This is a genomic window from Streptomyces sp. BJ20 (assembly GCF_022869105.1).
GTDB classification, from domain to species: domain Bacteria; phylum Actinomycetota; class Actinomycetes; order Streptomycetales; family Streptomycetaceae; genus Streptomyces; species Streptomyces griseoincarnatus.
Genome location: NZ_CP094918.1, coordinates 3,079,593 through 3,135,209, shown reverse-complemented (window position 1 = coordinate 3,135,209; position 55,617 = coordinate 3,079,593). Strand labels below are relative to the sequence as shown.

Genomic DNA, 55,617 nt, shown 5'->3' with positions numbered 1-55,617 from the left:
GCGGCGGCATCCCGCGCGCCGACCTGACCGAGGCGGGCGCGGACGTGGTGTACGACGATCCGGCGCACCTGCTGGCGTCGCTGGCCGACTCCCCCTTGGCATGAGATTGCGCATGCTTGCCCACCGGTGCGACAGGGAAACCGCAGGTCCATGACGCGGGTGATCAACGGGACGGGGAGCGACAGAGCGACGACGGGACGGCTGGCCCGGGCCGTGGACGCGGTGCGCTGGGAGACGCAGTCGGTCGGGCAGGCGGCGCGTGCCGCGGTCCGCGGGCCGGGGCGGGAGAGGGATCTGCTGGTCCAGTCGCTGAAGGCGGCGCTGGCGGCGCTCCTGGCCTGGCTGGTGGCCCAGGTGTGGCTGAACGACCCGATGGCGCTGATGGCCCCGTGGGTCGCGCTGGTGCTGGTGCAGGCCACCGTCTACAGCTCGCTGGTGACGGGGGCGCGGCAGTTCGCCGCGATCTGCATCGGCGCGCTGGTGGCGTCGGGGGCGCAGGCGGTCACCGACGACACCACGGGCGCGCTCGCCCTGTCGGTGCCGGTCCTGGTGCTGCTGTCGAACTGGCCCCGTTTCGGCGACCAGGGCATCTACGCGGCGACCACGGCCGTGTTCACCATCGCGTCGGGCACGGTGAGCGTGGAAGCGGTGGGGCACAGGCTGGGGCAGGCCGCGCTCGGCGCGGTCATCGGCGTCGCGGTGAACGCGCTGATCCTGCCGCCGGTCCACCTGCGGGACGTGCGGGAGAACCTGGCGGCGCTGGCCAGGGAGGCGGGCGAGGTGCTCAGCGCCGTCGCCGGGGACCTGCGCGACGGCGAGTGGGACGCGCAGACGGCCGTCGGCCGGCTGAACGCGGCGAAGCGGCTCCAGGACCGGCTGGACGCGCTGCGCTCGGCGCGCGGCTGGAGCCGGGAGAGCCTGCGGCTGACGTCCGGGGCGCTGCGCAAGCTGCACCGGGCGCCGACGGATGCGCTGCCGCCGGAGGACGAGGACGAGCGGCTCGGCCGGATCACCGGTCATGTCACGGCGTTGACCCGCAGTCTGGCCGTCGCCGCGGACGAGGAACGCTCCCCGGCCTCACCGGACCCCGAGGTGCTGGGCTCCTACGGGAAGCTGCTGGAGCTGCTCGGGGACAGCTGCCGCGCGGAGGCGGACCGGCTGCTGGGCGAGGAGGAACCCGGCGACCCGCTGCTGGACGAGCGCACCGAGGCGGCGATGCGGGACCTGCACAGCGCGCTCCAGGAAGGGCTGACCAAGGAGGCCGGCCAGGGCGCGGCCCGTACGGCGGTGCTGGGCACACTGGTGCTCCAGGCGGAGAACCTGTGGGCGGACCTGAACCCTCAGGCGCGGGGCCGCTGACCGTCGCCGCAGGTGGTGACGCACGTCACCGCGGTACAGGGCCGTGGGCGGAACACAGCGAGGCCGTTGCCCGTTGAACAGACCGTGGGTGCGGATGGGACAGTGTCCCCGGGCCTCACCATTCGCCCACAGGGACGATCGTTCGGCTGAAGCCCTGTGGAGCCATTCGCCGAGAGGCGACCGCCATGCGCACCCACCTGATTGCCGCCCCGGCCGTGATTCCCCCGTCGCGGCCGGGGCTCCATTCCGTGTCCCCACTCTTTTTCGCGCCCGTCCGACCGCGGCCGGCGTGAGCGCTCCCGTGCGCGGGGTACCCGGACCGCTCCGCGGAGCAGTGCGGCCGGAGGGAGCGGAACGTGAGCAGCGCAGCGGGACTCAGGGTCGTCGTCACGGGCGCCACCGGGAACGTCGGGACCAGCGTGGTGCGGGCCCTCGCGGAGGAACCGGAGGTGGGTTCCGTGCGAGGGCTGGCGCGGCGGATCCCCGACTGGTCGCCGCCGAAGACCGAGTGGGCGGCGGTGGACCTGGCCTCGGACCGGTTCGACCTGGTGCGGGAGTTCGCGGGCGCCGACGCGGTGATCCATCTGGCTTGGGCGTTCCAGCCCACGCACGACCCGGCGACCACCTGGCGCAGCAACGTGCTCGGCAGCATGCGGGTGTTCGACGCGGTGGCCCGGGCCGAGGTGCCGGCGCTGGTGCACGCCTCGTCGGTGGGGGCCTACTCCCCCGGCCCCAAGGATCACGCGGTGGACGAGTCGTGGCCGACGCACGGCTGGCCGGACGCCGCGTACTGCCGGGAGAAGGCGTATCTGGAGCGGGCCCTGGACATCGTGGAGCGCGACCGGCCCGCCCTCCGGGTGGTACGGATGCGGCCGGCGTTCCTCTTCAAGCGCGAGTCGGCGAGCGAGCAGCGGCGCATCTTCGGCGGGCGTTATCTGCCGGGGCAGCTGGCCCGTCCCGACCTGCTGCCGTTCCTGCCGGACATCCCCGGGCTGCGGATGCAGGTGCTGCACACGGACGACGCGGCGCAGGCCTACCGGCTGGCGGTGCTGTCCGGGGAGGCACGGGGGCCGTACAACCTGGCGGCGGAGCCGACGGTGGACGTGGAACTGCTGGGCGAGATGTTCGGTACCCGCCGGGTGCGGCTGCCGCGCGCCGCGGCCCGGTCGGCGGTCGCGGCGGCGTGGGGGCTGCGGCTGCTGCCGGCCTCCCCGCACCTGTTCGACGCGGTGCTGCGGCTGCCGCTGATGGACTGCACGCGGGCGCGGGTGGAGCTCGGCTGGCGGCCGACGCGCACGGCGACGCAGGTGGTGGAGGAGTTCCTGCGGGGCATGCGGCAGGGCGCCGGGGAGAACACGGCGCCGCTGCACGGCAGCGCGGTCGGCTGAGCGGCACGGTTGCGCGGGGCCGCGCGGGGTACCCGCGAGGGCCGTACGGATGAAGGGAGAGCGTCGTGACCGACCATCGCCTCGAGGGACCCGGTGAGAACGGCGTGGGTGTCCCCCGGGACCTGCCGGACCAGCAGGCCGGCCCCGACGAGGACCCCTGGGAGGTCGCGCCGGCCGCCGCCGAGCGGGAGAGCGAGCGCAAGGCCGAGGAGTCGGAGGAGCCGGAGTCCGAGGAGGACGTCCCCGACACGGACGAGGCGGGCACAGGCCGCCAGGGGGCGCCCCACTCGGCGGCGTCCTACCCGGAAGCGCCGGTGCCGGACGAGTCGACGGGCTGACGTTCCCGCCGTCGCCGGCGCGGGACGCAGTCCTGAGGCGCCGGTCGGGGTGCTCAGGCCCGTGGCCCGCCCGGTCGGCGCAGGCCGCGACGCGGCTCAGCGCGGGACGCGGTCCCGGAGGGCCGTGCGCCAGGCGGGTGCGGGGACGGCCGGGTCCGGGTCGGGGCGGCGGCCGCCCCGGTCGAAGAAGTCGGCCAGCGGGAGGATCGCCGCGCCGACCGTCACCGCGTCCGGCCCGAGTCTGCCGAGTTCGATCGTGACCCGCTCCGCCGGATGGCGCAGCGCGTACGACAGGGCGTGGCGGCGTACGGCCGGCAGGAAGCGGGAGCCGAGCTGGAGGCCGGCCCAGCCGCCCATGAGGATACGTTCCGGCTGGAAGAGGTTGATCAGGTCGGACAGGCCCGCGCCCAGGTACTCGGCGGTCTCCTCCAGCACCGCCAGGGCGACGGGGTCGGGGTCGGCGCCGTCGGCCGGATAGGCGGCGGCGAGCATCGTGGTCAGCGCCGTCTCCTCGTCGGTGTCCACCGGGACCCGGCCGCCCTCCTCGCGCCAGCGGGCGAGCAGCGACTCCGCGCCCGCGTACGCCTCCAGGCAGCCCAGCGCGCCGCACCGGCAGCGGCGGCCCCGGACCCGCACGGTCAGGTGCCCCCACTCCACCGCCCGGCCGTGCCGCACCTCGGGGGTGACCAGGCACGCGCCGACACCGGAGCCGAAGAGGACGACGAGGGCGTTGCCCGCGCCGCGTCCGGCGCCGAACCACATCTCGGCCTGGCCGAGCGTCCGGGCGCCGTTGTCGATGAAGTAGGGCACGCCGTCGGGCAGCGGGGAGCCGTCGCGGAGCAGGGACTCCAGCGGGACCGCGTCCCAGCCGATGGTCTGCCCGTGCACCACCGCGCCCCGGTCGGCGGTGCGCTCGACGATGCCGGGTACGCCGATGCCGACGCCGAGGAGCCGCTCGGGTGCCAGGTCCGCGACGGCGAGCACCTCGTCGATGCCGGAGCGGATGTGGTCCACGATGACCTCGACCTCGTACCGCTGCTGCTCGAGGGGCCGTTCGGTGCGGGCCAGCTCGGTGAGGGCGAGGTCGAAGAGCTCGACGCGGACGCGGGTCTCGCCGACGTCGACGCCGATCATGTGACCGCTCGTCGGGGCCACGCGGAGCAGGGTGCGGGGACGGCCGCCGTCGGAGTCCACGCTGCCTGCCTCCTCGACCAGCCCGTCGGCGATCAGGTCGGCGACGACGTTGCTGACGGAGCCGGAGCTGAGGCCGGTCGCGGGCCCGAGTTCGAAGCGGCTGAGGGGGCCGTCGAAGTACAGCCGCTGCAGCACGACCGTGCGGTTGGCCCGTCTGAGGTCGCGCACCGTGCGCCCGTTCCCCGCCATGTGGCTCCCCTCCCATGCACCCGGCCCGACCTGCAACATACCCCCGGTCGGCGACCCGGCGCGACTTCCCCTCCCCCTTAGTTCACGATGTGAACTTACTCCCTTCGCCGATCTCCCCCAGCGTGGCCACCAGGTGCGGACCGACCCGCTCCCGGACCCGGCGCGCGTCCTCGGCGCCCACCGCGCGCGGCACCGTCTCGGTGAGCATGATCAGGTCGAGGTAGGCGCGGTACAGGGCCAGGCGCAGGCGGGCGTCCTCGTCGAGGAGCGCGGGGCCTGCTTCCTCCGCGTAGCCGGCGAGGAAGGCGTCGTCCCGCCGGATGTCGTCGAGCAGCGCCAGGGAGACGAAGTCGGCGAGGGGATCGCCCCAGAACATCCGCTCCCCGTCGATCAGTCCGCCGATCCGGGCGGGTCCGTCCGGGGCGGCCCGGTCCACCAGGATGTTTCCGGGCCACAGGTCGAAGTGGACCAGCACCGGCACGGTGACGGCGTCCAGGGCGGGAGCGGCGGCGCGGAACACGGCGGCCACCTCGTCGACGGGGAGGGGCAGCCAGGGGCGGTGGTCGCGGGCGTCGGCGAGCACGGCGTCGGTCATCGCGGTGAAGGCGGTCCGCCAGTCGGGGGCGAGCGGTCCGAGGGCGCCCGTGGGGTAGCCGAACGCGGCTCCGGTGACCCGGTGCAGCCGCGCCACCTGGCGGCCCAGCTCCCCGCGCAGGACCTCGCGCTCCTCGCCGGCGGGCGCCGCCTCGGGCCAGGGCACGCCCGGGCACGCGGTGAGCAGCAGGTGCGGTTCGGCGTGGTCCGGGACGAGGGACACGGCGCGCGGCGCGGGCACCCCGGCCTGCTCCGCGCCGGCGCAGAAGTCGGCCTCCGCGACCAGCAGCCGCCGCTCGTGACGCAGTCCGGGCGCGGTCGGCGGGGGCGGGACCTTCAACACGTACCGGGTACCGTCGGACAGGAGGATCTCCTCGACGGTGTTGTAGGTGCCGCCGGCCAGCGGGCGCACCTCGGCCAGGGCGCCGGGCGGCAGGCCGGCGTCCGCGAGCACCCGGCGGGCCCGCTCCCGGGAGTCCCCCATCGCGCCTTCCCCTCCCCCTCGGCGACCGCGGTACAGCGTACGGCGCGCGTCGGTGCGGAGTGCCGGGGCGGTGCGGGGTGGGCGGCGGACCGCGGCGCGGCGGAAAACCGTTGGCTCCGGCGCGGGGCTGGTCCCTACGCTTGGCCGCCGAAAACCTAGACCCCCTAGGTTTGCTGGAACACCACAGGAGACGAGCCATGAGAGCACTCACCGAGAAGGACATCCGCAGTTCGTTCATCAACTGCTCCAAGGGTGAGGCGAAGCGGCTGGCCGTGCCCCGCGACCTGGAAGGGCGGCCGTGGGACGACCTCGACTTCCTGGGCTGGGGGGATCCGGGCGCGCCCGACCGCAGCTATCTGGTCGTCGAGCGGCAGGACCGCCTCGTGGGCGTGGCCATGCGCTTCCAGCCCGCTCAGCGCGGCTTCTTCCACCGCAGCATGTGCTCTTTGTGTCTGACGACCCACCCGCGCGGCGGCGTGGCCCTGATGACCGCCCGCAAGTCGGGTCCGGCGGGCCGGGAGGGCAACTCGGTCGGCGCCTACATGTGCACCGACCTGGCCTGCTCCCTGTATCTGCGCGGGCTGAAGGAGCCGGAGACCGGTGCGCGGTTCGAGGAGAGCCTCACCCTGGAGGAGCAGATCGAGCGCACCCGGAGCAATCTCTTCGCCTTCATCGACAAGCTGTGACCTGACCGGGCTACGGGGTGTGCTCCCGTTGTCCGTCCCCCGGGCGACTGCCGTCACACTGGAACACGTTCGTCACACGCGGGGAGGGGGAACCGTCCGAGGATGCACGTCGTACGCCAGATGACCGCGCCTGCCGTCCGGTTCTTCAAAGAGCATCGTGATCCGCTGACCGTGCAGACGGTGCGGTCGGCGGCCGCGGCGACGCTCGCCTACGTCATCGCCGTCCGGCTGAGCCCGGAGGTCGCGCCGCTCACCGCTCCCCTGACGGCGCTGCTCGTCGTCCAGGTCACCCTGTACTCGACCCTGACGACCGGTCTGCGCCGGGTGAACTCCGTGGTGACCGGCGTGGTGCTGGCGATCCTGTTCAGTCTGCTGGTGGGTCTGACCTGGTGGAGCCTCGGTCTGCTGATCCTCGCGGCGCTGGTCTCCGGCCATCTGGTGCGGGCGGGCGAGTTCGTGCCCGAGGTGGCGATCAGCGCGATGCTGGTGCTCGGTGTGACCACGCACGGCGACACCGCCTGGGCGCGCATCGTGGAGACGCTGATCGGCGCCATCGTCGGGATGGCGTTCAACCTGCTGCTGGCGCCGCCGGTGTGGGTGGAGCAGGCCGGCGAGTCCATCGAGGAGCTGTCCCGCCGGGTGCGGCAGCTGATGCTGCGGATCGGCGAGGAGGCCGCGGGCCGTCCGCCCGCGACGCGCGCGGCGGCCCGGCTCCACGAGGCCCGCCGGCTGGACCACGACATCAGCGAGGTGGACGCGGACCTGCGGCAGGCGGAGGAGAGCCTGCGGCTCAACCCGCGGGTGCGGGAGGGGCTGCTGCACCGGGTGGTGCTGCGCACGGGCCTGGACACGCTGGAGATCTGCACGGTGGTCCTGCGGGTGCTGGCCCGCACCCTCACCGACCTGGCGAAGGAGCGGGAGCCGGAACGTCTCTTCTCGGAGGAGACGGGGCAGGTCTTCGAGCAGCTGCTGGCGGAGATCGCCGACGCCGTGGTGAGCTTCGCGGTGCTGGTCACCACGAGCGTGAGCGCCAACGCCGAGTCGGCGGAGGAGCGGCTCGCCTCGCAGCTGCGGCAGGCGGCCGGCACCCGCGACAGGCTGGCGGAGCTGCTGTTCGAGGAGGCCCGGCGGGACCCGAAGCGGTGGCAGTTGCTGGGCGCCCTGCTGACCGAGGTCAACCGCATCCTCGACGAGATGGACACCGAGCACCGCACCCGGCGGCTGTTCGAGGAGCTGGACCGTCACTCGCGGGAGCAGCGGGAACGGCTTCCGCGGCTCACCCGCATGCAGGACCGGCTGTCCGGTCTGCCGGCGCGCTTCCGCCGTGACCGGGAGGGGAAGCCGGCGGGGCGTCGCTGAGAGGGCGTGTACCGGACGGGAGGCCGGCGACCCGGCCGTGCGGGCGGGGCTCCCTTGCGTCGGACGGGTGGTCGACGCCAAGGTTGCCCGAGGCGAGCGGGACAGGAGACGACCGAAGGTGCGTGTGATGAACAGGGCCGGCTTGAGCAGGCGCCGCTTCGTGGGCGCGTTCGCGGGGACGGCCGCCGGGATGTCGCTGCCCGCCTGCGACGGCGGTCCCCCGCCCTCCGACGCCCCGACCCCGCCGGCGCCGGCCACGGTGACCGGCCCGGACGCGCCGAGTGCGACGCCCTCGGGTCCGCGCCCGCTGTACCTGGGCACGTACACCTCGGTCGACGGCGGCGGCGAGGGTGTCGGGACCGCGACGTACGACCCGGCGACGGGGCGCATCAGCGGCGGGGACGTCATCGGCGGGGTGGGCGACCCGTCGTTCCTCGCGGTGCACCCGGACGGCCGGACACTGTACGCGGTGAACGAGCGGGAGGACGGCGCGGTGACCGCCGTACGGCTGTCCGACCGGGAGGTGCTGGGCAGCAGCCCCACCGGTGGGTCCTCGCCGTGCCATCTGTCGGTGCATCCGGGCGGGCGGTTCCTGCTGACCGCCGACTACGGCTCGGGCACGGTCGCGGTGCACCGGATCGGGACGTCGGGCGCACCGGGCGATCGCACGGACCTGGTCACCCACTCCGAGCCGGCGCCGGGCCCGGGTCAACAGGGCCCGCACGCACACCAGTTCATCACCGCCCCGGACGGCGGTCACGTCCTCGCCGTGGACCTGGGCACGGACACCGTGTACACGTACCGCCTCGACGAGGAGGCGGGCACCCTCACCGAGGTGTCGCGGGCGACCGCGCGGGCCGGCGCGGGCCCGCGGCACCTGACGTTCCACCCGGGCGGGCGGTACGCGTACCTCGCCAACGAGCTGGACGACACGGTGACGGTGTGCGCCTACGAGCCGGTGACGGGGCGGCTGACGATCGGGGATCCGCAGCCGACGGGCTCGGACCCGGAAGCGGGCACCAACTACCCGGCGCAGCTCGTCGTCACCGGCGACGGCCGGTACGCGTATCTGGCCAACCGGGGTCACAACAGCCTCGCCCGGTACGCCGTCGAGGACGACGGGGCTCGGCTGCGGCTGCTCGGCACGGAGCCGGTGGGCGGTGACTTCCCGCGCCACATCGCCCTCTCCCCCGACGGCGGACTGCTGTTCACGGCGAATCAGAGGTCGGGCGACGTCAGCGTGTTCCGGGTGGACGCGGACAGCGGTGAACTGAACTCGGTGGGCGAGCCGTTCGCGTCACCCGTCGCCGTCTGCGCGCTGCCGCTGTAGCGGCCGGGGACAGGAGGCGGCGGCCGCCTGGGAGAGCAGCACGTGCATGCGCTCGGTGAGCTGCGAGACGTCGTCGGCGGGCGCGTGGAACGGCAGCCGTACGTCGCCGTCGGTGCGGGCGCGTTCGATCCGCAGGGTCAGTCCGTGCCGGTCCACGGCGAGCGGCCGAACCCGGACCACCCCCTGGAGGCTCTCCGGGTCCACGAGACGGGTGAGCCGGTCGACGGCGTCGGCGTGGCAGTCCGCGAGGTGGGTCAGGAGCCGCGCCTCGGCGCCCGCCAGCGGGTCGGGCGCGGCGGCGGCGAACTCGTCCGCGCCGACCATGAGCGCGCCGGAGGGCCTGCGGAGGACCACGCGGCTGGGCCGCAGGGCGAGCCTGGCTCCCTCGACGGAGAACCATCCGGCGATCCACACCCGGGAGCGGACGCGGTCGCGCACGGGGACGGGCGCCACGTCGGCGAACTCCAGCACGGCGGACGGCTCTCCGCGCGGTGCGCAGATCGCGGCGGCGAGCAGGGCGCCGTCGTCGGGCACGTCCAGCAGCACCCGCCCGTCGTCCGTGACGGTGTGCGCGCCGACCAGCTCCTCGCGGGTGCCCTCCGCGGTCACCGTGCAGGACCATGCGGCGGCGAGCACGGAGCGGGCCCGCTCGGCCGCGCCCGGCGCGGCGGCCCAGCCGTGCGTGTGGTCACCCATCCCAACCTCCTATTAGGTAAGCCTTGCCTAACCTATCGAAGATCGGGGCGTGCGCCAACCGGCCCCGGCGATCTTTTCGATACCTTTCAGCGCGTTGAGGGCGCGAGAAGGCCCAGCAGGGCGCGTGCGCACAGGTCGCGTACCTGGTCGCGCCCCAGCTGCGCCCCGCGCAGCCACTCCAGACAGACCGCCGTGGTGAACGCCAGCCAGCCGCGCACCGCGAGCCGGGTGTCCGGCCGGTTCTCCAGCACGGGACCGAACTCGGGGTCTGCGGCGAGCGCGGCGAGGATCTGCCGCTCCTGCGCGGCCAGCGCCCGCCGGTAGACCCGCCGCACCGCCTGGTCCCCCGCCGCGTCGGCGCGGTGGAAGGCGCGGTAGCCGTGCGCGTGGGCCTCGACGTACTCCAGGTAGGCGTCGAGCCCGGCGGCGAGCTGCTCCCGTACCGGGACGCCCGGCACGGGTGCCGTCATCCGGAGCATCCGCTCGCTCTCACGCTCCACCACGGCCGCGAAGAAGTCCCGTTTGGCCGGGAAGTAGTGGTAAAGCAGTCCGCGTGACACCCCCGCGATCTCGGCGACCTGCTCGATCCACACCTCGTCGTACGGGCTCTCCGAGAACAACCGCGCACCCACGGCGAGCAGTTGCTCCCGGCGTTCCTCGGTGCTGAGCCGGCGGCGCGCCCGCCCGCCCTGGTCCACGGCCATTCCCGCACTGTAGTTGACGCCGGTCCGGCGGCCGGACCAGACTGTGACCGCGTTATTGAACTCATGTGCAACACGTCGCCACTCGCTCGCCGGACCGAAGGAGACCGTGCCATGGCGGAGACGACGGCACGGGCCGCTGTGCCGAAGGGGTTCCGCAGCGCGGAGCAGGGCTGGCCCGCACTGCACCGCATACCGCACCCGCCGCACCGGCTGCCGCTGCTGGGCGACGTCGTCGGGTCGAGCAGACGCACGCCCGTACAGGACTCGGTGCGGCTGGCCCGGCGGCTGGGCCCGGTCTTCCGGCGCCGGGCCTTCGGCAGGGAGTTCGTGTTCACGTGGGGCGCCGGGCTGGTGGCCGACCTGGCCGACGAGTCGCGGTTCGCCAAGCACGTGGGGCTGGGCGTGGCCAACCTCCGCCCGCTCGCGGGCGACGGCCTGTTCACGGCGTACAACCATGAACCCAACTGGCAACTGGCACACGACGTGTTGGCGCCCGGGTTCAGCCGCGAGGCGATGGCCGGGTACCACCCGATGATGCTGTCGGTGGCGGCGCGCCTGACCGAGCACTGGGACCGCGCGGCGGCGGACGGCCGGTGGGTGGACGTGCCCGGCGACATGACCAAGCTGACGCTGGAGACGATCGCGCGCACCGGGTTCGGGCACGACTTCGGCTCGTTCGAACGGTCGCGGCCGCACCCGTTCGTCACGGCGATGGTCGGCACCCTGTCCCACGCGCAGCGCCTGAACAACGTGCCGCCGCCGCTGGCCCCGCTGCTGCTGCGCCGGGCGAACCGGCGCAACGCCGAGGACATCGCGCGGCTCGGCCACATCGTCGACGAGGTGGTTCGCCGCCGGCGCGCCGACGGGCACGCGGACGGCGATCTGCTGGACCGGATGCTGGAGACCGCGCACCCGGTCACCGGGGAGCGGCTGTCTGCGGAGAACGTACGCCGCCAGGTCATCACCTTCCTTGTGGCCGGTCACGAGACCACCTCCGGCGCCCTGTCCTTCGCCCTCCACCACCTGTCCCTCCACCCGGACATGGCGGACCGCGCCCGCGCCGAGGTGGACCGTGTCTGGGGCGACACGGACACGCCCGCCTACGAGCAGGTCGCCCGCCTCCGGTACGTCCGCCGTGTCCTCGACGAGTCGCTGCGGCTGTGGCCGACGGCGCCGGCGTACTCGCGTGAGGCGACCCAGGACACGGTGCTGGCGGACGAGCATCCGATGCGGCGGGGCGCGTGGACGCTGGTGCTTGTGCCGATGCTGCACCGGGACCCCGAGGTGTGGGGCGCGGACGCCGACCACTTCGACCCGGACCGCTTCGAACCGGCGGCGGTGCGCTCCCGGCCGCCCCACACCTACAAGCCCTTCGGCACGGGCGCCCGCGCCTGCATCGGCCGCCAGTTCGCCCTGCACGAGGCGACCCTGGTCCTGGGTCTGCTCCTCCGCCGCTACGACCTGCGCCCAGACCCGTCGTACCGCCTCCGCGTGACGGAACGGCTCACGTTCATGCCGGAGGGACTGCGGCTGCGTCCGGCGCGGCGCGATCCGCTGCGGGCCGGGATTCCGGCGCGGCGGACGGACAGCGGGACCGCGTCCGGGGGCGCCGGCGGCCCGGCCGGCTGAGCACGAGACGCCGAGGCCGGCGTGGCCGTCGTGTCCCGCCGCGGGGCGTGCCGCCGCCTGCTTCGGCGCGGCTCCGCGTCGGCCCGGACGCGGGTGCCCCCGCTCGGCACGCGATGGCCGGAGCACGGGGTGTGCGCCCCCCGGACAGGGCGTCGCGGAGCCCAGGACCGTGAGGTGAAGGCGCTCGTCACTCGTCCCAGGACACCTCCTCGTCGGGCGGGAGCAGGCCCTCCAGGCGGTCCGGGTCCGCCAGGATGTAGAGGGCCGTGATGCGCCCGTCGTGGACCGTGGCCGTCAGGACCGAGCCGACACGGCCGTCGACCACGCTGACCAGGCCGGGGGCGCCGTTGACCAGAACCATGCGGGCGGTCGCGTTGTAGCGGGAGAACAGCATCGCCGACTCCGCGACACGCTGCGCGCCCCGGAGCCGCTTGGAGCCTGCCACGCCCCGGACCAGCGCGCCCGCGTCCGCGCGCAGCACCACGTCGGGGTGGAGCACGGCGAGCAGTGCCTCGAAGTCGCCGGTGCGCGCGGCGGCGCGGAACGCGTCGAGGGCCTGCCGCTGCCGCGCCGTGTCCGGGTCGGACGGCGGGGCCGAGTCGCGGACGCGGCGGCGGGCCCGGCCAGCGAGCTGACGGGTCGCGGCCGGGGTGCGCTCCACCACCGCGGCGATGTCGTCGAACGGCACGGCGAACATGTCGTGCAGCACGAACGCCAGCCGCTCGTCGGGGTTGAGGGTCTCCATCACGACCAGCAGGGCGATGCCCACCGAATCGGCCTCCAGCGCCTCCTGCTCCGGGTCGACCCGGGACAGCGGCCGGAGCACCGGGTCCGGGACGAACGTGTCGTCCATCGGCTGCTCCCGGCGTGCCGTGCGCGAGCGCAGCAGATCCAGACAGATGCGGCCGGTGACCGTGGTGAGCCAGCCGCCCAGGTTGTCGATCTCGCCGGGCTCCACGCGGCCCAGCCGCAGCCACGCCTCCTGCACGGCGTCCTCCGCCTCGGCGAGCGAGCCGAGCATGCGGTAGGCGACCGCCCTGAGGTGGGCGCGGTGCTCCTCGAAGCTCCGCGCGAGCCGTTCCTCGTCTCCCCCCACGGCGCTCACCTCGGGAACAGCTCGAAGGCGACCGCCGGACGGTTCCCGAACCGCTTCCCCGTCTCCTCGGCGAAGCCCGTCAGCAGCGTGCGCGCGTACGTCTGCGGGTCCTCGTCGGTGAGCGCCTCGATGTAGGTGCGGTGCTCCAGCAGGGAACGCACCGCCCGCTCCAGTCCGGCGGTCGCGTCCACCGCGTGGGTGGGCGAGCTCGAACCGGCGACCGCCACCCAGCGCACGCCGTCCCAGGGTCCGAGGCCCTGGTCGGTCAGCTCCGGGAAGATCCAGCGGTTGCCGGCGTCCCCGGCCGCGTCGAGCGTGGCCCGGCCGACGGCCACGTGGTCCGGGGTGTTCCACGCGGTGCCGCCCCAGGTGTCCCGGTGGTTCAGGGTGATCACCAGCTCCGGCCGGTACCGGCGGATCGCCGCCGCGATGTCCCGGCGCAGGGCGGGGCCGTACTCGATCACCCCGTCCGCGTGGTCGAGAAAGGCGACCTCGGACACGCCCACCACGGCCGCGCTCGCCCGCTGTTCGAGCTCCCGGAGCGGTCCGCACCTGGCCGGCTCCAGCGTGTCGATGCCCGCCTCGCCGCGGGTCGCCAGCACGTAGGAGACCTCGCGGCCCGCGTCGGTCCAGACCGCGATCGCCGCCGCGCAGCCGTACTCCAGGTCGTCGGGGTGGGCGACGACGGCCAGCGCGCGCTGCCAGTCGTCGGGCATGGGTCGGAGTTGACTGTTCGTCGGCTCGGTCATGCTCCGCAGGTTAACCCCCGCCACCGACAGTGCACGGGGCGCGCGGTCAGGCGTCGTCGCGGTCAGACCTCGTCGCGGGCGAGGGCGAGCAGACGGTCCAGGACGCGAGGGCCTCCGGTGCGGACGCCGTCGTGCTCGAATTCGTCGGTGACCCAGGTGCGCAGGCCGTGGACCGCCCGGGCGGTGGCCAGGGAGTGCGCGGTGTCGACGTACATGTCGTCGTGGTAGACGGCCGCCGCGGCCGGGACCTCGTTGGCGGCCAGGCGGGCCGGGTCGTACAGCGGGGTCCAGTCCGTGCGGGCGGCGAGGAGTTCCGCGGTCTCGCGCAGGGGACGCAGCGCCGGGTCGCAGTCGAACATCCAGGGGTGGACCGTCTCGCCGGTGAACAGCACGGGCTCCTCGCCCGCGAGCGCCTTGGCCGCGTCGAACTGCGGGAACTCGGACCGGACCCGCTCGGCGGACCAGGCGGTGGGGCGGGCGTCCTGGGCGTAGATCGCCTCGTGGAGCAGCGCGTAGAGGGGGTGTCCGGCGAAGGACAGCAGGGCCTGCGCCTGCTCCTGGAAGGCGTCGGAGAGCCGCGGGCCGGAGGGGGTGGGGACGAAGGCGTCCTCGAGGAGGTAGTGCAGGCGGTGGCTGCCGTCGCCGCTGCCGAGCATCAGGCCGAGGGACTGGAACGCCTCGACGGTGAACCGGTAGCCGTTCGGCAGGACCACGTCGTGGGTGAGGAGGTGGTCGGCGATGCGGCGGGCGCGCTCGACGTCCCGCGGGTAGCGGGCGTAGTGGGCGGCGACCTTGCGCTCGATGCGCGGGTAGGCGGCCCGGTAGACGTCGTCGGCGTGCGCGTCGAGGGAGGGCAGGCCGCCGGTGATCAGCGCGGTGTCCAGTCCCTCGGGGGCCATGGAGAGGTAGGCGACGGTGCAGAAGCCGCCGAAGCTCTGGCCGAGCACGGTCCAGCGGGCGCCGCCGGTGACCTGCGGGCGGATGACCTCGCAGTCCCGGACGATCGAGTCGGAGCGGAAGCGGGTGAGGTGGTCGGCCTGCTCGGCGGGGCCGCCGCGCAGCGGGAGCGTCTGCCGGTTGGCGGGGGTGGAGGCGCCGGTTCCGCGCTGGTCGAGGAGGAGGACCCGGTAGTCCTCCAGGGCGCGGCCGAGCCAGGCCGGCTTGCCGACGAAACGGTTCGCCCCGAACCCCGGGCCGCCCTGGAGGTACAGCAGCCAGGGCAGGTCCCGGTCGGCCTTGTCCCGGGCGACGACCTCGCGCGCGTACAGCTCGATCGTCTCCCCCGAGGGGTTGTCGTGATCGAGGGGCACGGTGAACCGGCGGTCGGTGAGGACCACTCCGGGCTGGCGGTAGGTGTCGGTCAACGGGACTCCCGGGACGAACGGATTGTCGGGCCGCGACCCAGTTCAGCACATGTTCCTGCGGCCAACGACCCCGGGATCATGAAAAAGTTCCTGAATGCCGGTCAACGCGCCGACAGGCTGGAGCGCCGTACGACCAGCTCCGGGGCGAGCACGACGCGACGGTGCTCGTGCGGGGCGCCGGTGTCCTCGGTCTCCTCCAGCAGCAGTTCGGCGGCCAGCACGCCCATGGTGACGGCGGGCTGCCGCACGGAGGTGAGCGGCACGGCCGCCGCGGCGGCGAACTCGATGTCGTCGTAGCCGACGATGGCGAGGTCGTCGGGGACGCCGACACCCGCCGCGTACATCGCCTGGAGCACGCCGAGGGCGAGCAGGTCGTTGGCGCAGAACACGGCGGTGGGGCGGTGGGCCAGGCCGAGGAGACGGGCGCCGGCGTCGCGTCCGGCGGCGACGTCGAGCCGCTCGGTGGGCAGCTCGTGCAGGCTGTCCGGGCCTAGCCCGGCCTCGGCGAGGGCGTCGAGGGCGCCGGTACGACGGTCCCGGACCTGGTTGAGTCCGGGCGGGCCGCTGACGTACGCGATGGAGCGGTGCCCGGCGTCGACCAGGTGCCGCACGGCCAGTGCGCCGCCGGCCACGTCGTCGACGGAGACGGAGCACTCCGTGGTGCCCTCGGCGACCCGGTCGACCAGCACGAAGGGAATGCCGTGGCGGCGGAACGCCTCGATGTTGCGGCCGCTGGCGTCGGCGGGGGTGAGCAGCACGCCGCGTACCCGCTGTTCGGCGAAGAGGGACAGGTACTCGGCCTCCTCGCTCGGGCTCTGGGCGCTGTTGCAGACCATGACGCCGAGGCCGGCCTGGCGTGCGGCCCGCTCGGCGCCGCGCGCCACGTCGACGAAGAAGGGGTTGCCCATGTCGAGGACGAGCAGGCCCATGATGCGGCTGCGTCCGGCGCGCAGCTGGCGGGCGGACTCGCTGCGGACGTAACCGAGCCGGTCGATGGCGGACAGCACCCGGGCGCGGGTCTCGGCGGCGACCGTGTCCGGACGGTTGATCACGTTGGAGACGGTGCCGACGGAGACTCCGGCGACGCGGGCGACGTCCTTGATACCCACCGACTGGGCCATCGGACAGGGACCTCCAGGGACACGGGGAGACGGGGGCGGCGCGGGCGGGCCCTCACACTACCCGCACGTCCGGCCCTTTTCGGTCACGGGCCGGGCGGGCCCGTGACCGTCAGTCGAGGTGGAAGACCTCGGTGAGCGGGGTCATCGCCTCGTCGGGCCGGGAGCCGTCGAGGGACTCGAAGAAGGGCGCCATCTCGGTCTGCCAGCGGGCGTTGACCCCGGTGGCCTCCATGCCGGCCTTCGCCGCCTCGAAGTCGTCGGTCTCCAGGTAACCGACGAGGAGGCCGTCGTCGCGGAGGAAGAGGGAGTAGTTGTGCCAGCCGGTGGCCGAGAGCGCCTCGCGCATCTCGGGCCACACGGCGGCATGGCGTGCGCGGTACTCGTCGATGCGGTCCTGGCGGACCTTGAGCAGGAAGCAGACGCGTCGCACGGAGGGCCGCCTTCCGGGAAGCAGCTCGAGGGGTCAGAAGTCGAACTGGTCGACGTTCTCGGCGTTGAAGACGGTGGGCTTGCCCAGGTTGATCACGCCGTCCTTGCCGATCGTGTACTCGCCCATCGCACCGGCCGTGAACGTCTCGCCCTCCTGGCCGGTGATCTGGCCGGAGGCGAGCGCGATCGCGGTGCGGGCGGCCAGCTCGCCGAGCTTGGCCGGGTCCCACAGCTCGAACGCCTCGACGGTGCCGTTCTTGACGTACGTGCGCATGTCGTTGGGGGTGCCGAGGCCGGTGAGCTTGACCTTGCCCTTGTACTTGGAGCCGGACAGGTACTGGGCGGCGGCCTTGATGCCGACGGTGGTCGGGGAGATGATCCCCCTCAGGTCCGGGTACTCCTGGAGCAGGCCCTGGGTCTGCTGGAAGGACTGCTGCGCGTCGTCGTTGCCGTAGGCGACCTTGACCAGCTTCATGTCCTTGTACCGGGGATCCTCGAGCTCGTCCTTCATGAACTCGATCCAGGTGTTCTGGTTGGTCGCGGTCTGCGCGGCGGACAGGATCGCGATCTCGCCCTTGTAGCCGATCTGTTCGGCGAGCAGCTGCACCTCGGTGCGGCCGAGATCCTCGGCGGACGCCTGCGAGACGAAGGCGTCACGGCAGTCGGCCTTGGTGTCGGAGTCGTAGGTGACGACCTTGATGTCGTTCCTCATGGCCTGCTTGAGCGCGGTGCACAGGGCGCCGGGGTCCTGTGCGGAGACGGCCATCGCGTCGACCTGCTGCTGGGTGAGCGTGTTGACGTAGGAGACCTGGCCGGCGGTGTCGGTGGCGCTGGTGGGGCCGACCTCCTTGAAGGCGGAGCCGAGCTCCTTGACGGCCTTCTCGCCGCCCTTGTCGGCGGAGGTGAAGTAGGGGTTGTTGACCTGCTTGGGCAGGAAGCCGACGGTGAGGCCCTTCTTGGTGGCGGCGTCCGGGTCGGCCTTGCCGGCGGAGGCGGCGGCGCCGCCCTCGTTCTTGACGTCCTCCCTGGTGGTGCCGCCGCACGCGGTGGCGGCCAGGGCGAGGGAGGTGACGGCGGCGAGGGCCGCACAGGTACGGCGGAGGGTTGCTGTGCGCATGGCGGGTTCCTTGAGGGCGAGGACGGTTCAGGAGGTCGGTGCGGGCGTCTTGCGGTCCGGAGGGGGTGGGGCGGCCGCCCTCCGTCCCGCCCTGGCCGCGGCGATCTGCCGGGCGACGCGCGGGCCGAGCACGGACAGCACGAGGAGCACGCCGGTGACGACGATCTGGGACTGGGCGGAGACGTCCCTCAGGCTCATCACGTTCTGCAGAGCTCCCAGCAGGAACACGCCGGCGATCGCGCCGCCGAGGGTGCCCTTGCCGCCGTCGAAGTCGATGCCGCCCAGCAGCACCGCCGCGACGACGGACAGTTCGAGACCGGTGGCGTTGTCGTAGCGGGCGCTGGCGTAGTGCAGCGCCCAGAACACGCCGGTGAGGGCCGACATCAGGCCGGTCACGGTGAACAGGATCAGCTTCTGCCGCTTGACGCGGATGCCGGCGAACCGGGCGGCCTCCTCGCCGGCGCCGATCGCGAACAGCGACCGCCCGAACGGGGTGGCGTGCAGGGCGACGACGGCGATCGCGAGCAGCACCAGGAAGGGCAGGAAGGCGTACGGGACGAAGGTGTCGCCGATGCGTCCGGCGGCGAAGTCCAGGTAGGCGGAGGGGAAGTCGGTGACCGCGTCGGAGCCGAGCACGATCTGCGCGATGCCCCGGTAGGCGGCGAGGGTGCCGATGGTGACGGCGAGCGAGGGCAGCCCCAGCCGGGTCACCAGCAGGCCGTTGACCAGGCCGCACACGACGCCGATGAGCAGACAGACCGGGATGATCGTCTCGATGGCCATGCCCTGGTTCCACAGGGCGCCCATCACCGCGCCGGACAGCCCGGCGGTGGAGGCCACGGACAGGTCGATCTCGCCGGACACGACGAGCAGCGTCATGGGCAGCGCGATCAGCGCGATCGGCAGGGTGTTGCCGATCAGGAACGACAGGTTGAGGGCGTTGCCGAAGCCGTCGACGGTGGTGAACGACAGCAGCAGGACGACCACGAGCAGGGCGCCGACGACCGTGTCCCAGCGAACGGCGCGCGTGAGGGAGTCAGGCATGGCGGGCGTTCCTCTTCTTCAGGGCGGAGGCCACGCGCAGCGCGACGATCCGGTCGACCGCGATGGCGAGGACGAGCAGGACGCCGTTGATGGCGAGCACCCACACGGAACTGACGCCGAGGGCGGGCAGTACGCTGTTGACCGAGGTCAGCAGCAGCGCGCCGAGCGCGGCGCCGTAGACGCTCCCCGAGCCGCCGGTGAAGACGACGCCGCCGACCACGACCGCGCTGACGACGGTGAGTTCGTAGCCGCTGCCGGTGCCGGAGTCGACGTTGCCGAACCGGGCGAGGTACAGCGCGCCGGCCAGTCCGGCGAGGGCGCCGCAGAAGGTGTACGCGGCGAGGATCCGCCTGCTCACCGGGATGCCGGCGAGCCGGGCCGCCTCCGGGTGGGAACCGAGCGCGTACAGCTCGCGTCCGCCGCCGAAGTGCCGCAGGTAGTACGCCGTCGCCACCAGCACCGCGAGCGCGATCAGCGCCAGGTGGGGCACCGCGGAGATGCCGCCGGAGCCGAAGCCGACGAACCCGCCGGGGAGATCGGCCGCGGTGATCTGACGGGAGCCGACCCAGATGGAGTCGACGCCGCGGATGATGTACAGCGTGCCGAGGGTGACGACGAGGGCGGGCACCTGGCCGAGGGAGACGAGCAGGCCGTTGAGCAGGCCGAAGCCGATGCCGAGCAGGACGGCGAGGGCCACGGCGACGACCGGGTCGCCGCCGTTCTGGAGGTGCAGGCCGGCGGCGAAGGCGCTGATGCCGAGGGTGGAGCCGACGGACAGGTCGACGTTGCGGGTGATGACCACCAGGGCCTGGCCGGTGGCGACGAGGACCAGGATGGCCGCGTTCAGCAGCAGGTCCTTGACGCCCTGCTCGGACAGGAACTCGCTGTTGCCGGCCTGGGTGACGGCGATCATCACCAGGAACACGGCCAGGATGGCGAGTTCGCGCATCTTGAAGACGCGGTCCACCAGCCGGGTGGCGCCGGCCTTCGGCACCTCGGCGACGGGGGCTTCGTCGGGAGCGGTGACCGTCATGCCGTGCCCCTTTCGTTCGCTTCTCCGCCCGTGCGGCGCGGAGGTGCGGGCGTCGTGTCCGTCTGCGGGCCGGTGGCCGCAAGCGCTCCCCCACTGCCTGAAGGGCGTGGGCGGTGCCCCCGTCTCACGCGGCCCTCCCGGTGGCTGCGGCCATCACGGTTTCCTCGGTGGCGTCGGAGCGGGGGATCTCGGCGGTGAGCCGGCCCTCGTGCATCACCAGCACGCGGTCGGCCATGCCGAGGACCTCGGGCAGGTCGGAGGAGATCATCAGGACGGCCACGCCGTCGGCGGCGAGCTGCGACAGCAGCCGGTGCACCTCGGCCTTGGTGCCGACGTCGATGCCGCGCGTGGGCTCGTCCACGATCAGCACCTTGGGGCGCGTGGCGAGCCACTTGGCGAGGACGACCTTCTGCTGGTTGCCGCCGGACAGCGTGTTCACCGTGTCGGCGATACGGGCGTACTTGACGCGGAGCTTCACGGCCCAGTCGAGCGAGCGGCGGCGTTCGGCCCCTCGGTCCATCAGCCCGGCCCTCACGGTGACGCCGAGGCCGGTGAGGCCGATGTTGCGCTCGATGGACATGTCCATCACCAGGCCCTGGGCGCGCCGGTCCTCGGGGACCAGGGCGAGTCCGGCGGCCATCGCGGTGGACGGGGAGCCGTTGGTGAGCCTGCGTCCGTCGACCTCGACCTCGCCGGCGTCCCGGCGGTCGATGCCGAAGACCGCGCGGGCCACCTCGGTGCGTCCGGCGCCGACCAGTCCGGCGAGCCCCACGATCTCGCCGCACCGCACCTCGAAGGAGACGTCGGTGAAGACGCCCTCTCGGGTGAGGCGACGCACGCTCAGGGCGGCCTCGCCGGGTGTCACGTCCTGCTTGGGGTAGAGCTCGGCCAGGTCGCGGCCGACCATACGGCGGACCAGGTCGTCCTCGGTCATCCCGTCGAGGGGTTCGCTCGCGATCCAGGCGCCGTCACGCAGGGTGGTGACCCTCCGGCAGATCTCGAAGATCTCCTCCAGGCGGTGCGAGACGAACAGGACGGCCGCGCCCTGGTCGCGCAGCGCGCGGACGACGCCGAAGAGTCGGGCGACCTCGCTGTTGGTGAGGGCGGCGGTGGGCTCGTCCATGATCAGGACGCGGGCGTCGAAGGAGAGCGCCTTGGCGATCTCGACGATCTGCTGGTCGGCGATGGACAGTCCGCGGGCGGGCCGGTCCGGGTCCAGTTCGACGCCGAGCCGCTTCATCAGGGCGGTGGTGGCGTCACGCGTCGCCCGGTGGTCGATCCGGCGCAGGGCGCGGCGGGGCTGACGGCCCATGAAGATGTTCTCGGCGATCGACAGGTCGGGGAAGAGGGTCGGCTCCTGGTAGATCACGGCGATGCCGGCGTCGCGGGCGTCTCCGGGGCCGTGGAAGACGACGGGCGCGCCGTCGAGCAGCACCTGGCCGGCGTCCGGCCGGTGCACTCCGGCGAGCGTCTTGATGAGCGTGGACTTGCCGGCTCCGTTCTCCCCGGCCAGGGCGTGCACCTCCCCGGGGAACAGCTCCAGGGAGACGTCCCGCAGCGCGCGGACCGCGCCGAAGGACTTCGAGATGCCCTTGAGCGCGAGAACCGGGGCCGGACCCGTGTCGGACGGGTGGGTCATGAGGGCTCCTCGACGACGTCGCCGGGGCGGCCCTGACGACGTCATGAAAGGTTTCAACCGGATTGCCGGGACGTTAGGCGTGTCCCGCATGTCACGTCAATGGGTCACGGTCGAAAAACTTTCGGCGGGTTCGGGTCACGCCCAGGTCACGGGAGAAGGCGAGGGTCGGAGGGGTTGACACCCCTTCGGGGGGCACCTAGCTTCGCGTTCTGAATCGTTTCACTCTCTGGTCGTTACGACCTGATGTCACAGGAGCCCTGACGTGACCGAGCGCGCCGCGGTGAAAGCCGTTCTCAAGACCCAGGCAGTCGAGACGCCGTCGTGGGCGTACGGCAACTCGGGCACCCGGTTCAAGGTGTTCGCGCAGCAGGGCGTCCCGCGTGATCCGATGGAGAAGCTGGACGACGCGGCCAAGGTGCACGAGTTCACGGGTGTGGCGCCGACCGTGGCGCTGCACATCCCCTGGGACACGGTCGACGACTACGCGGCGCTGGCCCGGCACGCCGAGGACCGCGGACTGCGGCTCGGCGCGATCAACTCCAACACCTTCCAGGACGACGACTACCGGCTCGGCTCCGTCTGCCACCCGGACGCGTCCGTGCGCCGGAAGGCCGTGGACCATCTGCTGGAGTGCGTCGACATCCTGGACGCGACCGGGTCGAAGGACCTCAAGCTGTGGTTCGCGGACGGCACCAACTACCCAGGGCAGGACGACATCCGGGCCCGGCAGGACCGGCTGGCGGAGGCGCTCGCCGAGGTGTACGAGCGGCTCGGGGACGACCAGCGGATGCTGCTGGAGTACAAGCTGTTCGAGCCGGCGTTCTACACGACGGACGTCCCCGACTGGGGGACGGCGTACGCGCACTGCCTGAGACTGGGGCCGAAGGCACGGGTGGTGGTGGACACGGGGCATCACGCGCCGGGCACGAACATCGAGTTCATCGTGGCGACGCTGCTGCGGGAGGGGAAGCTCGGAGGGTTCGACTTCAACTCGCGGTTCTACGCCGACGACGACCTGATGGCCGGCGCGGCCGACCCGTTCCAGCTGTTCCGGATCATGTACGAGGTGGTCCGCGGCGGCGGGTTGTCGGGGGACGTGGCGTTCATGCTGGACCAGTGCCACAACGTGGAATCGAAGATCCCGGCGATCGTGCGGTCGGTGATGAACGTGCAGGAGGCCACCGCCAAGGCGCTGTTGGTCGACCGGGACGCGTTGGGGGCGGCGCAGCGGGCCGGGGACGTGCTCGGCGCCAACGCCGTGTTGATGGACGCGTTCAGTACGGACGTGCGTCCGCTTCTTCGGGAGGTGCGGGAGGAGATGGGGCTGGATCCCGATCCCATGGCGGCGTACGCGCGGTCGGGGTGGGCCGAGAAGATCGTGGCCGAGCGGGTGGGGGGTGAGCAGGCGGGCTGGGGGGCGTAGGCGTCTGCCGGGTTCCTGTTTCGTCACCGGGCGCGGGTGCGTCGTGGTTGAGCGCGCAGTTCCCCGCGCCCCTGAGGACCTGTGCTCACCCCTCTTCACAAGGACTGGTCGTCATGGTCAACAGCGAAGTCGCTGCTCTGCTTGTTCGGGCGCGTCGGCTGGGGAGCGATCCCCGGAACACCAACTACGCCGGAGGGAACGCCTCCGCCAAGGGGCGTGAGGTCGACCCCGTCACCGGGGGCGATGTGGAGCTGATGTGGGTCAAGGGGTCCGGTGGGGATCTCGGAACCCTGACCGAGGGCGGGCTGGCCGTGTTGCGGCTGGACCGGCTGCGGGCGCTCGCCGACGTGTATCCGGGCGTGGAGCGCGAGGACGAGATGGCCGGCGCGTTCGACTACTGCCTCCACGGCAAGGGCGGTGCCGCGCCGTCCATCGACACCGCGATGCACGGGCTCGTCGACGCCGCCCACGTCGATCATCTGCACCCCGATTCGGGCATCGCGCTGGCGTGTGCAGCCGACGGGGAGAAGCTGACCGCCGAGTGCTTCGGCGACACCGTGGTGTGGGTGCCGTGGCGGCGGCCCGGGTTCCAGCTGGGGCTGGACATCGCCGCCGTGAAGGCCGCGCATCCGCAGGCCGTCGGGTGTGTGCTCGGGGGGCACGGGATCACCGCGTGGGGTGACACCTCCGAGGAGTGCGAGCGGAACTCGCTGCACATCATCCGCACCGCCGAGCGGTTCCTCGCCGAGCGGGGGCGGCCCGAGCCGTTCGGGCCGGTGGTCGAGGGGTACGAGGCACTGCCGGAGGGCGAGCGGCGGGCGCGCGCGGCGGCTCTCGCGCCGTACGTGCGGGCGCTCGCCTCGCAGGACCGGCCGCAGGTGGGGCACTTCGACGACTCCGAGGCAGTGCTGGACTTCCTGGCGCGGGCCGGGCATCCGCGGCTCGCGGCGCTGGGGACGTCGTGCCCGGACCACTTCCTGCGCACCAAGGTGCGTCCGCTGGTGCTGGATCTGCCGCCGTCCGCGCCGCTCGACGAGGTGGTGACGCGGCTGGAGGAGCTGCACGCGGACTACCGACGGGAGTACGCCGCCTACTACGAGCGGCACGCGGAGCCGGACTCCCCCGCGATGCGCGGCGCGGACCCGGCGATCGTGCTGGTGCCGGGCGTCGGCGTGTTCAGCTTCGGCAAGGACAAGCAGACGGCGCGGGTGGCCGGGGAGTTCTACCTCAACGCGATCAACGTGATGCGCGGGGCCGAGGCGGTCTCCACGTATGCGCCGATCGAGGAGTCGGAGAAGTTCCGCATCGAGTACTGGGCGCTGGAGGAGGCCAAGCTGCGGCGGATGCCGCCACCGAAGCCGCTGGCCACCCGGGTGGCCTTGGTGACCGGCGCGGGCAGCGGGATCGGGAAGGCCATCGCGCGGCGGCTGGCCGCCGAGGGCGCGTGTGTCGTCGTGGCCGATCTGAACGGGGAGAACGCGGCCCGCGTCGCGGAGGAGCTGGGCGGTCCTGACAAGGCCGTCGCGGTGACCGTGGACGTGACGGACGAGGAGCAGATCGCCGCTGCCTTCCGGGAGGCCGTGCTCGCCTTCGGCGGGGTGGACCTGGTGGTGAACAACGCCGGTATCTCCCTCTCCAAGCCCCTGCTGGAGACGTCCGCGAAGGACTGGGACCTCCAGCACTCCGTCATGGCCCGGGGTTCGTTCCTGGTGTCGCGGGAGGCGGCGCGGGTCATGACCGCGCAGCGGCTGGGCGGCGACATCGTGTACATCGCCAGCAAGAACGCCGTGTTCGCGGGCCCCGACAACATCGCGTACTCGGCCGCCAAGGCCGACCAGGCCCACCAGGTGCGGCTGCTGGCGGCTGAGCTGGGTGAGCACGGCATCCGGGTCAACGGCGTCAACCCGGACGGCGTGGTGCGCGGTTCGGGGATCTTCGCGGGCGGCTGGGGTGCTCAGCGGGCGGCCGTCTACGGGGTGCCGGAGGAGAAGCTGGGCGAGTTCTACGCGCAGCGGACGCTGCTGAAGCGGGAGGTGCTGCCGGAGCACGTGGCGAACGCCGTGTTCGCGCTGACCGGCGGCGACCTCACCCACACCACCGGGCTGCACGTCCCGGTCGACGCCGGCGTCGCCGCCGCCTTCCTGCGATGAGCGGCGGCGCGGGGGCGTACGCGGCGGTCGATCTCGGCGCGTCCAGCGGGCGCGTCATGGTCGGCCGGGTGGGGCCCGGCATCCTGGAGCTGACGGAGGCGCACCGGTTCCCGAACCGGCCGGTGCGGGTGCCGGAGGGGCTGCGCTGGGACGTGCTGGGGCTGTACGCGGGGGTGCTGGACGGGCTGCGGGCGGCCGGGGCCGTGGACTCCGTCGGCATCGACAGCTGGGCCGTCGACCACGGACTGCTCGACGCCGACGGGGCGCTGCTGGGCAACCCCGTGCATTACCGCGACGGGCGGACCGACACCGTGGCGGAGAAGGTGTGGGCGACCGTGCCGGCCTCGGAGCTGTACGCGGCGACCGGGCTGCAGTACGCGCCGTTCAACACGCTGTACCAGCTCGTAGCGGCGCGCCGCACACGGCAGTTCGCGCAGGCGGAGCGGCTGCTGCTGATGCCCGACCTGCTGGCGTACTGGCTGACCGGGGAGCAGGGCACCGAGCTGACCAACGCCTCCACCACGCAGCTGATCGACCCGCGCACCCGCACCTGGGCGCACCCGGTCGCGGAGCGGCTGGGCATCGACCTGGGGCTGTTCGCGCCGCTGCGTCAGCCGGGCGATCCGGCGGGGATGCTGCGGCCCGAGGTGCTGGAGGAGACCGGGCTCGCCGGGACGGTACCGGTGACGGCGGTCGCCTCGCACGACACGGCGTCGGCGGTTGCCGCGGTACCGGCGGACGGTGAGCGGTTCGCGTACATCTGCACCGGCACCTGGTCGCTGGCCGGTCTCGAGCTGGACGCGCCCGTGCTGACCGAGGAGAGCCGGGCCGCGAACTTCACCAACGAGCTGGGGCTCGACGGCACGGTCCGCTACCTGCGCAACATCATGGGGCTGTGGCTGCTCCAGGAGTGCCTGCGGGCCTGGGGCGAGCCGGATCTGGGCGCGCTGCTGCGGGAGGCGGCCGGGGCGCCGGCACTGCGGTCGGTGGTGGACGCCGGGGACACCGCGTTCCTGGCGCCGGGGCGGATGCCGGAGCGGATCGCCGAGGCGTGCCGCGCCTCGGGCCAGCCGGTGCCGGACTCCCCCGCCGCGACCGTGCGCTGCGTCCTCGACTCGCTCGCCCTCGCCCACCGCACCGCCGTCGAGGACGCCCAGCGGCTCGCCGGACGTGCGGTGGACGTGGTGCACGTGGTGGGCGGCGGCACCCGCAACGCGCTGCTGTGCCAGCTGACCGCCGACGCCTGCGGGCTGCCGGTGGTGGCCGGGCCGGCCGAGGCGGCGGCGTTCGGCAACGTGCTGGTGCAGGCCCGCGCCCAGGGTCGGGCCGGTGACCTCGCCGGGATGCGGCGGTCGCTGGCCGGCGCCCAGCCGCTCGCGCGGTACGAGCCGCGCGGCGACACCCGGCGGTGGAAGGCGGCCCGCGCCCGGCTCGCCGGTTGCTGACCGGGTCTCCCCGGGACGCCCGGACCCGCACTACCCTGCCCCACACCCGATGATCGACCGGACGAGGAGCCGCGATGCGTGTCGCCCTGTTCCTGACCTGCGTCAACGACACGCTCCATCCCGACACCGGCCGCGCCGTGGTGAAGCTGCTCACCCGGCTGGGCGTCGACGTCGACTTCCCCGAGTCGCAGACCTGTTGCGGTCAGGCCCACTACAACACCGGGTACCGGCACGAGACGGAGCCGATGGCCCGTCACTTCGCCGACGTCTTCCGCGACCACGACGCGATCGTGACGCCCTCCGGGTCGTGCGGGGCGATGGTGCGGGAGCTGTACCCGCGGATGGGGGAACGGGCCCGGTCCGAGGGGCGTGGGGACGGTCTCGCGACAGTGCTGGCGCCGGTCGTGCAGAAGACGTACGAACTCACCGAGTTCCTGGTGGACGTGCTGGGGGTGACGGACGTCGGGGCGTACTACCCGCACCGGGTGACGTACCACCCGACCTGTCACGGTCTGCGCTCCCTCGGGCTGGGCGAGCGGCCGCTGCGGCTGCTGCGCGCGGTGAAGGGACTGGAGCTGCTGGAGCTGCCGGGCGCGGACGAGTGCTGCGGGTTCGGCGGGACGTTCGCGCTGAAGAACGCCGACGTGTCGGCGGCCATGGGCGCGGACAAGGTGCGCAACGCCGAGGCGACGGGCGCCGAGGTGCTGTGCGCGGCGGACAACTCCTGTCTGATGCACATCGGCGGCACGATGACGCGGCTGCGGACCGGCATGCGGCCGGTGCACATCGCGGAGATCCTGGCGAGCACGGAGGAGGACCCGGCCGTATGAGCGGAACGTTCGTCGGTATGCCCGCTTTCCCGGCGGCGGCCCGGGAGGCCGTGCGGGACACGACGCTGCGCGGCAATCTGCGGCACGCCACGCACACCATCCGTGCCAAGAGGGCGCGGGCGGTCGCGGAGCTGGACGACTGGGAGCGGCTGCGGCAGGCCGGGAAGCGCATCAAGGACCGCACGCTGCGTCATCTCGACCGCTACCTGCTGCAGTTGGAGGAGTCGGTGACGGCGGCGGGCGGTGTGGTCCACTGGGCCGCCGACGCCGAGGAGGCGAACCGGATCGTCTCCGAACTGGTGAAGGCGACCGGCGAGACGGAGGTCGTCAAGGTCAAGTCGATGGCCACGCAGGAGATCGCCCTGAACGAGGCGCTGGAGGCGCAGGGCATCCATGCGTACGAGACCGATCTCGCCGAGCTGATCGTGCAGTTGGGCAAGGACCGGCCGTCGCACATCCTGGTCCCGGCGATCCACCGCAACCGCGGGGAGATCCGGGAGATCTTCGTGCGGGAGATGGGCGAGTGGGGGCGCCCCGCGCCCGAAGGGCTCACCGACACGCCCGCCGACCTCGCCGAGGCGGCGCGGCTGCATCTGCGGGAGAAGTTCCTGCGCGCCAAGGTCGGCGTCTCCGGCGCCAACTTCATGGTCGCCGAGACCGGCACGCTCGTCGTGGTGGAGTCCGAGGGCAACGGGCGGATGTGCCTCACCCTGCCCGAGACGCTGATCTCGGTGGTGGGCATCGAGAAGATCGTGCCGACCTGGCAGGACCTGGAGGTGTTCCTGCAGACCCTCCCCCGCTCCTCCACCGCCGAGCGGATGAACCCGTACACCTCGATGTGGACCGGGACCACGGACGCGGACGGTCCGCGCGCCTTCCATCTGGTGCTGCTGGACAACGGCCGCACCGACACCCTCGCCGACGAGGTGGGCCGGCAGGCGCTGCGCTGCATCCGCTGCTCCGCCTGTCTGAACGTCTGCCCGGTGTACGAGCGGGCCGGCGGGCACGCGTACGGCTCGGTCTATCCCGGCCCGATCGGTGCCATCCTCAGCCCTCAACTGCGGGGCACCGGCAGCGAGATCGACGCCTCGCTGCCGTACGCGTCCTCGCTGTGCGGGGCCTGCTACGAGGTGTGCCCGGTCGCCATCGACATCCCCGAGGTGCTGGTGCATCTTCGGGAGCGGGTCGTGGAGGGCGGCGAGGCCGTCCGCGAGGGCAACAAGGTGCGGCTGCGGCCCGCGAAGGGCCACGCGGCCGAACGGGCGGCGATGCGCGCGGCCCGCTGGGCGCTCACCCGTCCCGGCGCCCTGCGCACCGGGCAGCGGCTCGCCTCGCGCACGCGGCGGCTGCATCCGCGCACCCTGCCGGGGCCGGGCAAGGCGTGGAGCGGGACCCGGGACCTGCCGCCGGTGCCGGCCGAGCCGTTCCGGGACTGGTGGCGGCGGACGCGCGGCGGGAAGGACGGTGGAGCGTGAGCAGCAGGGAGCGGATTCTGGGCCGGGTGAGGCGGGCCCTGGCGGACGTGCCGCCGGACCAGGACGCGCCGGTCGAGCGGGACTACCTGCGCGAGCACGGGGAGCGGACCGTCGAGGAGACGGTGGACCTGCTGGCGGAGAACCTGGCGGACTACCGGGCGGTCGTGCACCGCACGGACTCGGAGGAACTGCCTCACCTGATCATGCGGTTGCTCGCCCAGCGGGGACCGCAGTACGTGCTCGTGCCGCCGGGCCTGCCGCCGGAGTGGATGTCGGCCGCGGACCCGACGCGCGTGCACGACCGCGCGGTCAGCACCGCGCGGGAGCTGGACCAGGTGGAGAGCGTGGTGACGGGGTGCGCCGTCGCCATCGCCGAGACCGGCACCATCGTGCTGGACGGTTCCCCCGACCAGGGCAGGCGCCGGATCAGCCTGATCCCCGACCACCACATCTGCGTGGTGCGCGTCCCCGACCAGGTGGTGGCGTCCGTCCCCCAGGCCCTCGAACGCCTGGACCCCGCCCGCCCGTTGACGTGGATCTCCGGTCCCTCCGCGACCAGCGACATCGAGCTGGACCGGGTCGAGGGCGTGCACGGGCCGCGCACCCTGGAGGTCGTGCTGGTCCGGTGAACCACCGTCCGGGGGTGTCGCTGCGTACACCCCCACGACGGGCACTGCGCCCCGTGTGGGCCGCCCGTCTCCTCCCTGGCGTCGTATCCAGGGCACAGGGCGTGCCGGACGGGGAGATGACGATGGTGCGCGACAGGACTCGGCACGACCCGCACACGGCACTCGGCCGCCGAGGCGCTGCACGCGGCGGCGACCGTCGGCACGAGCCTGTACACGGCGCGGCGCGTGCTGCGCACCCCGGCGGCGGTGCGGGCGGTGGGCGCGAGCGCGGGACCGAGTGACCGCGGGACCGAGTGACCGCGGGACCGAGTGACCGCGGGACCGAGTGACCGCAGAACGGAGCGAGCGCGAGACTGGGTGAGCGCGTGACAGAGGGCTGAGCAAGCGCTTAGATAGGTGTCCGGGACTCCACAGGGGTGCCCGGACACCGTCGTTCCCGCGCCCAGCCGGAGGCCGCAGTTGTTCACTTCCGTCGACGACGTCTCCACTCGTCTCGCCGAGACCGGCTACCTGGCTTCGCCCGCGGTCGCCACCACCGTCTTCCTCGCCGCCCGGCTCGGCAAGCCGTTGCTGGTGGAGGGCCCCGCGGGCGTGGGCAAGACCGAGCTGGCCAAGGCCGTCGCCCGCGCCTGCGACGCCCGGCTGGTGCGGCTCCAGTGCTACGAGGGCGTGGACGAGTCGCGCGCGCTGTACGAGTGGAACCACGCCAAGCAGCTGCTGCGGATCAGCGCGGGGCGGGGTGAGACCTGGGACGAGGCCCGCACGGACGTCTTCAGCGAGGAGTTCCTCCTCCCCCGTCCGCTGCTCACCGCGATCCGCGGCGACGACCCCAAGGTGCTGCTGATCGACGAGACCGACAAGGCGGACGTCGAGATCGAAGGACTGCTGCTGGAGGTGCTGGGCGACTTCCAGGTGACGGTGCCCGAGCTGGGCACGGTCACCGCGACCCGCCGGCCGTTCACCGTCCTCACCTCCAACGCGACCCGGGAGCTGTCCGAGGCGCTGCGCCGCCGCTGCCTGTTCCTGCACATCGGGTTCCCGGACGCGGAGCTGGAGCGGCGGATCGTCCGGCTGAAGGTGCCGGGGATCGACGCGGCGCTGGCCGAGTCCGTGGTGCGGGTGGTGGGGGCGCTGCGCGCGATGGACCTGCGCAAGGCGCCGTCGGTCGCCGAGACCGTCGACTGGGCGCGCACCCTGCTGGCGCTCGGTGCGAGCACGCTCGACGAGACGGTCGTACGGGACAGTCTGGGCGTGGTGCTCAAGCATCAGGACGACATCCAGAAGGCGGCTGCCAAGCTCGACCTGGACGCGCTGTGACCGCCGCCGGCCCTGGCCTCGCGGACACGGACCTGGTGACCCGGCTGACCGGCCTGGTCGACGCGCTGCGCGCGCACGGGCTGCGTATCGGCACCGGGGAGACCGTGGACGCGGCGCGCGCCGTGGAGGCGCTGGGCCTCGCCGACCGGGAACTGCTCCGGGAGGGCCTGGCGGCGACCCTGCTGCACGGCGCGGGCGGACGCCCGGTGTTCGACGCGGTCTTCGAGCTGTATTTCCCGAGCCGGGTGGGCCTGCCCGACGGTGACGGCGGCGACGCGGACCGCGAGGCGTTGCGCGCCCGGCTCGCGGAGGCGCTCGCCGCGAACGACACGGCGGCGCTGGCCCGGCTGGCGGTGGAGGCGGTCGACGGCTTCGGCGGGTACGGCGGTTCACCCGGCTCGGACGGCTGGTCGTCGTACCAGACGCTGGACCGGCTGCGCCCGCAGACGCTGCTGGCGCGGGTGCGGGACGAGGTGCGCGGGCGGGACGGGACCGGGAGCTTCGCCGACCGGCTGCTGGAGGACGAGATCCGGCGGCGCGTCGAGGAGTTCCGCCGGCTGGTCACCGTGGAGGCGCGGCGCCGGGCGGCGGAGCGCCGGGGCCGCGACGAGATCGCCCGCCGCGCGCTCGCGCCGACCGCCGACCGGGTCGACTTCCTACTCGCCGGCAAGGACCGGCTGGCCGAGATGCGCCGGACGGTCCGGCCGCTCGCCCGTAAGCTGGCGACGCGGCTCGCGGCACGTCGCCGCAGGGCCGCGCGCGGCACCATCGACCTGCGCAGGACGCTGCGTGGCTCGCTGTCCACGGGCGGGGTGCCGGTGAAGCCCGTCCTGCGCCGTCGCCGGCCCGCGCGGCCCGAACTGGTGCTGCTGTGCGACGTGTCGGGCTCGGTGGCCGGCTTCTCCGACTTCACGATGCTGCTGGTGCAGGCGCTGCACGACCAGTTCTCCAAGGTACGGGTCTTCGCCTTCGTCAACCGCGTCGACGAGGTGACCGGCCTGCTGGTCCACGGGACCGCCGACCCGGAGGGCCTGAACGCCCGCATCCGCGCGGAGGCCCGGCTCACCGCCTGGCACGACAGCAGCGACTACGGCGCCGCCCTGGGCGAGTTCACCGACCGGTACGCCGACGCCGTCGGCCCGCGCACCACGGTGTTCGTCCTCGGAGACGCCCGCACCAACATGGCCGACCCCAACCTCCCCGCCGTGCGCGACCTCACCCGCCGCACCCGCCGCGTCCACTGGCTCAACCCCGAGCCCCGCACCCTCTGGGGCACGGGCGACTCCGCCGCCCCGGCATACGCGGAACTGGTGGACATGCGGGAGTGCAGGAACGTACGGCAACTGGACGCGCTGGTGGGGCGGTTGCTGCCGGTGTGAGGCGCCGTGGGCTCGTCACGCCGGGGCGTGTCTGCCACGTGGTCGGCGAAGGGTTCGATCCCCACTTCGGCTCGGAGCGCGTCGGATGCCGCGGTCGGCGAGGTGGGCGACATGCGCTCGGGGTGCTCGCAGGGCCACGGCACCGGTGAGCCGTCCTTCACCCCGGCCGTCTGCGTGCCGTAGATCTGTGTTCCGGCCCTCGCTGATACTGGATCTACTCCCGAAGCCCCTGGAGCCGCCGAAGCCCCGCCGTCGTAGTCCAGCGCTGGGCGGCCGTCCCGTTGCAGTCCCAGATCTGGAGCTGGGTGCCGTCCGCGGTGGAGCTGCCCGGGTCGTCGAGGCAGCGGCCCGACCGGGGGTTGACCAGGGACGAGCCGGGGCCGGAGATCCAGCGTTGGGCGCCGGTGCCGTTGCAGTGCCAGAGCTGGACCTTGGTGCCGTTGGCGGTTCCGCCGCCGCTGACGTCGAGGCAGCGGCCCAGCGCGCGCAGGGTGCCGCCCTCGCCGGGGACGTGGGTCCAGCGCTGGGCCGCCGTGCCGTTGCAGGTGTAGAGCTGGACGGGTGTGCCGTCGGCCGTGGCGGCGTCGCGGACGTCGACGCACTTGCCGGGGATGCCGGAACGGAAGGCGGCCGTCTGCGTCACCCCGCCCGACGCCAGGGCCGCCTGCACGAGGTCGGCCGCCGCCCGCATGCCCGCCTCGTTGGGGTGGTAGGTGGACCGGCCCTGCGCCGGGCGGTACGACTCCACCCACGGGTTCGCCGAACACGCGTCGTGGCCGCGGCTCGCGCCCGCCAGGTCGACCAGGGTGGCGCCCGTCGCGGCGGCCGCGTCGGCGGTGGCGGCGGCCAGGCGCGCGGCGATGCTCCGTTCGTACGCGGCCTGTTCGTCGGTCAGGGGCGCGACGGCGCACGTGCCGGAGTCCGGCAGCAGGGTGAAGTAGGTGACCAGGTACACGCGGGCATGGGGCGCCACGGCGTGAACCGCGCGCACGATGTCCGCGATACGGCCGGGGAGTTCGGGGAAGGTCCGCTCGATCGGGTCGCGGTTCACCGTCGGGCAGCCCGAGGTGCCGCTCGCCTGGCAGGAGTAGGCGTTGATGCTGCCGAGGTAGTTGACGTCGTTGCCGCCGATCGTCACCGTGACGAGACGCGTGTCCGGGGTCACGGCCTGGATCTGCGGCGGACGGGTGCCCTGATGGTCCCTCAGCACGTGCCCGGTCGTGGCGCCGCTGCACGACACGTCCGTCAGGTCCGCGCCGATCTCGCGGGCCACGAGGCTGGGGTAGTTGACGGCCGACCGGGCGCAGGCCTCGGCGCCGTCGCCCGGCTGGAGGGGCGGGATGCCGGGGCCCGCGGCGAAGGAACTGCCCAGCGCCACGTGGTCCGTCCCCGCGTCGGCGGCCACGGAGGGTGCGTGAGCCGAGGCCGGCTGGGCGGGGGCGGCGGACACGGCCGGGGCGGCGACGACCGCGGCCCACGCCGCCGCCAGGGCGCACAGGGCTCGCGCCCACGTCCGGATCGATAAGCGGTCGGTGGCGCGCGAACCCGGCATCGGCATCCTCCACGAGAGCACGCGAGAGAGTCACACAACGTTGTAAACGGACCCTAGCCGTGTCCGCGGGCCGCGCCAAGACCGCCCGCACCCCGTATCCGGAGAGGATCGGCGCATGACCGATTCCTCAGCGCAGATCAACGCCCTCATCGTCGACGCGACGGACCCCGAGCGGCTCGCCGCCTTCTGGTCGGAGGTTCTCGGCAGGCCCGTCGTGGGCCGCACGGGCCCCTACGTCTGGCTCCGTCGCGAGAACGGCCTGGCGCTGGGCTTCCAGCGCGCCGACACTCCCAAGTCCGGCAAGAACCGCATGCACGTCGACATCGCCGCGCCCGACCCGGCCGCCGAGCGGCACCGGATCGAAGGGCTCGGGGGCCGGCGCCTGGAGGGGTACGAGGACGGCGGCTTCCTTGTGATGGCGGACCCCGAGGGGAACGAGTTCTGTGTCATCCCCACGGGGCCCGTCGACCTCGACGACGAGGGACGCGCCCACTACCTCGACTAGACGCGGGCGGTGTCTAGTCCGCCTTCGCGCCGGTGTCTAGTCCGCCTTCGCGTAGTCCGTCGCCATGGCGCCCGCGAAGTCGTGAACCACGACCTGTTCGTCGCCGACGACCCACGCGTCGTGGCCCGGCGGGCACACGAAGACGTCGCCGGGGCCGACCTCGCTCTCCGCGCCGTCGTCCATGCGGATGTGCATGCGGCCCTGGAGAACGTAGCCGTTGTGGTGGATGCCGCACGACTCCGTGCCGGCGATCGGGCCGACCGACTCGGACCAGCGCCATCCCGGCTCGAACGTGGCGACCGCGAAGTCGAGCCCCGTCATGTGGACCGCTTCGAGGTGGCCCCTCGGGAAGTCGCGTCGCTCGTCGGGCTTGTCCAGCGTCTTCACCTCGAGCATGTCCCTGCTCCCTTCCGATGACGGCCCCGTACGGCGAGGGCCGGGTCCTACCTCCTCATCGTCCGCCCGTCCACCCGGGGGCGCCATCCGGGTGACGGGCGCGGGGCGGCCCGCTCAGCCGCCGGGGGCGCACAGACGGGCGAAGCGTTCCGCGTCGACGTTGCCGCCGGACAGGATCAGTCCGACGCGGGGCGGGAGCGGGCCCGCGCGGCCGGTGAGCAGGGCGGCCAGCGGGGTGGCCCCGCTCGGTTCGAGGACGATCTTCAGCCGGGTGAAGGCGAACCGCATCGCCTCCTTGATCGCCTCGTCGTCGACCAGCACGACCCGGTCCAGCAGACGGCGGTTCACGGCGAAGGTCAGCTCGCCGGGGGTGGGGACGGCCTGGCCGTCGGCGATGGTGCGGGGCACCGGCACGGTGACGCGCCGGCCCTCCTCCAGGGAGCGCCGGGTGTCGTCCCCGGCCTCCGGTTCGACGCCGACCACCCGGGTCGCCGGGTGCAGGCCCTTCACGGCGGTGGCGCTTCCGGCGATCAGTCCCCCGCCGCCGACCGGCGCGATCAGCGCGCCCAACTCGCCGGTCTCCTCGAGCAGTTCGAGCGCGGCCGTGCCCTGTCCCGCGATGACGTGGGGATGGTCGTAGGGCGGTACCAGGGTGAGGCCCCGCTCGGTGGCGAGGGACTCGGCGAGGGCCGCGCGGTCGCCGGTGTAGCGGTCGTAGGAGACGACCTCCGCGCCGTACCCCTCGGTGGCGGCGCGCTTGGAGGGCGGCGCGTCCTCCGGCATGACGACGACCGCGGTGGTGCCCAGCTCGCGGGCGGCGAGGGCGACGGCCTGGGCGTGGTTGCCGGAGGAGTAGGCGACCACGCCCCGCGACAGCCGGTCCGGGGGGAGCCGGGAGACCGTGTTGTAGGCGCCGCGGAACTTGAAGGCGCCCACCCGCTGGAAGTTCTCGCACTTGAGGTGCACCTCGGCGCCGACGAGCGCGTCCAGGGTGCGGGAGCGCAGGACGGGCGTGCGGTGGGCGACGCCGTGCAGGCGTGCGGCGGCGGAGCGGACGTCGTCCAGGGTGATCGGCGGGGTGGTGGTCGTCACGCGGTCCCTCCGGAGGAAGTCGGTGCGGTCAGCCTACGCATCCCGCACCGGCCGCGCCGCCGGCCACAGGGGCACGGAGGGAGGGGGAATACCGGGGTGGCCGGCCCGGTTGTCGGGCGCGAAGGAGGTGCCGGGTGAACACCACGTACTACGACCACGGAACGCACGCCGAGCGCTGGGAGCGCGCGGGGATGTTCTTCGACGCCAAGGACTACTACTCCGCCGCGCGGGTCCTGGGCAGCCTGGTCGAGGAGGTGCCGGAGCAGACCGGGCCGCGTCTGCTGCTCGCCCGCGCCTACTACCACTCGGCCCAGCTGCGCCGCGCGGAGGCCGAGTTGCGGATCATCGTGGACCGCGACCCGGTGGAGCACTACGCCCGTCTGATGCTCGGCCGCACCCTGCAGCGGCAGGGGCGGGACGCCGAGGCGCAGACGCACCTGCGGCTCGCGGCCGCGCTGGCCGGCGACTTCGGCGAGATCTGACACGCGCACGGACGGTGCCCGGTTCCCTTCGGGGAGCCGGGCACCGTGCGTGTCAGAGGGGCGCGGGGCCGTACGTCCGGCGGCCCCTGCGGTGTGCGATCTCGCCGAGCACGACGTCGACGGCGAGGAACACCGCCAGCGGGATGCCGAGCAGCGGGAGGAAGTACCCGAGGACGGCGATCAGCGCGAGCAGCGGCACCAGCAGCTGCGGCGGCACGTGCTGCCACGCTCCCCGGGGGACCGGCCGGCCGAACGCCGAGCCGCGGCCCCGCTGCCACCACAGGCGGTAGCCCCACACGATCAGCAGGATCAGGGCGAGGGCGAGCAGCATCAGGGCGATCTGGTTGACCAGGCCGAACAGGGTGCCGGTGTGCAGGTCGATGCCCCACCGGGTGAGTTTGGCGAGGATCGGGTAGTCCTCGAACCGCAGCACGTCGGTGACCTGCCCGGTGGCCGGGTCGACGGCCACCGCGTCCTGCTTCTCCGGCCAGCTCCGCTGGATCTGCCGCACCACGTACCCGGACGACGCGTCGGCGGGCGGCACGAGCTCCACCGGGTTGTCCAGGCCCTCGGCGCGCGCCGCAGCGAGCACCCGGTCCAGGCCGACGCCGTGCGCCGCGTCGCCGCCCGTTCCCCCGGCCGTGCCGTGGCCCGTGTGCTCGCCGGCCGTGGCGGACACCGTGGGGGTCTCCTGGCCGAGCGCGGCGCGCAGGTCGCCGATGTGCGCGCCGGCGTACGCGGACCAGGTCAGGCCTGTCGCGGAGAGGAACACGAAACCGAGCGCGGCCCATGCGCCCACCCCGGCGTGCAGGCCGAGGGTGCGACGGCGCCCGGTGGTGCCGCGCAGTCCGCGCCGCGCGCGGCGGCGGGAGAACCACAGCACGAGCCCGCCGCAGGCGACGACCCACAGCCAGCTCGCCGCGAACTCGCTGTAGAGCCGCCCCGGTTCGCCGAGGTGCAGGTCGCGGTGGAACTCGTCGATCCAGGTGCGCAGGGGCAAGGCGCCCGTGGACCCGTACTGTTCCAGCGCGCCGCGGACCCGCGCGGTGTACGGGTCGACGAACACGGCGAGCGTGTGGCCCGGGTCGACGCCCGGGACGCCGGAGAGCAGCACCCTGGTGGTGGCGCCGGGCTCCGGGGAGGGACGCACGGCGGCGATCTCGCCGTCGGGGTGAGCGGCGCGGGCGGCCTCCACCTGCTCGGAGAGGGGCAGTTCGCGGTCACCGACGGGGACGGTCAGCTCGTCCGCGTAGAGGATCCTCTCCGCCTGGAAGGAGGCGGCGTACAGCAGGCCGGTGAGGGCGGCGACGAGGAGGAACGGCGCCACCAGGACGCCCGCGTAGAAGTGCAGGCGCAGGACGAGCGGGCGGAGGGTGGCCCAGGCGCCCCTGCCGCGTGCGGGTGCGGGTGCGGGCGGTGAGGGGGCGTCGTCGGTGGCGGGTGTGGGGGTGGTGGTCATCGGCGGTGTTCTCCCGGGGGACAGGTTCGACGGGTGGTGCCGGTGCAGAGGTCGGGGCGGAGTGCCGCCGAGTTCCCGGGAGCGGTGTGTGAGCTGGGACACACAGGGTGAAGGTCATGCGATCCTGGCGTGATGGAAGCTGCGAGCGATCACGTGCCGTTGGCCGAGCGGGTCGAGCAACTCCTCGCCGAGGAGGGTCCTTTGCCCATCGTCGCCGCCGGACACCCGGTGCTGCGCCGCCGCACCGTGCCGTACGACGGGCAGCTGGGCGACGCGCTGCTGACGCGGTTCGTGCGGGCGCTGCGCGTCACGATGCGCGCGGCGCCCGGTGTGGGGCTGGCCGCGCCACAGGTGGGGGTGGGGCTGCGGATCGCGGTGATCGAGGACCCGGCGCCGGTGCCGGAGGAGGTGCGGGTCGCGCGCGGGCGGGAGCCGCAGCCGTTCCGGGTGCTGGTGAACCCGGCGTACGAGGCCGTCGGCTCGGAGCGGGCCGCGTTCTTCGAGGGGTGTCTGAGTGTGCCCGGCTATCAGGCGGTGGTGGCGCGGCACGCGGCGGTGCGGCTGACCGGGCAGGACGAGCGGGGGCGGGCACTCGACGAGGAGTTCACCGGCTGGCCCGCCCGGATCGTGCAGCACGAGACCGACCATCTGGACGGCACGCTGTACCTGGACCGGGCGGAGCCGCGCTCGCTGTCCTGCAACGCGGCGGCGGCCCGGTACTGGGGGCAGCCGACGGCCGAGGAGGCGGCGCGGGCGCTGGGCTTCGACCTGCCGTAGCCGCGCCCGCCCCCTCGGGAGCCGTCCCGGTCGTGGGCGCCGGTCAGGCGTCGCGGTAGGCCTCCAGCAGCCGCAGCCACACCTCGCTGATCGTGGGGTACGACGGGACGGCGTGCCACAGCCGGCCGACCGGGACGCGTCCTGCCACCGCGACGGTCGCCGCGTGGATCAGCTCCGCGACACCCGGTCCGACGAGGGTGACGCCGCGCACGATCTCGTCCTCCAGGTCGACGACCATGCGGGCCCGGCCCCGGTAGCCGTCGCCGTACAGGCTCGCGCCCGCCACCGACGACAGGTCGACGTCCACGGCCCGCACCCGGTGGCCGGCCTGCTCGGCCTCGGCGAGGGTGAGGCCGACGGAGGCCGCCTCCGGGTCGGTGAAGACGACCTGCGGGACGGCCGCGTGGTCGGCTGTGGCGGTGTGCGCGCCCCACCTCTCGGTCCGCACCGGCTCGCCCGCCGCCCGGGTGACGATGGCGGCGCCCGCGATGCGCGCCTGGTACTTGCCCTGGTGGGTGAGCAGCGCGCGGTGGTTGACGTCGCCGACGGCGTACAGCCAGTCGTGGCCGGTCACCCGGAGACTGTCGTCCACCTCCAGCCAGGACCCCGGCTCCAGGCCGATCGTCTCCAGGCCGAGGTCGTCGGTGCGGGGGGCGCGGCCGGTGGCGAAGAGGATCTCGTCGGCCTCGATCCGGTCGCCGGTGTCGGTGAGGACGACGACGGTGCCGTTCTCCCTGCTCACGGCCTTCACGGAGGTGCCGGTACGCAGGTCGGCGCCGGCCTCGGTGAGTGCCTCGGCGACCAGCTCGCCCGCGAAGGGCTCCATGCGGCCGAGCAGGCCGTCGCCGCGCACCAGGACGGTGACCTGCGAGCCGAGCGCCTGCCAGGCGCAGGCCATCTCGGTGGCGACGACCCCGCCGCCCACCACGACCAGCCGGCCGGGCGCGGAGTGGGCGCTGGTGGCCTCGCGGCTGGTCCAGGGGCGGACCTCGTCCAGTCCGGGCAGGTCGGGGAGCTGGGCGCGGCTGCCGGTGCAGACGGCGACGGCGTGCCGGGCGGTGAGGACGCTCTCGCGGCCGTCGGGACCGGTGACGGTGACGGTGCGCGGGCCGCTGAGGCGTCCCCGGCCCCGGTACAGGTCGGCGCCGGTGCCCTCCAGCCACTGGACCTGGCCGTCGTCCTTCCAGCCGGAGGTGAAGGAGTCGCGGCGGGCGAGCACGGCGGCGGTGTCCAGGGGGCCCTGGACGGACGCGCTCAGTCCGGGCAGGCGTCGGGCGTCGGCCCGGGCGAGGACCGGGCGCAGCAGGGCCTTGCTGGGCATGCAGGCCCAGTAGGAGCACTCTCCGCCGACCAGTTCGCTCTCCACCACCGCCGTGGAGAGCCCGGCCGCGCGGGTGCGGTCGGCGACGTTCTCCCCGACCGGTCCGGCGCCGATCACCACCACGTCGTAGGCGGTCGCTTCCGTGTGCGTCGTTCGCGTTTCCGTCATGGCGTCAGTCTGGCGGGTGGTGTGCCAGGTGGCCACATGGGTAGGGGCGCGGAATACGTGACCGGTCGGCCGTGTTGAGCCGACGCCCGAGCCGACAGCAGGAAGAGGACCAGACCATGAGCGCCACCGTCGAACTCACCAAGGAGAACTTCGACCAGACGGTCACCGACAACGAGTTCGTGCTGATCGACTTCTGGGCGGAGTGGTGCGGGCCCTGCAAGCAGTTCGCACCGGTGTACGAGAAGGCGGCCGAGGACAACCCCGACCTGGTGTTCGGCAAGGTGGACACGGAGGCGCAGCCCGAGCTGGCCGCGGCCTTCGGCATCCAGTCGATCCCGACGCTGATGATCGTCCGCGACCAGGTCGCGGTGTTCGCCCAGCCCGGCGCCCTGCCGGAGGCCGCGCTGACCGATGTCATCGGTCAGGCCCGCAAGCTGGACATGGAGCAGGTGCGGCAGCAGATCGCCGAGCAGCAGGCCCAGCAGCAGGGTGGCGGCCAGGGCGCCTGACGCGCCCTGTCCCGCACGCGGCGTGTGATCAGAACGGGTGGCGCGCCGCCCCGCCGCGGACCGTCGTCCAGCGCAGTTCGGTGAACGCGTCCAGGTTGGCCTCGCCGCCGAAGCGGGAGCCGGTGCCGGACGCGGCGACCCCGCCGAAGGGGGCCACGGCTTCGTCGTTCACCGTCTGGTCGTTCACGTGCACGATGCCCGTGGGGATGCGGTCCGCGAGGTCCAGCCCCCGCGCCGGGTCCGCGGTGACGATGCCGACCGCCAGCCCGTAGGGGCTCGCCGCGGCGAGGGCGACGGCCTCGTCGTCGGTGCCGAACGGCCGTACCGGCGCGACGGGGCCGAAGACCTCCTCCGTGTAGGCGGGGGTGAGGTCGTCCGCCTCGGCGAGCACGGTGGGCCGGTAGAACAGGCGGTCGTGGGCGCCCCCGGCCGCGAGCCGGGCGCCGCCCGCGGTACTGGCCCCGACCAGTCCGTGCACCTTGCCGAGCTGGCCCCGGTCGATCAGCGGGCCCAGGTGCACCCGCTCGCGGTGCGGGTCGCCGACGGTGAGCTCGTCCGCGCGGACGGCCAGCCGTTCCACGTACTCCTCGTACAGCGACGCGTGCACCAGGTGGCGGCCGGTCGTCATGCAGATCTGGCCCTGGTGGAAGAACGAGCCCCAGGCGGCCGCCGAGATCACCGCGTCGAGGTCGGCGTCCTCCAGGACGACGAGGGCGGAGTTTCCGCCCAGCTCCAGGTGCGCGCGCTTCAGGTGCCGGCCGGCGGCCTCGCCCACGGCGCGGCCGGCGTCGGTGGAGCCCGTGAAGGAGATCACCGGGATGTGCGGGTCGGTGACCAGCGCCTGACCGGCCTCCGCTCCCCCGGGGAGCACTTGGAGCAGCCCCTCGGGCAGCCCCGCCTCGGCGAAGACCGCGGCGAGGGCGAGCCCGCCGCAGACCGCTGTGCGGGGGTCCGGTTTGAGGACGACGGCGTTGCCCAGGGCGAGGGCCGGGGCGACGGAACGGATCGACAGGATGAGCGGCGCGTTGAACGGGGCGATGACGCCGACCACGCCGACGGGGACGCGGCGGGTGTACGACAGGCGCTGCTCCTCGGTGGGCAGCACCTGGCCCGCCGGGCGGGAGGCGAGGGCTGCGGCCTCGTAGCACTCCTGGGCGGCCACGTGGAGCTCGAAGTCGGCCTTGCCGGGGATGCTGCCGGCCTCGCGGACGAGCCAGTCCTTGAGCGCGGGGTGGTGGTGGTCGTGGTCGGCGAAGAGGTCGCCTGCTCGGCGGAGGACGGCTGCTCGGTCGAAGTGGGGGGCGGCGGCCCAGGCGTGCTGTGCGGTGTGCGCCGCTTCGGCGGCGGGTTCCACGTCCTCGGGAGCGGCCAGGGTGACCGTGGTCAGGCGGTCACCGGTCGCGGGCTCGGTGACGGGGTGGTGGGGGCCCTTGAGGGGATGGGTCGTGGCGGTGGCGGGGTCGGGCCAAGTCATGACGCCCTCCTGCGTCGCGGTCCGGTCCGCGTACCCCTTGGGCGGGGTGGGCAACACACGTCTACGCCTGACCGCGGGCGGCCGTGCGCAGTCGTGCCGCTCGAGGCGGCACGGGTGGGCGCGGGGGGGGCAAGCCGCCGACGCCGGATTACGGGACGGACACCCACAGCCGAGCGCGACGGACGCGCCAGCCGCACGCAGTCGTGCCACTCGGGACGGCACGGGTGGGCGCGGGCGGCAACCCGCCGACGCCGGGCCACGGGACACCCACAGCCGACCGCGACGGGCGCGGTCTGTCGTCGTACCGCCCAAGGGCAGCGTAGGCACCATGGCTCGGCGCGTGGCACTGGGCCGGGGGGACGGTGCGCAGCCCGGGGCCCACGGGGCGCCCTCGCGCCCACCCGTGCCGCCCCAGCGGCGCGACCGCCCGCGGAAGGCGGCAGCCGGCCGACGGCGGCGCGCGCGGGCCGCCGGGGTGCCGGTGTGCCGGGGAAGGCGGCAGCCGGCCGTGCGAACGGCCGCGTCAGGTGGAGTCTCGGCGGATCGTCCTCGCGCCCAGCACCTTGTGCGCCTCCGGTGACGCCGACGGGTCGCGGACCGCCCGGTCGACCAGGTCCGCCAGTTCCTGGCCGGACGGCAGTTCCAGGTGGACCGTGCTCAGCCGAGGCCGCAGCAGCCGCCCCAGCATCAGGTCGTCCGCGCCGACCACCGCCGTCTCCTCGGGGATGCGGATCCCCTCGTCCTGCAGCGCCCGCATCAGCAGCATCGCGTACTCGTCGTTGTACGTGAACACCGCGTCGAGCCCGAGATCCCGCCAGCGCCGGGCGAGCGACGCCGCCGCCTCCTCGTCGTGGGCGAGCGGCAGCTCGGTCACCGTCGCGTCGGTGCCGCGCACAGCGGCCCGTACGCCCGCGAGCCGCGGCGCGGAGAACGTGTCCAGCCCCCGCTCCCCCGGCACGACCACGCCGATCCGGCGGCGCCCCGTGTCGAACAGGTGGGCGCCCGCGCTGTGTCCGACCACGTCGTGGTCCATGAGCAGCGCGTGCGCGCCCTCCACGGTCTCGGGGCCGAGGGTGACGACCGCCCGCGCCCCGGAGCGCTTGAGCACCTCGACGCCGCGCGGGCCGAGCCCGGATCCGGGCACGAGCACGGCGACCGGGCGCAGCTCCGCCCAGGCGCGGGCGGCCTCGTCGTCGTGGACGCCGATGGTGCCGTGCTGGACGACCGTGTAGTCGAGCAGGCTCAGCGCGGCCTGCAGTTCGTTGATGAACCTGCTGTACAGCGGGCCCACGGGGAACGCCGGCGCGGGCATAAGGACCATGCGGCTGTGCCCGGCGCGCAGGCTGCGGGCGGCCGCGTGCGGGACGTACCCGAGTTCGCGCGCGGCCTCGCGCACGCGGCGGCGGGTGGGCTCGCTGATCCGGACGGCGCGGGCGTTGTTCAGCACGTAGGAGACGGTCGCGCGCGAGACGCCGGCCAGGCGGGCCACATCGGCGCTCGTCGGCACGGAGCGCTTCGGTGCGGGGGGCGCGGGCGCGGGCGGGTTCGGTATCTGCACCATGACGTACGGCATCTTCGCAGAAGCCGTAACGCGCCCTCCATGCGGGGGAGTTGAGAACGCGCGGGGGTGCGTTCGGGGAGGTCAGGCGGTGGTGCCGGTGATCCGGTCGACGAGGTCGGTCCAGGCGTCCTCGAGACGCTGCGGCGGCATCCCGCACTGGTGCATCAGGTGGTGGATCAGGGCGGGGTCGAGCTGGGCCAGCAGCGTGTGGGCGAGCACGTCGCAGTCGGCGTCCGGGACCGCCTGGCGCAGCAGCAGAGCGACGTGATGGTGGCGCACCCGGTAGGGCGGGAGGGTGAAGCGGCGGCCCGGGTCCGCTTCGGCCGCGAGCTGGAGCTCCAGGTCCTCGACGGTGCGGCGCAGGGCGGCGCGGCCGAAGGCGCGCAGCCGTTCGGCCGGGGGCGCGCCCGGGCCCAGCGGCGGGGGGCCGCTGAGGAAGGCGGCCTGGAGCTTCTTCTCGCTGTGGTCGAGGAGGGCCATGAGCAGGCCCGTGCGGTCGCCGAAGCGGCGGAAGACGGTGCCCTTGCCGACACCGGCCGCGGCGGCGACCTCCTCCATGGTGACGGCGTCGGCGCCGCGCGCCGCGACGAGTCCGGCGGCCGCCTCCAGCAGCCGGGCCCGGTTGCGGGCGGCGTCGGCGCGCAGGCAGGGCTCGTCGTCGAGACCCAGCTGCAGCAGCTGCGGGGACTCGACGGGCTCCTGGGGAGTCGGTGCGGACGGCGGCGCGGCGGACATGAAGCCAGCGTAAAGCATCGGGAATGAAACTGGACCGGGGTCCGGTTAAACTGCTACAACTGCAAAGCGGACCCCGGTCCGCATTGTGTCTCAGGTCATAGTCCAGCCCCTGGAGTTCCTCATGTCTGTTCGCATCCTCGCCCTCGTCGGCAGCCTTCGCGCCGGTTCGCACAACCGTCAGCTGGCCGAGGCCGCGGTGAAGCTCGCCCCCGCGGGCGTCGACATCGCGCTGCACGAGGGACTGGCGGAGATCCCGTTCTACAACGAGGACGTCGACGTCGAGGGCGGCGTGCCGGCCGCCGCCGCCCAGCTGCGCGAGGCCGCCGCGGCCGCGGACGCGCTGCTGCTCTTCACCCCGGAGTACAACGGCACCATCCCGGCCGTGCTGAAGAACGCCATCGACTGGCTGTCCCGGCCTTTCGGCGCCGGGGCCATCGGCGGCAAGCCGGTCGTCGTGGTCGGCACCGCCTTCGGCCAGTACGGCGGCGTCTGGGCGCAGGAGGAGGCCCGCAAGGCCGTGGGCATCGCCGGCGGCAAGGTCGTCGAGGACCTCAAGCTGGCCATCCCCGGCTCGGTGACCCGCTTCGCCGAGACCCACCCGGCGGACGACACCGAGGTCGCCGAGCAGCTGGCGGAGGTCCTCAACCGGCTGCACGCCCTGGTCGACGGCGAGAAGGCCGCCGCCTGACGACACACCCCCGAAGGGGCCGGAAGCCCGCGCCTCCCGCCCCTTCGCCGTACGCGGTGGCGCGGGCCCTCCGACCCTTCGCAGCGGCAACGGCCTCCGGCATGTCCGCCCGGCCGTCGACGCCGGGGCCGCACGACCGCCCACCGCCCTGGGGCTCGCCATCCGGACCACGGGGCCTCCGGTCTACCGGGAGGCGGGCAAGCCACACAGGCCCCCAGCCCGGCTCCGGGCTCCGGGCTCCGGGCTCCGGGCTCCGGGCTCCGGGCTCCGGGAGACAATCCGCGCCCGCCTACCGGAAAGCGGACGAGCCACACAGCCCCCCAGCCCGGCACCAGGCTCCCGGCTCCGGGCTCCGGGCTCCGGGCTCCGGGCTCCGGGAGACAATCCGCGCCCGCCTGCCGGGAGGCGGACGAGCCACACAGCCCCCCAGCCCGGCACCGGGCTCCCGGCCCCCGGCCCCCGGCCCCCGGCTCCGGAGACAATCCGCCCCGCGTCGGGCCGGCCCCGGACGGGTTTCGCTCATGCCGCCGCCGAAGCCGTCCGCCCTTCCCGGTGGATCGGCGCGGTCGTCGTCGCCAGGGGCGCTCCCGTGCCGCCGTGGCGCGTCGCCACTATCTCCGCCGCGATGGAGAGCGCCGTCTCCTCCGGGGTGCGGGCGCCCAGGTCGAGGCCGATCGGGGAGCGCAGGCGGGACAGTTCCCGCTCCCCCACCCCCGCGTCCCGCAGGCGGCGCAGGCGGTCGGCGTGGGTGCGGCGCGAGCCCATCGCGCCGACGTACGCGACCGGCAGCCCCAGCGCCACCTCCAGCAGCGGCACGTCGAACTTGGCGTCGTGCGTCAGCACGCACAGCACCGTGCGCGCGTCGGTCGGGGTGTTGCGCAGATAGCGGTGCGGCCAGTCGACGACGACCTCGTCCGCCTCGGGGAAGCGGGCCCGGGTCGCGAACACGGGCCGCGCGTCGCACACGGTGACGTGGTAGCCCAGGAAGGCTCCCACCCGTACCAGCGCCGCCGCGAAGTCGATCGCGCCGAACACGATCATGCGGGCCGGGGGCACGGACGACTGCACGAAGAGGGTCGGGCGGCCGGCGCAGTACGCGTCCGCGCCCGGCCCGGCCGTGACCGTCCCCGTGCTGCCCGCGACCAGCAGGTCGCGGGCCGCGGCGGCAGCGGCGCGGTCCAGTTCCGCCGCGCCGCCGAGGCCGCCCTCGTGCGTGCCGTCGGGGCGGACGAGGAGCACGCGGCCCAGCAGGTCCGCCGGGCCGTCCGTGACCCACGCCAGCGCGCCCGGCCCGCCCCGGGGGAGGTCCGTCAGGGCGGACCGGAGCACCGGCCGGACGGGGCTGCCCGCGCCGACCGGCGTGACCAGCACCTCGATCGTGCCGCCGCAGGTCAGGCCCACCGCGAAGGCGTCCTCGTCGCTGTAGCCGAACCGCTCCGTCCTCGCCCGCCCGTCCGCGAGGGCCTCCTGGCACAGGTCGTACACCGCGCCCTCGACGCAGCCACCGGACACCGAGCCGATCACCGTGCCGGCGCGGTCGACGGCGAGGGCGGCGCCGGGGCCGCGCGGCGCGCTGCCGCCCACGGAGACCACCGTGGCCACCGCGAAGTCCCTGCCCTCCTCCAGCCAGCGCCGAAGGTCGTCGGCGAGGTCAAGCATCCGGACCTCCCGCCCGCAGCACCCGGTCCGGGCGGATCGGCAGACCGCGGTGCCGCACCCCCGTGGCGTGCCACACCGCGTTGGCGACGGCGGCCGCCGCGCCCACGATGCCGACCTCGCCGATGCCCTTGATGCCGACCGGGTCGTCGGGGTCGTGGTCGTCGACCCAGACGGCCTCGACCTCCGGGGGCACGTCCGCGTGGGTGGCGACGTGGTAGCCGGCCAGGTCGGCGCCGTAGAGCGCGCCGGAGGCCGGGTCGCGCACCGCCTCCTCGTGCAGGGCCATGGAGATGCCCCAGGTCATCCCGCCGACGAGCTGGTTACGGGCGGTCAACGGGTTGACGATGCGGCCGGCGGCGAAGACGCCGAGCATCCGCCGCACCCGTACCTCGCCCGTGGTGACGTCGACGGCGACCTCGGCGAACTGGGCGCCCCAGGTGTGCCGTTCCTTGGCCGCCAGGGCGGCGATCGCCGCGGTCGTGTCGGACCGTACGGTGATGCCCTCCGGGGGCAACTCGCCGCCCGGCACGAGGCGTTCGCGCAGCTCCTCGGCGGCCGCCGCGACCGCCCAGCCCCACGAGCGCGTGCCCATGGAGCCGGCGGCGATGCCCGACGGGCCGAAGTCGCTGTCGCCGAGGCGCACGTCGATCCGCTCCGACGGCACCCGCAGCGCGTCGGCGGCGATCAGGGTGAGCGCCGTGCGCGCCCCGGTGCCGATGTCGGAGGCGGAGATGCGGACGGTGAAGGTGCCGTCGGGCTCCGCGGTCACCGCGGCCGTGGACGGCAGGGTGCCCGCGGGGAAGGACGCGGCGGCCGTGCCGGTGCCGACCAGCCAGCGTCCGTCGCGGCGCACGCCGGAGCGCGGGTCGCGGGCGTCCCAGCCGAAGCGGCGGGCGCCCTCGCGGAAGCAGGCGGCGACGTTGCGTCCGGCGAACGGCAGCCCGCTGACCGGCCCGGTCTCCGGCTCGTTGCGCAGCCGCAGTTCGATCGGGTCGACGCCGCACTTCTCGGCCAGTTCGTCGAGGGCGCACTCCAGCGCGAACGACCCCGGCGCCTCGCCGGGCGCCCGCATCCACGTCGGGGACGGCACGTCCAGGCGTACGACGCGATTCTCCGTGCGGTGGGCGACGGCGTCGTACATCGTGCGGGCCACGCCCGCTCCCGGCTCGACGAACTCGTAGACCGTGGACGTCTGGTTGAGCGAGGTGTGCTCCAGGGCGCGCAGCCGTCCGTCGGGTTCCGCGCCCAGGCGGACGCGCTGCACCGTGGGGCTGCGGTAGCCGGTGACGGAGAACATCTGGCGACGGGTCAGCGACACACGCACGGGGCGGCCCAGTTCGGCCGCGGCCATCGCGGCGGCCACCTGCGGCGGGCGGACGCCCTTGCTGCCGAAGCCGCCGCCGACGTGCTCGGAGCGGACCCGCACCGCGGACGCGTCGAGGGAGAACATGCGGGCGAGTTCGTCGGCGACCCAGGTGATGCCCTGGTCGGAGTCGACGACGTCGAGCCGTCCGCCGTCCCACCACGCCGTCGCCACATGCGGCTCCATCATGGCGTGGTGCTCCTCGGGCGTGGTGTACTCCGCGTCCACCACGTGTGCGGAGGCCGCGAGTTCGGCCTCCAGGTCACCCTTCTCCGTGGTGCCGGGCATGTGCCCGTCGGCGGCGTAGGCGTCGGGCCGGTCCGCGGAGAGCGCGACGTCGTGCGGCTCCTCCTCGTAACGGACGGTGAGGGCGTCGGCCGCCGCCCGCGCCTGCTCGGGCGTCTCGGCGACGACGAGGGCGACGGGCCAGCCGGCGTGCGGCACGCGATCGTGCTGGAAGACGACGGCGGTCGGGTCCGGCGGGACGCCCAGCATGCCGACGTAGTCGCTGGTGAGCCTGGGGGCGTTGCCGTGGTGCAGGACGGTGAGGACGCCCGGCATGGCGAGCACCGCGCCGGTGTCGACCGACCGGATCCGGCCGCGGGCCACCGTGGACAGCACGAGCATGCCGTGGGCGAGCCCGGCGAACGGGATGTCGCCGCCGTAGCGTGCGGCGCCGGTGACCTTGTCGCGGCCCTCGACGCGGGTGCGCGCGGTGCCGACCTGGCCGGGTACGGCGGGGCGTTGGGGTGCGACGGTCATCGGGAGGTCTCCTCGGCGAGTTCGGTCAGCACGGCCACGACGAGGTTGCGCAGGAGGGTCACCTTGTAGCCGTTGTGGGGCAGGGGGCGGGCCGCCGCGAGTTCGGCGTCGGCGGCGGCGGTGAAGTACTCGGCGGTGGCGGGCGCGCCGACGAGGACCCGTTCGGCGAGGCGGGCCCGCCAGGGCCGGGAGGCGACCGCGCCGAGGGCGAGGCGGGCGTCGCGGACGACGCCGTCGTCCACCTCCAGCGCGGCGGCGACCGAGCCGATCGCGAAGGCGTACGAGGCGCGTTCGCGGACCTTGCGGTAGCGCGAGCGGGCGGCGGCGCGTGCGGGCGGGAGGGTGACGTGGGTGATGAGCGCACCGGGCGGCAGGACGGTCTCGCGGTGCGGGGTGTCGCCGACCGGCAGGTAGAAGTCGGTCAGCGGGGCCTCTCCGGCGCCCTCGGCGGTCCGCCAGGAGACGACGGCGTCGAAGGCGGTGAGCGCGACGCCCATGTCGGAGGGGTGGACGGCCACACAGTGCTCGGAGGCGCCGAGGACGGCGTGGTTGTGGTGCTCCCCCTCGACGGCCGGGCAGCCGCTGCCCGGTTCGCGCTTGTTGCAGGGCCGGGTGATGTCGGTGAAGTAGCCGCAGCGGGTGCGCTGGAGCAGGTTCCCGCCGACGGTGGCCATGTTGCGGAGCTGCCCGGAGGCGCCGGCCAGGACGGCCTGGGTGAGTGCCGGGTAGCGGTCGCGGATCAGCGGGTGCGCGGCGAGGTCGCTGTTGGTGACGGTGGCGCCGACGCGTACGGAGCCGTCGTCACCGGTCTCGATCCGGTCCAGTGGGAGGGAGCGGACGTCGACGAGCCGGGCGGGGGCCTCGACGCCGTTCTTCATCAGGTCGACGAGGTTGGTGCCGCCGCCGAGGTAGCGGGCGTCCGGGTCTGCGTCCAGCAGGGCGACCGCGCCGGTGACGTCGTCGGCGCGCCGGTAGTCGAACTCCCTCATACGGTGGTCTCCTCGGTGAGCTTCTCGGTGGACGCCTCGGCGGCGGCACGGGCGACCGCCTGCGCGATCTGGCCGTAGGCGCCGCAACGGCAGAGGTTGCCGCTCATACGTTCCTTGATCTCCTCGGTGTTCAGGGGCGGCGGACCGGCCTCGGGCCGTACGTCCGCGGTGACGGCGCTGGGCCAGCCGGCGGCGTGCTCCTCGATGACGGCGACGGCCGAACAGATCTGGCCGGGGGTGCAGTAGCCGCACTGGAAGCCGTCGAGGTCGAGGAAGGCCTGCTGCACCGGGTGCAGCCGCTCCCCTTCGGCGACGCCCTCCACGGTCGTGATCTCACGGCCCTCGGAGGCGACGGCCAGCTGCAGGCAGGAGACGGTGCGGCGGCCGTCGACGAGGACGGTGCAGGCGCCGCACTGCCCGTGGTCGCAGCCTTTCTTGGTGCCGGTCAGGTCGAGGCGGTCGCGCAGGGCGTCGAGCAGGGTGGTGCGGTGGTCGACGGTCAGGGTGTGTTTCTCGCCGTTGATGTTCAGGGTCACGGTGCTGGACGACGTGGGGGGCGTCATGGACGGCCTTCTTTCACGCGGGCAGGCGGACGTGGTCGTGGCTCTGTGCGGGGCGCGCGGACTGCGGGATGGTGTGACGTGCGCGGTCGTGCGGACGCGGCGGTGGCGCGGGGCATGCGGAAGGGCCGTCCCGAGCCGCCCGGGTCCGCCGATACGATGGACCGGAAGCGGACAGCTGTCCGTTACTCAGAACGTAGTGGACAGCTGTCCGCTTATCAAGGACGGGTTTCGGTCAGGCCCGGGAGGAGGACCGGTGGACGAGCACAAGGACGCGTCCCGGAGCACGGAGACACCCCAGCGGGCTGACGCGCAGCGCAACCGCGAGCGCATCCTGGCCGTCGCCGTCACCGAGCTGACGCGGTCGGCCGACACCCCGCTGAGCGTGATCGCCAAGAAGGCGGGCGTCGGACAGGGCACGTTCTACCGGAACTTCCCCAGCCGCGAGGCGCTGGTCATGGAGATCTACCGGCACGAGCTGCGGCAGGTCGCCGACAGCGCGGACCAGCTCCTGGGCACGCGGGAGCCCGACCGGGCGCTGCGGGAGTGGATGGACCGGCTGGCCCGGTTCGGCATGACCAAGGCGGGTCTCGCGGACGCGATCCGGCAGGCCACCAGTTCCCCCAACGGGCCGGCGAAACCCGGCCACGACTCGCTCCTGCACGCGACGGACCGCCTCCTGAGGGCATGCGAGGAGGCCGGGGCGATCCGCCCCGGCGTGACCGCGGACGACCTCATCCTCGCCCTCGGCGGCCTCTGGCAGCTCGACCCCGAAAGCGACTGGCAGCCGCGCGCGGCCCGCCTGTTCGACCTGGTCATGGACGGGTTGCGGGTGGGGGCGCCGGGACGGAGGGCGACGGACGACGCCCCCTAGCCAACGGTTCGTCCGGCGGGCGGCGTCGGGGCGGTGAGCGAGCGCCGTGGGGGCGATGGACGAGCACCCTCGGGGCGGTCGACGAGCGCCGCCGGAGCAGTGGGCGAGAGCGCCGCCGGAGCAGTGGGCGAGAGTGCCGCCGAGCAGTCGGCGAGAGCGCCGCCGAGCAGTCGGCGAGCGCCAGTCAGGCCTCACACAGCGCCGTCAGGCGACGCACCAACGCCGTCAGGCGACAGACCGGCGCCGTCAACCGTCAGACCAGGGCCGTCGGTGCGAGTTCGCGTAGTTCCTGGAGGGCCGCCACGACGGCCGGGCGGGCGTGGCCGCCGGTGCGGGTGGCGGTGAGGAGCCTGCGGTGGGGGTCGCCCACGCAACGGACGCGGGTGACCGGCAGGTGCGGGGTGACATGCGCCAGGCGCGGGATCAGGGCGACGCCGAGGCCGTGGGCCACCAGGTGCGCCGTGGCGTTCCAGTCGCCCGCGTGGTGCACGACCTCCGGGGCGAAGCCGGCCGCGCCGCACGCCGCCATCACCTGGAGCCGGCACGGACTCTCCGGCACCGGGGCGACCCACGGCTCGTGCGCCGCCTCGGCCAGGTCGACCCGCTCCCGCCCGGCCAGCACATGCGCGTCCGGCACCACCAGGTCGAACGGGTCGTCCAGCAAGGGCTTCTGGTCGAACCGCGTGTCGCTCATCGGCGGGTTGTGCGGGGTGGACTCCACCACGGCCAGATCGGCGGCGCCCTCGAAGAGCAGGTCGAAAATGGCCGGAACGACCGCCTCCGTGATCCGGACCGACAGCCGCGGATGCCGCTCGCCGAGCCGGGCCGCCAACGGCGCGAGCAGCACCGAGACGGCCACCGGGAACCCGGTCACCCGCAGCACCCCGGCGGGGTCGCCGTGGTCGGCGCGCAGATCCAGCTCGGCCTGGTCCCAGCGGGCCTGGATGGCGTCGGCGTGCGCGAGCAGGCTCTCGGCGGCCGGGGTGAGGCGCACCCCGCGCCCCTGGGGTTCCAGCAGGTCGACACCGAGGTCGCGGGCGAGCTGGCGGATCTGCTGGGAGGCGGCGGAGGGCGTGAAGTGCAGGGCGCGGGCGGCCGCGGTGACCGTGCCGTAGTGGGCGACCGCTCTCAGGACGTGGAGCCGGCGCAGGTCAATCATGAAGGTGAGACTTCACGGTGGCGTGCACAAAGTCAACCTGGACGTGAACATAACCGTCGGCGCACTCTTGATGTGCCGCGACCGACAGCAGGCACACGAGTCACGTCAAGCACGTGGGAATCCAAGGAGTCGCCATGACCAGCACGACCGGCGCCACGGGGACGACCGGCACCGCCTGCCCCTACTGCGGGTGGCCGGACCACGCCGAGCCGTTCCAGGTCGTCTCGCGCCACGCCACCGCGGCGGGCAGCACGGTGTGGACGCGCTGCGGCTGCGGGTCGCTCCAGGTGCGCGCGGTGGACGCGCACGGCATGCGCGTCATGTCGCGCAGCCGCCCGCCGACGTGCCGGCGCCGGGCGGGCGGTGAGGGGAGGCGTTGACAGGCGGTTCGCCCTGGTCGTACTAATCGCGTAGTGATCGCGTACCGGCCGAGGGAGGCCGGCGACCGACGTACCCGGGTGCGGACAGGAGGCGTGGACGTGCGGAGACTCCCCTTGTCCGGGGTGACGGTGGTGACCGTGGAGCAGGCGGTGGCCGCGCCCTACGCCACCCGGCAGCTGGCCGACCTCGGCGCCCGGGTGATCAAGGTGGAGCGGCCGGGCGAGGGCGACTTCGCCCGGCGCTACGACACCACCGTGCACGGCACGTCCAGCTACTTCGTGTGGATCAACCGCTCGAAGGAGTCCCTCACCCTCGACCTGAAAGAGCCGCGCGGCCTGGAGATCCTGCACGAACTGCTGGCGGACGCCGACGTGTTCGTGCAGAACCTCGCCCCGGGCGCGGCCGGCCGGCTCGGGCTGGGCGCGGACGACCTGGCCGGCCGCCATCCGCGGCTCATCCCCTGCGCGATCTCCGGCTGGGGCACGACAGGGCCGTGGGCCGACCGCAAGGCGTACGACCTGCTCGTGCAGTGCCAGACGGGCCTGGTGTCGCTCACCGGCACCCCCGGGGAGACCGCCCGCACGGGCATCTCCGTCGCCGACATCGCCGCCGGGATGTACGCGTACAGCGGTGTCCTCACCGCCCTCTACACGCGCGCCACCACCGGCGAGGTGCACCCCGTCGAGGTGTCCCTGTTCGAGGCGCTCGCGGAGTGGATGGGGCAGCCCGCCTACTACACCCGGTACGGCGGCGCCCAGCCGCCCCGGCTGGGCACCCAGCACGCGACGATCGCCCCGTACGGGACGTTCCGGGCGGCGGACGGGCGCGACGTGCTGTTCTCCATCCAGAACGAACGCGAGTGGGCCGCGCTGTGCCGGGAGTTCCTCGGCCGGCCCGAGCTGACGGACGACCCTCGTTTCGCGACGAGTTCGGACCGTGTCGCGCACCGGGACGACCTGAACGCGGTCGTGGCCGAGCGGTGCGCCCGTGACGACGCGGAGGAACTGCTGAAGGACCTGGAGGCGATCGGCATCGCCTGCGCGGGGGTGAACGACGTCGCGGCGTTCCTCGACCATCCGGTGCTGGCGGCGCGCGGCCGGTGGCGTGAGATCGGGGTGCCGGGCGGCACGGCGGAGGCGCTCCTCCCACCCGCCGACCTCGCCGGACTCCCGGCCCGCATGGACCCGGTGCCGGCGGTGGGCGAGCACACGGAGACGATCCTGCGCGCCCTGGGCCGCACACCCGGGGACATCGAGGCGCTGCGGGCGGACGGGGTGATCTGAGCCGGGCGCGCACCGTCGGGTGGATCCCCCGGGACGCGAGGCTCTCGCCTCGAGCCCCCACGGTTCGGGGCCTCCGCGCGGGACCCGCCGACCCCGCGCACGATGCCCGCGGCACGCGCGCCACCGCGCGAAGCGATCCGGCGTCGGCACGCCACCGGGCCGCGCCCCTCACCTCGGCGGGCACGGGCGGCAGCCCCGGCCGGGGCCCGGAGTCAGAGCGGCGGACGGCGTCGGGGAGGGCTACCGCCGGCGTACGCGCAGTGCTTCCAGGACCTGCTCGTCCGTCAGCTGGTCGAACTCGTCGTACCACTGGCCGACCGCCATGAACGCGGCCGGTTCGTGGAGGGCGATCAGGTCGTCGGTCTCGGGGCGGAGGGCCGCGGCGCCCTCCGGGGAGGCGACCGGGACGGCCAGGACCAGGCGGGCGGGGTCACGGGCGCGGAGGGCGCGCAGGGCGGCGCGGGCCGTGGAGCCTGTGGCCAGGCCGTCGTCGACGACGACCACCGTGCGGCCGCGCGGGTCGGGCGCGGGCCTGTCCGGCCGGTAGAGCCGCTCGCGCCGGACCAGCTCCGTGCGTTCCCGTTCGACGACGGGAGCGAGGTCGTCCCGCGTCAGCCCCAGGCCGCGCAGGGCGTCCTCGTCGAACACGGGCACCCCGTCGTCGGCCATGGCGCCGACGCCGTACTCCTCGTGGCGGGGCGCGCCGATCTTGCGGACGACGAGGACGTCGAGCGGCGCGCCGAGCGCCTCGGCGACCTCGGCGGCGACGGCGACGCCGCCGCGGGGCAGCGCAAGGACGAGGAGGTCGGGCAGGTCGCCGGCGTCCTGCCTCTCCCGCAGCCGGCCGGCCAGTTCGCGGCCGGCCTGCCGGCGATCACGGAACCGCATGACGGGCCCTCCCTCCGAGCGGTCACGACCGGTCGGCACCCGCGTACCCCCTCGCCCGGTGCGCGAAGCACCGCCGCGGGGCATGGGGTGCGTGCGCCCGGGCAGTCGTGGTGCATGGTCGGTGACACGGGTGAGCCGGGTCAGGCGCCGCGGCGGGACCGCAGCGGGCACCGCTCGGTGGCGCAGGAGGACGACGTACGCATCGAGGCCTGGGCGGCGAGCCGCGAGCACTGCCTGGCCGAGGCGGTTGTGGCGATGGTGGAGTGCTTCGCCGACGTGTCCGGCGTGAGACCGACCGGGGTGGACCGCATCCGGCTGGCCGAGGGAAGCGACGACGACCTGCTGGCCGCGCTGCTCGACGAGATCCTGTACCGGCTGGAGGCGTACGGCGAGGTGCCGGTGGACGTGGAGGCCGACGAGGCCGAGGGCGGTCTGGACGTGCGGCTCGCGGTGGCGGGCCTGGCGGACGTGCGGGTCACCGGGGAGGTGCCGACGGACGTCGGCTGGGACGACCTGCGGCTGTCACCGGGCCCGTACGGCTGGTCGTGCGCGGTGACCGTGGACGGCTGAGCTTCGACGGCCCCGTTCAGTGGGTCGGCCTGGCGCGGCTGATGTCCGCGAGCGCGGAGTGCGGATCCTCCTCGGCGGCGAGGTCGCCGAGGCTGACCACGCCCACGGGGCAGCCGCCGTGCTCCACGACGGGCAGCCGCCGCACGGCGTGTTCCCGCATCAGCTCGACGGCGTGGTCGGTCGTGTCGTCCGGGTCGAGCGTCACCAGCGGCGGGCGGGT

General features: G+C 74.0%; 53 protein-coding genes (2 of these 53 running past the window's edge). 25 read left to right on the top strand and 28 right to left on the bottom strand.

Going from position 1 to position 55,617, the window contains the following annotated elements; all coding sequences use genetic code 11:
• The 4 genes from MTR79_RS14170 to MTR79_RS14155 form a co-directional block, all read left to right on the top strand.
• Positions 1-104 carry the 3' portion of an HAD family hydrolase gene (locus MTR79_RS14170; protein WP_244790486.1) on the top strand. 553 nt of this gene lie to the left of the window's left edge, so 104 of the gene's 657 nt are visible here — the last part of the coding sequence; its start codon lies beyond the left edge, outside the window; its stop codon occupies positions 102-104.
• Positions 105-150: 46 nt separating this feature from the next.
• Positions 151-1,359 carry an aromatic acid exporter family protein gene (locus MTR79_RS14165; protein ID WP_086704001.1) on the top strand — a complete coding sequence of 403 codons (1,209 nt, stop codon included), beginning with the start codon at positions 151-153 and terminating at the stop codon, positions 1,357-1,359.
• 356 nt (positions 1,360-1,715) lie between these two features.
• The gene (locus MTR79_RS14160; protein WP_086704002.1) at positions 1,716-2,747 is read left to right on the top strand and encodes an SDR family oxidoreductase; all 1,032 of its coding nucleotides are present in this window, start codon (positions 1,716-1,718) and stop codon (positions 2,745-2,747) included.
• A 65-nt stretch (positions 2,748-2,812) separates the two neighbouring features.
• A complete protein-coding gene (locus tag MTR79_RS14155) occupies positions 2,813-3,085 on the top strand; it encodes a hypothetical protein (RefSeq protein WP_086704004.1) in 273 nt (90 codons plus the stop codon).
• Positions 3,086-3,181: 96 nt separating this feature from the next.
• On the opposite strand, the gene MTR79_RS14150 is transcribed toward MTR79_RS14155, so the two are convergent.
• Positions 3,182-4,468, bottom strand: coding sequence for an ROK family protein (locus tag MTR79_RS14150; RefSeq protein WP_244790484.1), 1,287 nt, complete (start codon positions 4,466-4,468; stop codon positions 3,182-3,184).
• Between the two features lie 82 nt (positions 4,469-4,550).
• Positions 4,551-5,546 carry an aminoglycoside phosphotransferase family protein gene (locus tag MTR79_RS14145; protein WP_244790482.1) on the bottom strand — a complete coding sequence of 332 codons (996 nt, stop codon included), beginning with the start codon at positions 5,544-5,546 and terminating at the stop codon, positions 4,551-4,553.
• Positions 5,547-5,743: 197 nt separating this feature from the next.
• On the opposite strand from MTR79_RS14145, the gene MTR79_RS14140 reads away from it, so the two are divergent.
• From MTR79_RS14140 to MTR79_RS14130, 3 genes are all read left to right on the top strand, one after another.
• Positions 5,744-6,232, top strand: a complete 489-nt coding sequence (locus MTR79_RS14140) for an FBP domain-containing protein (RefSeq protein WP_244790480.1) — start codon at positions 5,744-5,746, stop codon at positions 6,230-6,232.
• Between the two features lie 102 nt (positions 6,233-6,334).
• Positions 6,335-7,591, top strand: coding sequence for an aromatic acid exporter family protein (locus MTR79_RS14135; RefSeq protein ID WP_086704008.1), 1,257 nt, complete (start codon positions 6,335-6,337; stop codon positions 7,589-7,591).
• Positions 7,592-7,718: 127 nt separating this feature from the next.
• The gene (locus tag MTR79_RS14130) at positions 7,719-8,921 is read left to right on the top strand and encodes a lactonase family protein (RefSeq protein WP_189364537.1); all 1,203 of its coding nucleotides are present in this window, start codon (positions 7,719-7,721) and stop codon (positions 8,919-8,921) included.
• Here MTR79_RS14130 and MTR79_RS14125 read toward each other — a convergent pair.
• Both MTR79_RS14125 and MTR79_RS14120 read right to left on the bottom strand, forming a co-directional pair.
• Positions 8,889-9,617 (bottom strand): DUF2470 domain-containing protein, encoded by a 729-nt coding sequence (locus MTR79_RS14125; protein ID WP_048454941.1) that lies wholly within the window; start codon positions 9,615-9,617, stop codon positions 8,889-8,891. The genes MTR79_RS14130 and MTR79_RS14125 overlap by 33 nt on opposite strands.
• An 86-nt stretch (positions 9,618-9,703) precedes the next feature.
• Positions 9,704-10,321, bottom strand: a complete 618-nt coding sequence (locus tag MTR79_RS14120; protein ID WP_086704011.1) for a TetR/AcrR family transcriptional regulator — start codon at positions 10,319-10,321, stop codon at positions 9,704-9,706.
• Positions 10,322-10,432: 111 nt separating this feature from the next.
• On the opposite strand from MTR79_RS14120, the gene MTR79_RS14115 reads away from it, so the two are divergent.
• Positions 10,433-11,950: a cytochrome P450 gene (locus MTR79_RS14115; protein ID WP_086704012.1), complete on the top strand. Its 1,518-nt coding sequence runs from the start codon at positions 10,433-10,435 to the stop codon at positions 11,948-11,950.
• 187 nt (positions 11,951-12,137) lie between these two features.
• Here MTR79_RS14115 and sigJ read toward each other — a convergent pair whose 3' ends face one another.
• The 9 genes from sigJ to MTR79_RS14070 form a co-directional block, all read right to left on the bottom strand.
• Positions 12,138-13,046, bottom strand: coding sequence for an RNA polymerase sigma factor SigJ (sigJ, locus tag MTR79_RS14110; protein WP_244790477.1), 909 nt, complete (start codon positions 13,044-13,046; stop codon positions 12,138-12,140).
• 5 nt (positions 13,047-13,051) lie between these two features.
• A complete protein-coding gene (locus MTR79_RS14105; protein WP_244790475.1) occupies positions 13,052-13,795 on the bottom strand; it encodes a PIG-L deacetylase family protein in 744 nt (247 codons plus the stop codon).
• A gap of 62 nt (positions 13,796-13,857) precedes the next feature.
• Positions 13,858-15,159, bottom strand: a complete 1,302-nt coding sequence (locus MTR79_RS14100; RefSeq protein WP_086704016.1) for an alpha/beta fold hydrolase — start codon at positions 15,157-15,159, stop codon at positions 13,858-13,860.
• A 101-nt stretch (positions 15,160-15,260) separates the two neighbouring features.
• Complete coding sequence (locus MTR79_RS14095; RefSeq protein WP_244790473.1) at positions 15,261-16,280, bottom strand: LacI family DNA-binding transcriptional regulator; 1,020 nt, start codon at positions 16,278-16,280, stop codon at positions 15,261-15,263.
• Positions 16,281-16,389: 109 nt separating this feature from the next.
• Entirely contained in the window at positions 16,390-16,710 is a 321-nt protein-coding gene (locus MTR79_RS14090) for an L-rhamnose mutarotase (RefSeq protein ID WP_086704018.1), read from the bottom strand.
• Between the two features lie 33 nt (positions 16,711-16,743).
• Complete coding sequence (gene rhaS / locus MTR79_RS14085) at positions 16,744-17,826, bottom strand: rhamnose ABC transporter substrate-binding protein (protein ID WP_244790471.1); 1,083 nt, start codon at positions 17,824-17,826, stop codon at positions 16,744-16,746.
• A gap of 27 nt (positions 17,827-17,853) precedes the next feature.
• Positions 17,854-18,870 (bottom strand): ABC transporter permease, encoded by a 1,017-nt coding sequence (locus MTR79_RS14080; protein ID WP_244790469.1) that lies wholly within the window; start codon positions 18,868-18,870, stop codon positions 17,854-17,856.
• A complete protein-coding gene (locus tag MTR79_RS14075) occupies positions 18,863-19,903 on the bottom strand; it encodes an ABC transporter permease (protein ID WP_244790467.1) in 1,041 nt (346 codons plus the stop codon). Before MTR79_RS14075 ends, MTR79_RS14080 begins: the two co-directional genes overlap by 8 nt.
• Positions 19,904-20,027: 124 nt before the next feature.
• Positions 20,028-21,542, bottom strand: a complete 1,515-nt coding sequence (locus tag MTR79_RS14070) for a sugar ABC transporter ATP-binding protein (RefSeq protein ID WP_244790465.1) — start codon at positions 21,540-21,542, stop codon at positions 20,028-20,030.
• A 262-nt stretch (positions 21,543-21,804) separates the two neighbouring features.
• On the opposite strand from MTR79_RS14070, the gene rhaI reads away from it, so the two are divergent.
• From rhaI to MTR79_RS14030, 8 genes are all read left to right on the top strand, one after another.
• A complete protein-coding gene (gene rhaI, locus MTR79_RS14065) occupies positions 21,805-22,965 on the top strand; it encodes an L-rhamnose isomerase (RefSeq protein ID WP_244790463.1) in 1,161 nt (386 codons plus the stop codon).
• A 113-nt stretch (positions 22,966-23,078) separates the two neighbouring features.
• Entirely contained in the window at positions 23,079-25,115 is a 2,037-nt protein-coding gene (locus MTR79_RS14060) for a bifunctional aldolase/short-chain dehydrogenase (protein WP_189364550.1), read from the top strand.
• On the top strand, positions 25,112-26,560 hold the full coding sequence (locus MTR79_RS14055; protein WP_244790461.1) for a rhamnulokinase family protein: 1,449 nt from the start codon (positions 25,112-25,114) through the stop codon (positions 26,558-26,560). Before MTR79_RS14060 ends, MTR79_RS14055 begins: the two co-directional genes overlap by 4 nt.
• A gap of 74 nt (positions 26,561-26,634) precedes the next feature.
• Positions 26,635-27,390: a (Fe-S)-binding protein gene (locus MTR79_RS14050; RefSeq protein WP_244790459.1), complete on the top strand. Its 756-nt coding sequence runs from the start codon at positions 26,635-26,637 to the stop codon at positions 27,388-27,390.
• Positions 27,387-28,865, top strand: coding sequence for a LutB/LldF family L-lactate oxidation iron-sulfur protein (locus MTR79_RS14045; protein ID WP_244790457.1), 1,479 nt, complete (start codon positions 27,387-27,389; stop codon positions 28,863-28,865). Before MTR79_RS14050 ends, MTR79_RS14045 begins: the two co-directional genes overlap by 4 nt.
• On the top strand, positions 28,862-29,494 hold the full coding sequence (locus tag MTR79_RS14040) for a lactate utilization protein C (RefSeq protein WP_244790455.1): 633 nt from the start codon (positions 28,862-28,864) through the stop codon (positions 29,492-29,494). The genes MTR79_RS14045 and MTR79_RS14040 overlap by 4 nt, the downstream gene beginning before the upstream one ends.
• A gap of 459 nt (positions 29,495-29,953) precedes the next feature.
• A complete protein-coding gene (locus MTR79_RS14035) occupies positions 29,954-30,811 on the top strand; it encodes a MoxR family ATPase (RefSeq protein ID WP_244790453.1) in 858 nt (285 codons plus the stop codon).
• The gene (locus MTR79_RS14030; protein WP_244790451.1) at positions 30,808-32,190 is read left to right on the top strand and encodes a VWA domain-containing protein; all 1,383 of its coding nucleotides are present in this window, start codon (positions 30,808-30,810) and stop codon (positions 32,188-32,190) included. Before MTR79_RS14035 ends, MTR79_RS14030 begins: the two co-directional genes overlap by 4 nt.
• A 214-nt stretch (positions 32,191-32,404) precedes the next feature.
• Here MTR79_RS14030 and MTR79_RS14025 read toward each other — a convergent pair whose 3' ends face one another.
• Positions 32,405-33,742, bottom strand: coding sequence for a ricin-type beta-trefoil lectin domain protein (locus tag MTR79_RS14025; protein ID WP_244790449.1), 1,338 nt, complete (start codon positions 33,740-33,742; stop codon positions 32,405-32,407).
• A gap of 115 nt (positions 33,743-33,857) precedes the next feature.
• Here MTR79_RS14025 and MTR79_RS14020 point away from each other — a divergent pair, with 115 nt between their 5' ends.
• Positions 33,858-34,247: a VOC family protein gene (locus MTR79_RS14020; protein ID WP_244790447.1), complete on the top strand. Its 390-nt coding sequence runs from the start codon at positions 33,858-33,860 to the stop codon at positions 34,245-34,247.
• 36 nt (positions 34,248-34,283) lie between these two features.
• Here the strand turns inward: MTR79_RS14020 and MTR79_RS14015 are convergent, their stop codons facing one another.
• Together MTR79_RS14015 and MTR79_RS14010 are read right to left on the bottom strand one after the other, a co-directional pair.
• Entirely contained in the window at positions 34,284-34,643 is a 360-nt protein-coding gene (locus MTR79_RS14015) for a cupin domain-containing protein (RefSeq protein WP_086704124.1), read from the bottom strand.
• A gap of 114 nt (positions 34,644-34,757) precedes the next feature.
• Positions 34,758-35,735, bottom strand: a complete 978-nt coding sequence (locus MTR79_RS14010) for a pyridoxal-phosphate dependent enzyme (RefSeq protein ID WP_244790445.1) — start codon at positions 35,733-35,735, stop codon at positions 34,758-34,760.
• A gap of 134 nt (positions 35,736-35,869) precedes the next feature.
• Between MTR79_RS14010 and MTR79_RS14005 the strand changes: the two genes are divergently transcribed.
• Complete coding sequence (locus MTR79_RS14005) at positions 35,870-36,217, top strand: tetratricopeptide repeat protein (protein ID WP_086704121.1); 348 nt, start codon at positions 35,870-35,872, stop codon at positions 36,215-36,217.
• Between the two features lie 52 nt (positions 36,218-36,269).
• Here the strand turns inward: MTR79_RS14005 and MTR79_RS14000 are convergent, their stop codons facing one another.
• The gene (locus MTR79_RS14000) at positions 36,270-37,676 is read right to left on the bottom strand and encodes a PepSY domain-containing protein (protein WP_244790443.1); all 1,407 of its coding nucleotides are present in this window, start codon (positions 37,674-37,676) and stop codon (positions 36,270-36,272) included.
• 132 nt (positions 37,677-37,808) lie between these two features.
• On the opposite strand from MTR79_RS14000, the gene MTR79_RS13995 reads away from it, so the two are divergent.
• Positions 37,809-38,453 carry a peptide deformylase gene (locus tag MTR79_RS13995; protein WP_244790442.1) on the top strand — a complete coding sequence of 215 codons (645 nt, stop codon included), beginning with the start codon at positions 37,809-37,811 and terminating at the stop codon, positions 38,451-38,453.
• A 43-nt stretch (positions 38,454-38,496) separates the two neighbouring features.
• On the opposite strand, the gene MTR79_RS13990 is transcribed toward MTR79_RS13995, so the two are convergent.
• Positions 38,497-39,942: an NAD(P)/FAD-dependent oxidoreductase gene (locus MTR79_RS13990; protein WP_244790441.1), complete on the bottom strand. Its 1,446-nt coding sequence runs from the start codon at positions 39,940-39,942 to the stop codon at positions 38,497-38,499.
• 74 nt (positions 39,943-40,016) lie between these two features.
• On the opposite strand from MTR79_RS13990, the gene trxA reads away from it, so the two are divergent.
• Entirely contained in the window at positions 40,017-40,451 is a 435-nt protein-coding gene (trxA, locus tag MTR79_RS13985; RefSeq protein ID WP_279954262.1) for a thioredoxin, read from the top strand.
• A gap of 28 nt (positions 40,452-40,479) precedes the next feature.
• Here trxA and MTR79_RS13980 read toward each other — a convergent pair whose 3' ends face one another.
• From MTR79_RS13980 to MTR79_RS13970, 3 genes are all read right to left on the bottom strand, one after another.
• Entirely contained in the window at positions 40,480-41,925 is a 1,446-nt protein-coding gene (locus tag MTR79_RS13980) for an aldehyde dehydrogenase family protein (RefSeq protein WP_244790440.1), read from the bottom strand.
• A 523-nt stretch (positions 41,926-42,448) separates the two neighbouring features.
• Positions 42,449-43,486 carry a LacI family DNA-binding transcriptional regulator gene (locus MTR79_RS13975; protein ID WP_086704413.1) on the bottom strand — a complete coding sequence of 346 codons (1,038 nt, stop codon included), beginning with the start codon at positions 43,484-43,486 and terminating at the stop codon, positions 42,449-42,451.
• An 81-nt stretch (positions 43,487-43,567) separates the two neighbouring features.
• Positions 43,568-44,221: a TetR/AcrR family transcriptional regulator gene (locus MTR79_RS13970; protein WP_189364574.1), complete on the bottom strand. Its 654-nt coding sequence runs from the start codon at positions 44,219-44,221 to the stop codon at positions 43,568-43,570.
• A gap of 121 nt (positions 44,222-44,342) precedes the next feature.
• Here MTR79_RS13970 and MTR79_RS13965 point away from each other — a divergent pair, with 121 nt between their 5' ends.
• Positions 44,343-44,909 carry an NAD(P)H-dependent oxidoreductase gene (locus tag MTR79_RS13965; protein ID WP_048454968.1) on the top strand — a complete coding sequence of 189 codons (567 nt, stop codon included), beginning with the start codon at positions 44,343-44,345 and terminating at the stop codon, positions 44,907-44,909.
• Between the two features lie 519 nt (positions 44,910-45,428).
• Here MTR79_RS13965 and MTR79_RS13960 read toward each other — a convergent pair.
• Genes MTR79_RS13960 through MTR79_RS13945 form a run of 4 tightly spaced genes read right to left on the bottom strand, consistent with a single transcriptional unit; the run spans position 45,429 to position 50,245 of the window.
• Positions 45,429-46,568: an XdhC/CoxI family protein gene (locus tag MTR79_RS13960; protein WP_244790438.1), complete on the bottom strand. Its 1,140-nt coding sequence runs from the start codon at positions 46,566-46,568 to the stop codon at positions 45,429-45,431.
• Positions 46,561-48,693, bottom strand: a complete 2,133-nt coding sequence (locus tag MTR79_RS13955) for a xanthine dehydrogenase family protein molybdopterin-binding subunit (RefSeq protein WP_244790436.1) — start codon at positions 48,691-48,693, stop codon at positions 46,561-46,563. The genes MTR79_RS13960 and MTR79_RS13955 overlap by 8 nt, the downstream gene beginning before the upstream one ends.
• Positions 48,690-49,682: a xanthine dehydrogenase family protein subunit M gene (locus tag MTR79_RS13950; protein WP_244790434.1), complete on the bottom strand. Its 993-nt coding sequence runs from the start codon at positions 49,680-49,682 to the stop codon at positions 48,690-48,692. The genes MTR79_RS13955 and MTR79_RS13950 overlap by 4 nt, the downstream gene beginning before the upstream one ends.
• On the bottom strand, positions 49,679-50,245 hold the full coding sequence (locus tag MTR79_RS13945) for a 2Fe-2S iron-sulfur cluster-binding protein (RefSeq protein ID WP_086702429.1): 567 nt from the start codon (positions 50,243-50,245) through the stop codon (positions 49,679-49,681). Before MTR79_RS13945 ends, MTR79_RS13950 begins: the two co-directional genes overlap by 4 nt.
• Before the next feature lie 253 nt (positions 50,246-50,498).
• Between MTR79_RS13945 and MTR79_RS13940 the strand changes: the two genes are divergently transcribed.
• Positions 50,499-51,116 carry a TetR/AcrR family transcriptional regulator gene (locus tag MTR79_RS13940; RefSeq protein ID WP_086702430.1) on the top strand — a complete coding sequence of 206 codons (618 nt, stop codon included), beginning with the start codon at positions 50,499-50,501 and terminating at the stop codon, positions 51,114-51,116.
• Between the two features lie 253 nt (positions 51,117-51,369).
• On the opposite strand, the gene MTR79_RS13935 is transcribed toward MTR79_RS13940, so the two are convergent.
• Complete coding sequence (locus MTR79_RS13935; RefSeq protein ID WP_244790432.1) at positions 51,370-52,275, bottom strand: LysR family transcriptional regulator; 906 nt, start codon at positions 52,273-52,275, stop codon at positions 51,370-51,372.
• 134 nt (positions 52,276-52,409) lie between these two features.
• Here MTR79_RS13935 and MTR79_RS13930 point away from each other — a divergent pair, with 134 nt between their 5' ends.
• Both MTR79_RS13930 and MTR79_RS13925 read left to right on the top strand, forming a co-directional pair.
• Entirely contained in the window at positions 52,410-52,655 is a 246-nt protein-coding gene (locus MTR79_RS13930; protein ID WP_244790430.1) for a hypothetical protein, read from the top strand.
• 93 nt (positions 52,656-52,748) lie between these two features.
• Positions 52,749-53,939: a CaiB/BaiF CoA-transferase family protein gene (locus MTR79_RS13925; RefSeq protein WP_086702434.1), complete on the top strand. Its 1,191-nt coding sequence runs from the start codon at positions 52,749-52,751 to the stop codon at positions 53,937-53,939.
• Positions 53,940-54,179: 240 nt separating this feature from the next.
• Here MTR79_RS13925 and MTR79_RS13920 read toward each other — a convergent pair whose 3' ends face one another.
• On the bottom strand, positions 54,180-54,827 hold the full coding sequence (locus tag MTR79_RS13920) for a phosphoribosyltransferase family protein (protein WP_244790428.1): 648 nt from the start codon (positions 54,825-54,827) through the stop codon (positions 54,180-54,182).
• 114 nt (positions 54,828-54,941) lie between these two features.
• Between MTR79_RS13920 and MTR79_RS13915 the strand changes: the two genes are divergently transcribed.
• A complete protein-coding gene (locus MTR79_RS13915; RefSeq protein WP_048454977.1) occupies positions 54,942-55,397 on the top strand; it encodes an archease in 456 nt (151 codons plus the stop codon).
• Between the two features lie 16 nt (positions 55,398-55,413).
• On the opposite strand, the gene MTR79_RS13910 is transcribed toward MTR79_RS13915, so the two are convergent.
• On the bottom strand, positions 55,414-55,617 hold the 3' end of the coding sequence (locus MTR79_RS13910; protein ID WP_086702439.1) for a CBS domain-containing protein. The gene runs 222 nt beyond the window's last position; the window shows 204 of its 426 coding nt (coding positions 223-426); the start codon falls outside the window, past its right edge; its stop codon occupies positions 55,414-55,416.

Bases quoted from the DNA above. Each gene is read 5' to 3' on its own strand.
- MTR79_RS14165 (WP_086704001.1), top strand. From the start codon at position 151: ATGACGCGGGTGATCAACGGGACGGGGAGCGACAGAGCGACGACGGGA.
- MTR79_RS14080 (WP_244790469.1), bottom strand. From the start codon at position 18,870: ATGCCTGACTCCCTCACGCGCGCCGTTCGCTGGGACACGGTCGTCGGC.
- MTR79_RS14055 (WP_244790461.1), top strand. From the start codon at position 25,112: ATGAGCGGCGGCGCGGGGGCGTACGCGGCGGTCGATCTCGGCGCGTCC.
- MTR79_RS13945 (WP_086702429.1), bottom strand. From the start codon at position 50,245: ATGACGCCCCCCACGTCGTCCAGCACCGTGACCCTGAACATCAACGGC.
- rhaS (WP_244790471.1), bottom strand. From the start codon at position 17,826: ATGCGCACAGCAACCCTCCGCCGTACCTGTGCGGCCCTCGCCGCCGTC.
- MTR79_RS13955 (WP_244790436.1), bottom strand. From the start codon at position 48,693: ATGACCGTCGCACCCCAACGCCCCGCCGTACCCGGCCAGGTCGGCACC.
- MTR79_RS14125 (WP_048454941.1), bottom strand. From the start codon at position 9,617: ATGGGTGACCACACGCACGGCTGGGCCGCCGCGCCGGGCGCGGCCGAG.
- MTR79_RS13980 (WP_244790440.1), bottom strand. From the start codon at position 41,925: ATGACTTGGCCCGACCCCGCCACCGCCACGACCCATCCCCTCAAGGGC.
- MTR79_RS13915 (WP_048454977.1), top strand. From the start codon at position 54,942: ATGGTCGGTGACACGGGTGAGCCGGGTCAGGCGCCGCGGCGGGACCGC.
- MTR79_RS14130 (WP_189364537.1), top strand. From the start codon at position 7,719: ATGAACAGGGCCGGCTTGAGCAGGCGCCGCTTCGTGGGCGCGTTCGCG.
- MTR79_RS13970 (WP_189364574.1), bottom strand. From the start codon at position 44,221: ATGTCCGCCGCGCCGCCGTCCGCACCGACTCCCCAGGAGCCCGTCGAG.
- MTR79_RS13960 (WP_244790438.1), bottom strand. From the start codon at position 46,568: ATGCTTGACCTCGCCGACGACCTTCGGCGCTGGCTGGAGGAGGGCAGG.
- MTR79_RS13995 (WP_244790442.1), top strand. From the start codon at position 37,809: ATGGAAGCTGCGAGCGATCACGTGCCGTTGGCCGAGCGGGTCGAGCAA.
- MTR79_RS13930 (WP_244790430.1), top strand. From the start codon at position 52,410: ATGACCAGCACGACCGGCGCCACGGGGACGACCGGCACCGCCTGCCCC.
- MTR79_RS14075 (WP_244790467.1), bottom strand. From the start codon at position 19,903: ATGACGGTCACCGCTCCCGACGAAGCCCCCGTCGCCGAGGTGCCGAAG.
- MTR79_RS14015 (WP_086704124.1), bottom strand. From the start codon at position 34,643: ATGCTCGAGGTGAAGACGCTGGACAAGCCCGACGAGCGACGCGACTTC.
- MTR79_RS13920 (WP_244790428.1), bottom strand. From the start codon at position 54,827: ATGCGGTTCCGTGATCGCCGGCAGGCCGGCCGCGAACTGGCCGGCCGG.
- MTR79_RS14060 (WP_189364550.1), top strand. From the start codon at position 23,079: ATGGTCAACAGCGAAGTCGCTGCTCTGCTTGTTCGGGCGCGTCGGCTG.
- MTR79_RS14020 (WP_244790447.1), top strand. From the start codon at position 33,858: ATGACCGATTCCTCAGCGCAGATCAACGCCCTCATCGTCGACGCGACG.
- MTR79_RS14050 (WP_244790459.1), top strand. From the start codon at position 26,635: ATGCGTGTCGCCCTGTTCCTGACCTGCGTCAACGACACGCTCCATCCC.
- MTR79_RS13990 (WP_244790441.1), bottom strand. From the start codon at position 39,942: ATGACGGAAACGCGAACGACGCACACGGAAGCGACCGCCTACGACGTG.
- MTR79_RS13935 (WP_244790432.1), bottom strand. From the start codon at position 52,275: ATGATTGACCTGCGCCGGCTCCACGTCCTGAGAGCGGTCGCCCACTAC.
- MTR79_RS14135 (WP_086704008.1), top strand. From the start codon at position 6,335: ATGCACGTCGTACGCCAGATGACCGCGCCTGCCGTCCGGTTCTTCAAA.
- MTR79_RS14120 (WP_086704011.1), bottom strand. From the start codon at position 10,321: ATGGCCGTGGACCAGGGCGGGCGGGCGCGCCGCCGGCTCAGCACCGAG.
- MTR79_RS14045 (WP_244790457.1), top strand. From the start codon at position 27,387: ATGAGCGGAACGTTCGTCGGTATGCCCGCTTTCCCGGCGGCGGCCCGG.
- MTR79_RS14000 (WP_244790443.1), bottom strand. From the start codon at position 37,676: ATGACCACCACCCCCACACCCGCCACCGACGACGCCCCCTCACCGCCC.
- MTR79_RS14095 (WP_244790473.1), bottom strand. From the start codon at position 16,280: ATGGCCCAGTCGGTGGGTATCAAGGACGTCGCCCGCGTCGCCGGAGTC.
- MTR79_RS14140 (WP_244790480.1), top strand. From the start codon at position 5,744: ATGAGAGCACTCACCGAGAAGGACATCCGCAGTTCGTTCATCAACTGC.
- MTR79_RS14145 (WP_244790482.1), bottom strand. From the start codon at position 5,546: ATGGGGGACTCCCGGGAGCGGGCCCGCCGGGTGCTCGCGGACGCCGGC.
- MTR79_RS14115 (WP_086704012.1), top strand. From the start codon at position 10,433: ATGGCGGAGACGACGGCACGGGCCGCTGTGCCGAAGGGGTTCCGCAGC.
- MTR79_RS13950 (WP_244790434.1), bottom strand. From the start codon at position 49,682: ATGAGGGAGTTCGACTACCGGCGCGCCGACGACGTCACCGGCGCGGTC.
- MTR79_RS13965 (WP_048454968.1), top strand. From the start codon at position 44,343: ATGTCTGTTCGCATCCTCGCCCTCGTCGGCAGCCTTCGCGCCGGTTCG.
- MTR79_RS14025 (WP_244790449.1), bottom strand. From the start codon at position 33,742: ATGCCGGGTTCGCGCGCCACCGACCGCTTATCGATCCGGACGTGGGCG.
- MTR79_RS14150 (WP_244790484.1), bottom strand. From the start codon at position 4,468: ATGGCGGGGAACGGGCGCACGGTGCGCGACCTCAGACGGGCCAACCGC.
- MTR79_RS14070 (WP_244790465.1), bottom strand. From the start codon at position 21,542: ATGACCCACCCGTCCGACACGGGTCCGGCCCCGGTTCTCGCGCTCAAG.
- MTR79_RS13975 (WP_086704413.1), bottom strand. From the start codon at position 43,486: ATGGTGCAGATACCGAACCCGCCCGCGCCCGCGCCCCCCGCACCGAAG.
- MTR79_RS14105 (WP_244790475.1), bottom strand. From the start codon at position 13,795: ATGACCGAGCCGACGAACAGTCAACTCCGACCCATGCCCGACGACTGG.